The following is a 54217-nucleotide window of genomic DNA, read 5'->3' on the forward strand; positions in this document are numbered from 1 at the left end:
CTGGCTCGGGCGATGCCGCAGGCTCGCGAAGGACTTCGAGAAAACCATCCAAAGCGCACAAGCCTGGGTCCTCGTCGCCAACATCAGGCTCCTCACCAGACGCATCGCAAGATATTGCTATCCCTCATAGAGTTTCGAGTCAGGCTCTAGGCGCGGACCTCGATCGGCTCACACCTGGACAAACAGCCCAGATGGACCTTCAGCGTTGTTTCGAAATGCTATTAAAGCTTGCCATCGTTTCGGCCTTCCCGGCGGGATTCTTGCTGATGTAGCAAAATCGATCTGATACAGGGCCTTTTCAACTGCCGAACACCTGTATAAAGATGCTCAAAAATTACAAATAACCAATTTATCTTTTTAAGATTTTATAATTCATCTTTTTTTCAAGAGATTATTGTCCAATATATAAATTACCTCTGTCCTATTTTTCGCTTTCAACTTTCTCATGACATTTTGTATATGCGCAACTACCGTCGATTCCTCGATATTTAGCTTTTTAGCAATAGTTTTATTTTTGTCGCCACGGCGCAGACAACCAATAATTTCGACCTGACGCCGAGTGAGGCCGGCACTATCCAAAAGGGTTGTCTCGGGCTTTGCTATGTCAGACAGAGACTTTCTCAAACTCTGCGGTGGAATGAAGCTACCTCCTGCAGAAATAAGGCGTATTGCAGCAAGCACGATATCGACACTCGATGTAGTTCCGATGAATCCTCTTGCACCAAGTTCAAGAGACCTGCTGACTTGGAAAGTATCCTCTATATCTGATATTATAATCACTTTGGCGTCACCGGAGACATCGCAGACTCGTGGCAAATCAAACTCGATAGTCCTACGAGCGTTCTCGTTACCCAATCCACACAGGATTACAACAGCGTTATCCTTTGTATTCTCCGAACTTTCCCATTCTCCAACAGAGCGGTATCCAAACACCCCGGACGATACATTTGCATTTTTCAAAGGTATCATCAGGCAATCCAGTAATAATGAACTCCTGCAAACTAGATGCAATTCGCCCAATGAGCTAATAGAGGAAGTTATAAATTGAGTAACAGCTCTACTATTATTCGAAACGTATTGAAGGGGACTTTCAAGGTTGCCCTGACTCTCTGCCTCAGCATCAGGTAGAATACCTAAGCTCTCTGCAATTTTTTCCATTCTCTCTTCTCCAACATCCTCGTGTCATCAAGGCATCTCACTTACGCAATTTTTCCCAGCATTTTCTGCAGTCCGCTCCTGATTTGGATCAGTTGTTTTCGAATCGAAAATAATAAAGCATACGAGTTCCATGGAGTTCGCAAAGAATCACGATTTTTTGTATTGTTTATATTGGTAATACGTGACCTATTTCACCCGGCGATACAAGCATTACGAGGGATTTTATCTATCACAAGTATCCGCGTTACGATATCGAGTGCGAATTATTCTGAATAGATAATCTGGAATGATATCTAAGAGGGTGAGCGAATAGCTTTGCGTTCCAGGTGCAGACAAGTCCCTGAAAGGCTACCGCCATTAGCTGCTACACAGCTTTTCTCCCACCTGCATCGGAGCCCCTCCATGCTTCTGCCGTGCAACCTCGCACTCGCCAGCAATCTTCCCAACGGCGCCGTATCCCGACCTGCGTCCTAAAGTCAGCTATGCCGCGTCAGGTTAAGCTAGGAGTAGCGGCTCATATACTGCCATTTGGCGGTATCATGCCGCAAAGGCAGATATGCCTATCTGTCCGCGAAGATCTTATAAAAAATTAGCTCGTTAACTATCGCCGCCTGAATGCTAATTTATAAAGGCAGGGCTGTCCGGTGGGCGCCCCCCACAGAACTTGACGTCATCAGAGTTCGGTATAATATTGCTTCTGCAACCATTCTCCTGACACGGGAGAAATCGGAAGTTGGGGACTTTATTCGCCAAGTCATTACCGCTCAGGTAGAGATCGGCGCGGATTTCGACCTTGATGACCTAACGATAACCGAGATTTGGGGGAGGTCTTCGGGCCTCCTCTTTTTTGTTGGCGCCGGCCAGACGGAAAACATATCGTGGGTTCGAATCCCGCCCCTTTCCTGCCAGTTGGCGAACGCGTCAGGTGCAGCGACCTAACATCCCCGCCGCTGCGCGCGGTCAGCGGATAGCACGACAGCAGCGAGGAGCCTGTATGTGGACAGGAACAAGATAATGCAACACTATGGTAGGTGACGCCATTTAATTCGGTAGATTCTTACTCTATTTACGTAAACGATGGTATCGTCGCACCGCGCGATGTTTCTAGATATATATTTTCCGTAGAGGGGAACCGCATTATTGCGGCGCCCCAGGGAATCGCTGCCGCAATGCGGATGATAGGTCCTCCACGACGACGCCACCCGGTCCGGTCGCGTTTAGGTCGCGCAGAGCGCTATACAGGATGGTGTGCATTTCAGGCGCACTGGTCACCACTGCTATCTTCTCGGCCACGGCCCCCTAATCGTTTGAAATCGGCCGCGCACCACGGCGAATTACTCGGCGATGTTCGTCGCCACGTCTTCAATGGACACAACACGCTCGGCCTCCCGTTTCCATCCCAGCCTCTTTAGCAGAACGCCGGAATACCTTTCGGGCTTGGCAGGCGAGCCTGCTGCGGCTCGCCCCGCGGCGCCAGTGCGTGCCCGCAAGAGCGGGATCGATTGTACCATCCGGCAATAGCTTCAGCTGCCCTGATTGAACTTTGCGTTGCGCCAAGGATCTCGCGCAGTTCTCGGCGCGCGCGAATTGTCGTTGGAGAAATTCTGTGGAGATGTCTCTCGAATTGGATTGATTGCGAAGCCCGCTGACAGGCTTTCGTTGCTTGCGCACGGGGGATGAGCAGCGGCGTCGATTTCGTGGTCGCGTGTGAATCTGAATAGCCCCTAGATTTGTAGACACCTTCTTTCCTAATTTTGAGGCAAGAAGAGCATCATGAGCAAATCGAATTTCAGCGAAGAGTTTAAGCGTGACGCGGTGCGCCAGATCACGGAGCGAGGCTATCCGGTTGCGGAGGTTTCGCAGCGTCTCGGCGTCAGCCAGCATTCGCTCTACGAATGGAAGAAGAAGCTTGCTGCGTCGAACGCCAAGGGCAACGACGAGGCCGAGGAGATCAGGCGGCTGAAGAAGGAACTGGCTCGCGTCACCGAGGAGCGAGATATCCTAAAAAACGATCACGGGCTTCGGTCCGCCTGTGCGCGGTATAAACAGGCCCGTGCTACGTTGCTGGCCGGAGGGGAGTTGCCGACTGCTTATTGGAGGCTTTCGACCCCGTTAAAAAACGTGGCACACGGGCTGTTGCGTACTTGAGAGTGGTGACGCCGTCTCGGCGGCGATCCCGGTTAGGAAAATGACGAACTTGTACGGCCCAGCCCCTCCCGATCCATCGGAGGAAAGGCCATGCCCAAGACAGGGTCATCCAACGCTCAGAACCTCGCGCGTATGAATCCCGGCGCCGCAGCGATCGACATCGGTTCCACGATGCATATGGCTGGGGACTGTCAGGAATTTTGTGTGTGGCCGGACGGTTGAACATATTTAGGCTGCGGCCTTTGAGAAGCGCTCACCGAACAAGACGGCGAACTGTGCTTTGGCCATGCACCACTCGCGCGGCGGCATAGTCCATTCTTTTTCCGAGCGGTTCAAGACCAGGAAGAGCAATTTCATGGCCGCCTCGTCGGTCGGGAAGTGTCCCCTTGCGCGCACGGCTCGTCGCAGCTTTGAGTTCAGCGCTTCGATGGCGTTTGTAACTGGTATGAGGATGGCGGTGCCGAAGTCCCTGCCGTGACTCATCGTCTTGGCCTATGGTGCGACCATCCGGGACAGAGGCACCGGGAGCACGAAGGTGCGGGCAGGCCGATGTATACGATGAGCTGTGAGCTCGTGTTAGTAGCTGGCCGCCTCTGCGACTGACCCGGTTGCGCTGAGAGCGCGGATCCGTAGTTGTCGTGTCGCCCGCCGCTCCCGCCAACTTGGCTGACAGGAGGCGTTTATGCGGCGCGTGATCGGCATAGATATTCACCGGACATTTGGTGAGATCGTCATCTGGGAAGAAGGTCGGTTGAGGCATGCCGGCCGGGTGGACATGACCCGGACGGCACTGGAAGGCTTTGGCAAGGAGTTGCGATCAACCGACGAAGTGGTGATCGAGGCTACAGGCAATAGCATGGCGGTGTCGCGTGTACTGTCCCCTTTTGTGCAGCGCGTGATCATCGCCAATCCCCTGCAGGTGAAGGCGATTGCCCAGGCTCACGTGAAGACCGACAAGATCGATGCCGGTACGCTCGCCAGCCTTTACGCGGCGGGCTATCTTCCAGAGATATGGACGCCTGATGCTGCAACGGAGCGGCGACGTAGACTGGCAGCTCGTCGCTTCCAGGTTGTTCGTCATCGCACGCGGATCAAGAATGAGGTTCATGCGATCTTGCACGCCTACCTCATTCCACGCTGTCCCCATGCCGATCTGTTCAGTGGCGTTGGCCGGACCTGGTTGCTGCGCCAGCCTGTGCCGCAGGACGAACTCATCGCCATTGAGCGGCATGTGCGCGAGCTCGATCGGTTGGCGGAGGACCTGGCGATCATCGACAAGGAGATTGCCGCTGACGCGCTCGATGATGCCGCCATTGCCCACCTGTTGACGATCACCGGTATCAATCTGACGGTAGCGGCAGGGATCGTTGCGGCTATCGGCGACATCAACCGTTTCTCCAGCCCACAAAAACTGGTGAGCTACTTTGGCCTCAATCCCCGTGTGCGTCAGTCCGGGCTGGGGGCGGCGCATCATGGCCGTATCAGCAAGGTGGGAAGAAGCCATGCGCGGGCCATGTTGGTCGAGGCGGCGTGGGCGGCTGCCAAGACGCCGGGCCCGCTGCATGCCTTCTTCGTCAGGATTCGAGCAAAGCGCGGGCATCAGATTGCAGCGGTTGCCCTTGCACGTAAGCTGACCGTGTTGTGTTGGCATCTCCTGACCAAACAGGCCGACTATCGCTGGGTGCGCCCCGCGCTGGTCGCCAACAAGCGACGTGCCATGGAACTCAAGGCTGGCGGGCGCCAACGCAAAGGCAATCAGCCTGGCCCCGCCCATGCCTACAACATCAAGACGCTGCGCGACCAAGAAATGGAGGTCGCCCGGAACGCCGAAAGGAACTACGAACAGTTTGTCGCCCAGTGGCAGACACGGCCCAAAAGGGTGCGCGGGCGCTCCAAGTCGGCAGGGCTATAAAGAGGCGGCCTGACGGAACTTGCAGCCGGCGTTCCGATCTTCGCCACGGAGTCGCTCGCGCAAGATCACCGTAACACAATTTGGCGGATGGGGTCTTGTCCATCTCATCCGTCGTGTAGATCAGCCTACGGACATCCTTGGGGAAAGCGAAGAACGGCACGACTTCGCTCCAGACCCGGCGCCAAGCCATGCCGATGGCCGGATATTTCTGGCCCCAGTAGCCGGCTTCGAAGGCGTCGAGCGCAGCCTCGGCCGCGGCAGCGTCGATCGCTCGATAGATATCCTTCAGGGCCGCCGCGACCAGCTTTCGATCCTTATAGGAGACAAAATCCAGGCTGTTTCGCAGCAAATGGACGATGCATGTCTGGATCGTAGCTTGCGGGAAGACGGCGGTGATCGCGTCCGGAAAGCCCTTCAGGCCATCGACGACGGCGATGAGCAGATCGTCGACCCCGCGGTTCTTCAGCTCATTCATGACCCGTAGCCAGAACTTAGCGCCTTCGTTCTGCTCGAGCCACATGCCCAAAATCTCTTTGCCGCCATCGTGTCTGACGCCGAGGGCGATATGAACCGCCTTGTTGCGGACCAGGCCTTCGTCGCGGATCTTGATGCGCAAGGCATCGAAGAAAACCAGCGGGTAGACAGGCTCGAGCGGCCGGGCCTGCCAGGCCGCGACCTCTTCCAGAACCGCGTCGGTGACCACGCTGATGAGGTCTGGTGACACGTCCACGCCGTAGAGTTCGCGCAGATGCCCGACGATCTGCCTATTGCTCATGCCACGGGCATACATCGAGATCACCTTGTCGTCGAACCCGGGAAAGCGGCGCTGATACTTGGCAATCAGCGCCGGATCGAAACTGCCCGCCCGATCGCGGGGCACATCCAGCGACAGCTTGCCGGTGTCGGTGATCACCGTCTTCTTGCTGTAGCCGTTGCGGCTGTTGCCAGTCTCGGCCTGCCCGCCGAGATGGTGATCCATCTCGGCATTCAGCACGCGCTCGGCCAGCGCCTTTATCAAGCCGTCCAGTAGACCGCCGGGATCGAACGCCGTTTTCGCATCGGCGCCGGCCAGCAACTGGTCCAGCATTACATCAGGAATCGTAGGCTCTTTGCGTCGGGCCATGGGAGATCTCCTTCGTTCCCATTATGCCCGGCCACACACAAAATTCCTGACAGTCCCTCTCGCCGGGATCAAGGCGCAGATTGGCTACAAACGCCGTCCCGGCATCTATGGCGGCATGCCTGCCGTCGCTATTGACAACACGCTCGACCGGCAATTTGACGTAGCGGCTCCGGACAAGGCCTGGGTCACGGACATCACCTACATCCGGACCTGCGAAGGTTTTGCTTATTTAGCCGTCGTCATCGACCTCTATCCCCGCCGGGTCATCGGCTGGGCGATGCAGAGCCGCCAAACCACGCACGTCATATTGCAGGCTCTGCTCATGGCGGTGTGGCGACGCAAACCGAAGGACAAGGTGCTGATCCACTCGGATCAGGGTTCGCAGTTCACCAGCATGGACTGGGCTTCGTTCCTCAGGCACCACAATCTGGTTCACTCGATGAGCCGACGCGGCAACTGCCACGACAATGCGGTGGCCGAGAGCTTCTTCAATCTTCTGAAGCGAGAGAGGATACGTCGCAGGGTCTACCGTTCACGCGATGAAGCTCGCCAGGACGTGTTCGACTACATCGAAATGTTCTATCAGGAACGGGATGCTGTCGCCCGTCGAGTTCGAGAAGCAGCAGAAAATCTAACCCGAGGGTGTCTACAAAACTCGGGGCTATTCAGTATCGTGTCATCACGACTATCGAAGAGGCTTTGTGCTTCTTGCTGAACCAATGGCCTATGGAGAACGGCGTAGCCTACGATGCAGTTCGCAAAGCCTGCCTGGAAGGGGCCAAAACAAGAATTGCTCCCGCAGGCACGTTAAGGTCGAGCGGAAAGTGAACATTGGGCAGCTGTTAGAAGAACTGGCGAGTGCTTGCGCAAGACATAACAGGCTCGTCTGCGACTGCCTCAGGCTTGCCTTCAAGTTCGGCCTAAACATCATTCATACGGCCCTTGCGAACAACGTCGCGGGCTGACAGCTCCGTCGGAATCCAAAGTCTTTGACTTCAGACAAATCACGGAGTTACCTGCTTCATGATGTCATTTGGATCAAACATTACATATTCCTCAGCAATTTGATTACCTTTCCATCTAGCAATCGTGGTAAAGAAGGTTTCGAAGTGCTTGCCGGTCGGCTTCAGCGTACTCCCATCGGGAGTCTGCATCGGTCCGGTGAACGTTCCACTTAGCTTTCCCATTGCCACGGTCCATTGGCCTTGACCGAATTCAACGTCATATGGATCGTTATGGACGCGCATGTCGGGAAACGCAGTGATGATTTTTTCGATTTCTTGGCGATGCGGCTGCCGGCCAGTGGTGACCCCGACGCCGAGCTGGAAAACCTTGACATTGTCGGTATGCATTTCATCCAGGAAACGGTGATAATTACGCGCATTGAAGGCGCTATCTCCTTCTCTCGCTAGGCCGAGGAGTCGAGCGGTTTCAGCGCTTGGCTTGCCCGTGCCAGTGAGACGATCCCCTTGGCCGGAGCTTTGTGACAAGCTGGCATCCGATGTTAGGAGCACAAATGTTCCTGCAATAGCTACATTGAGGAATAGTCTTGAGGTAGTCATCGGCGTTTCCTTACTGATGAGTTAGTTGTTACATCTAATGCATCCTCACCTAAGGGGAGGACGCGGCTCCTCGCATGTGATCTTGTTCAAGACGCTGAGGAAGCGCATGAAGGCAACAGTGCGTCCGGGCTTGGGGCATGATGAATGGAACCTGCCGAGACCTCGCCATCCCATGGGCCGGACAATCAGGCGCTGACGCCATGGATGAAGGTACTCAAAATATTAACTGCCCGCGCCGCACTAAGCTTGGACGGGTAGTCCGTTACTTTGCTCTTGATTAGCCCGCATCCATGACATGCCAACCGCCATCTACTTTAAAATCCGATCCAGTCACGTATTTCGATTCATCCGAGGCCAGATAGACGATCAGGTTGGCAACGTCCGAAGGCTCACCACGGGCACCAAACGGCACTTTCGATACCAAGAATTTTTCGGCATCCTGGATCGATACACCGGCCGACGCCGCGATATCTCCGATTATCCGATTGGTCATTGACGACCGGATCGAACCGGGGTGTACCGAATTACAGCGAACACGATTGCCATCCTTCGCACCGACCATCGCTATGCTACGTGCCAGGTGTTGGACGCCTGCCTTGCTGACTCCATAAGGTGTAGCGATGGATGTCGCCATGTAGGAGACGATCGAGGATAACAAGATCACCGATCCAGTGCCTTGCTTGAGCATTTCAGGAACGACTGCCTTACATCCCCAGAAACTCCCGGTGAGATTGACAGCGATCACACGATTCCAGTGGTCCGGTGAAGTATCGAGGCATGCCTCCTTCGCATCGCCGACAATGCCCGCGCAATGAGCGAGTATGTCGACCCGACCGTATTTTGTTATGACCCATGATACGAGTTCCTGCCACGCTTCGAGCGATGCAACATCATGGTTGCGATAGTCGCCATTTATCTCGCGCGCCAATATCTCGCCATGCAGATCAATGACATCGGTCAAGACGACCTTGGCACCTTCTTCAGCCAGCCTCCGGGCGGTTTCGGCACCGATACCGCCAACGGCACCGGTCACGATGGCCACTTTATCTCGAACGCGCATTCTTCTAACTCCCTATCCGTAGTTTTACTATGAGTAGGGTCGGCCAATCTGGAATAGCGACTTTCCAGGCCGCCGTGATTGCTGATTGTTCTGACCCAACCCTTGAGTATTCTGGCTCCATCGGCACATAACCATCGGCGCGTTGACGCATCCGGAAAAATGCTTGAGGTGTCACAACGGGAAAACAAGCACCACAAAACACTCAGATTCACTCGGGAAGCGGGCCACCGGTTGCGAACGCATGAGATATTCGCAGCAAGGTGGAGACCGCCCGGAATTCGGTGTCATCGCGTGGCCCATAGATCATCGCGATATTTGGGGGAAAACCGAAACGTCCAGCTACCGGATGCTGCTCCCCCCAATTGGCCGCATAGACTTTGTCGAGCACCTGCACAGGCAGATTCATGTGCAAGCTACCGTCCCAAATAGGGTGAACATGTGCAAATTCGCCGGGCGTCATGAACGCACACGGATCTCCTCTCCCGGCCAGAGTTGGCGCCAACAAAAACGCCGTGCTTTCTGGAACAGATACGCCGCTTTGGCCTAGGGTCACACCGGGAAGCTCGGCCCCAATCGCGAGCAATCTGTCACGCATGGCAGGCGGAGCAATCTGATCCAACTGCATATGGGGCGTACGGGGATTGGTTTTTGGTCGGCGGCCTTCACGTCTCTGAAGGTTCAATGTCTCGCAAATCTGGCACATGAGTATATCCTCGCTATTTCCCGGATTCTCGCCGAAGCAGACATATTGGACGCTGAATATTAGGTAATTTAGCGAGGCGGTGCCTTCTTGATTAGGTCAGGATTGGGATTGGAATTGCATATCATCAGTATGTAATCTATCCTTCGCGACCATGGATCGGTTGACGAGTCTGCAAGCATTTGTGCATACGGTGGACTGCGGCAGCATTGCGCGAGCAGCACGAGAGCTTCGCTTATCGGCGGTGATGGTGGGCAGGCATATCGCTTCGCTCGAGGATCAGTTCGGTACGCGTTTGTTACACCGCACGACGCGACGTCTGACGCTGACCGACCCTGGCAGAACTGTCTACAACACCGCACTACTCATCGTGAGGGAGTATGGTGGGCTCAGCCGCTCGATGGAATCCTTAAAGTCTGATCCGTCTGGGCATCTGCGCGTTACGGCTCCTGTAGCGTTTGCCGAAAAGGTTGGAGCGATTTTAGCGGATTTTTGTTCCACATATCCCAGTATTTTTATCGAAGTATTATGCGACGACCGAGCACTCGACATGGTTGAGCATAAGCTAGACTTGGCAATTCGGGTCGGCCGACTGCCGGACTCGGGACTGATAGCCCGCAAACTCGCTCCCGCACATGTGGTCGTCTGCGCAGCCCCCGCCTATCTGACGGCAAGAGGGATCCCCCTGACAATCGATGATATCTCCGATCATGACTGCGTAGCTTACGAGCATCAATGGGCCGGCGAGGGGTGGGCATTCTCGGATGGGCAGCGCGAGGTCACCGTCAAACTGGCCCATGTGAGCTGTCGATCGAACAATGCACAGGTACAACGCGCGTTTGTCCTGGCAGGCAAGGGACTTGCCCAGATGCCAGCTTTCATCGTCGAGGACGATATCCGCCAGGGGCGCCTCGTACCTGTATTGACGGCCCAGCCCATACTCGAACGCTGGATGCATGCGGTGTACCAACCAGGTGGCCCACCACCGCTAGCCATACGCGTCCTCGTTGATTTTCTGGTGACGCGCTTTAAGCCCGGATGAGCCTCACCTCCAACCATTGCCTCGACCATATGTCACGCGAAGCATTCAATGACTGCTCGAACAAGAACCACGGGCTGCCGGAATCGCCTGACCCAAGCCTCCGGCGTTACAAACTCCAATCCGGGGGCAGACCTGTTGGCCGCTAGCGCTCAGGGTGGCACACGAACGTGCCATAGCGGTGATTGCCCAAACAGACGAAATCGTTGATGCCGGTTATATGTAACGCTTTGTCGGAATCGAAAGCGGACAGCCCTTTGCTCCGCAAAGGGGTGTTGTTACTTCGCGATCTCCTTCCGTTGACTAGCATTACAGTTGCATATTTTGTTGATCTCTGAATCTCTGGATCACCATGATTCGGAGATCATGGATGATGACTGGCGCATCGATTGAGACGACGCTGGAGCTTTGGGTGTCGTCGTTGCGTGATGTAAAGGCTAGGATCGCCCCTCGTCCCTGGCGCCAGCAGGCGCTTCTTGGGCGCGGTCGCTGGGACGCCGATGCGTTGCGGGACATGGTGCGCGATTACGCGCTGGAGATCTTGGCCGACCCGGACGCCGTGATGGTTGTGGACGAAACCGGCTTTCTGAAGCAGGGCAAGGCCTCGTGCGGTGTGGGACGCCAGTACACAGGCTCGGCCGGCAAGATCACCAACTGCCAGATCGGCGTGTTCGCAGCCTACGTGTCGCGCCATGGCCATGCCTTCATCGACAGGGCGCTCTACCTGCCCAAAGCCTGGACGGGCGACACAGATCGGATGGCGGCGGCCCATGTGCCGCCGGAGACAGCCTTCGCGACCAAGCCTGCTCTGGCCTTGGCCATGATCGACCGTGCGCTGACTGCCGGCATCCCGTTTGGCTGGGTCGCCGCCGACAGCGTCTATGGTGTCGGCGACATCGAGATGGCGTTGCGCCGCGCCTGCAAAGGTTATGTGCTTGGGGTCAACGCCAATCATCATTTTGGGTCCTGGATCGGCAAACCGCCGGTCGCCGGCACAGCCGAGGAGATCGCAGGCGCACTCGATCCCGGGTTCTGGGAACGCTTGTCGGCGGGTGAAGGAACAAAGGGCGAGAGACTTTACGACTGGGCCTATTGCGAACTCGCTGACCTCGACGCGGCCGAATACGATGAAAGCCACTCGGGCCTTTGGACGCGGGGGCTTTTGATCCGCAAAAATATCGCCGATGGGGGTCTGGCCTTCTTCTCGACCTGGTGTCCGGCCGGAACCGAAATGGCAACGCTGGTCAAGGTTGAAGGCCACCGCTGGGCGATCGAAGACGCGTTCGAGACCGCCAAGAACGAACTCGGGCTCGACCACAACGAAACCCGCTCCTGGCATGGCTGGCACCGTCATGTCTCGCTCGTCATGCTCGCTTTCGCCATGATGGCGGCCATCCGCCATCGCGCCAACGCCGCATCTCCCCAAAAAAGCATCCGAGCCGTCCGATCGAGACTCATGCGGACCTGATCCGCTGGTCGGTCCAGGAGATCCGGCGCATCGCCGTCAAGCTCGCCCAACGCCGCTTAGAGCCGGCCCAGATCATTGCCTGGTCGCTCTGGCGACGAGCCCATCAAGCCGTCGCGCGACAAGCTCACATCAAATTAAAAACGCAACTGTAATGCTAGGTCGACATACGCGATCTCCATTCCGGCTGGACAAATCGGTGGGCTCTTCAGCACTGCCTTGCCGAAGGCGTCCAGTATCAGCTTAGTATCCTCAACAATGAAATGTATATGATTACCTATATCTCTATCATAGATCGTTTTATTGATGAGGATGTTTATTGTGCGTATAATTCTCCTTTCTGAAAATTCGTGTAGAGTATTATAAATTGTTGCCAGGGAGATGACATGGCGACGGTCGTTCAACTCGTCGTGGATGTCCTCCGCCGAGAAGTGACTTTTCTCCCGAGAAAGGATCATCTCCACGATCAGCATGCGCGGGCGCGTGCATCGCAGACCCTTTTCTTGAAGGAGGCTGCGCAATTTCCTATCGTGGAGCCCGCGCAGTTGGCTGTTGTCTTGATCAGGGTTGCAGGTCATCTAGAGTCCGATCGTAAGAAATTTGGATTTCGCTCGGAAGCAACATGGCGTGAACTGATCGTTCAGAGCGTGCTCTTCATCCGTCATGAAGCTGTCGCGATGATCGGGCTCGCTATCCAGGATCGGCAGCAGACAGGTCCTACAAATGCCCTGTTTGCAGCTCACGGGGACATCGATGCCGGCCTGATGGAGAACTGCAGCGCCGTGCGATCGGCCGGTGCGAGGAGTGTTTGCCCGGTAGTGGCGATTCTAAGTTCGAAACTGGCGTCGGTTGCCGCGGGCCTGATTTCGCCGGCTTTGAAAGATTCTACATGTAGCCAGTCCTCGGCGAAGCCGACCTTTCGCGCCTGCGCCAGACAGAGATCATTGAACGCCGCCGCGCCGCAGACATAGATATGCGTGCCCCTTGGCAGCCGTGCCACAAGCGATCGTATCAGCCTTGTATTGTGTGCCATGCACCTTGGCCCGACGCTCGGTCGTCATGCAGTTGAAGTCGGCGATGAGCGAGGGATCGGCTTTGGCAGCATGCCCCATCCAGATCCACAGGAGGCCATAGCGCTCCTTGATTGGATAGGTGACGACCTGCGCCGCCCGCGGAATCATTCCCTCGCCGTAGTGGTTCTCAACGCATGCACCGGCACAATTGAACTTGAGCCCGTGATAGGCACATTCGACTTCGCCGTCGATTGGGTGGCCCATGCTTAGGGGAACCTGCCGATGGGGGCACAGATCCTCCGGGGCACAGGCGGTGCCGTCCCGCTTGCAATAGATGACGACAGGCTTGTTTAGGATCGTGCGCTCAAACAGCGAGCGCCCCACATCCGCGCTCCAGGCCGCAGCGTACTACGCGTTTTTGGTGAAGTTCATAGTCGTCCTCCCATGCTGAGTTCCCGCGACTTGCTTGCAGTCGCCCAGGGACCCGTCGTGAAGCTGTTGATCCGACGTCGTCGGCGTTCGTTTGCACCCTTCGAAGCTCTCTCAAACTGTGAGTTCGGTTGGCGATGCATCCATCTTGTCAACCGCCGAAGACTTGGGCAGTGCCTCCAGCTCCGCCCACTTTTGGCGCGCGGCCTTGAGGCTGCGCTCGCGGATAGGACCGAAACCGCGGATATTTTCCGGCACCACCGCGATAGCCAATGCTGTTGTAAAGCTCTCGCGGGTCAGGCCGACTAGCGCACGCTCGATCAGGGCTCGATATTCGGTGATCAAGGCACGCTCGGTGCGGCGTTCCCGGCTGTAGCCGAACGGATCGAAGATCGTGCCCCTCACCCTCTTGAACTTGGCAAGCATCCTGAGAATCGGCATGAGCCAGGGCCCGAAGCTCAGCTTGCGTGGCTCTCCGCTCACCTGATCCCTCCCGGCCAACAAGGGCGGGGCCAGATGGAAGCGCAACCGCCCTTCGCCCTCGAAGGTCTCCTCGAGCTGACGGCGGAACGCAGCGTCGGAGTACAGGCGAGCGACTTCATATTCGTCCTTGTAGGCCATCAGCTTGAAAAGATAGCGCGCGACCGCTTCCGCCAACGCACCCGTTTGGCCGAGCACCGAGTTCTCTCTTTCACTCACCCGGTCGACGAAGGCACGGTAGGCTATTGCATAGGTGGCGTTCTGATATTGCGTAAGGAAGCCGACGCGCCGCTCCACGATCTGATCGAGAGATTGCGATGCCAATTCATCCCGCCGGGAAGCCTCGGTTACCGGCGCTTCGAATGCTTCGGGGTCGGCGGCGGCAAGACGGCCAAGTCGAAACGCGGCCCGGTTCATAGCCACAGCCGTGTCGTTGAGCGTGATGGCTCGGTCGATGCTGGCCGCCGTGACAGGGATTAGCCCGCGCTGCCAAGCATAACCGACCATAAACAGGTTCGTGGCTATGGCATCCCCGAAGAGGCTCGTCGCGACCCTGGTCGCGGCAATCGTTTCAACCTGGGCGGCGGCGGAGCGAACCAACTCGACGAGCCGGGCTCCTGGGATACGCAGATCCGGATCGCGGATGAACGCGCCGGTGATGGTTTCCTCGGAATTGAGCAGGACATGGGTCCGGTCCTTCCCCATGACACCGAGCGCCTCCTTGCCGGCGGCCACGACAAGATCGCCACCGATGACCACGTCGGCTGTTTCCATGGAAATGCGCGCGGCGTGCAGCTCGTTCGGCGCCGACGCGAAGCGCAGATGCGTCGTGACCGGCCCACCTTTCTGGGCCATGCCCGCCATGTCGAGCGTCGAGCATCCCTTGCCCTCCAGATGGGCCGCCATGGCGAGAATGGCCCCAATGGTAACGACACCGGTGCCTCCGACGCCCGTGACCAAAACGTTCCACGGCCCCCCCAAATCTGGCCGGGCAGGCTCCGGAATCGGCCGCGACAACATGGCTTCCCGGTCGGCATGTCCCGATCTACGCAGGCTGACGCCTTCGACGGTAACGAAGGAGGGGCAGAACCCTTTCACGCAGGACAGATCCTCATTGCAGGACGATTGATCGATGCGGCGTTTACGCCCGAATTCGGTCTCGACCGGAACGACCGACAGGCAATTGGACTTCGCCGAACAGTCGCCGCACCCTTCGCACACTAGCTCATTGATGATGACGCGTCGTTCGGCGGCGGGTTTGGGATCGCGCTTGCGGCGACGGCGTTTTTCGGCGGCGCAGGTCTGATCGTAGATGATGACCGAGACAGCGGAAATCTCCCGCAATTCGCGTTGGACGGCATCGAGATCGTCGCGGTGATGGATTGAGACGCCGGAAGCGAAGGGCTCGCCGCCGCGATATTTCGCAATATCGTCGGAAAGGACCGCGATACGCTCGACCCCCTCGGCCCGGACCTGATGCGAGATGCGTTGGGGATTGAGCGTGCCGTCATGACGTTGGCCGCCGGTCATCGCCGTCGCGTCATTGAACAGGATCTTGTAGGTGATCGCGACTTTTGCCGCGACGGCAGCACGAATCGCGAGAAGGCCGGAGTGGAAATAGGTTCCGTCCCCGAGATTTTGAAAAACGTGCCGTGCCGGCACAAAGAGCGCTTGGCCAATCCAGGTGGCGCCTTCGCCGCCCATGTGAGTATAGGTGGCCGTGTTACGATCCATGGCCTGTGCCATCCAATGGCAGCCGATGCCGGCGAGAGCCCGGCTGCCTTCCGGAACCCGGGTGGAGGTATTGTGCGGGCAGCCTGAGCAGAAATAAGGTGTTCGCTGCATGGGCGCCGTGCCTCGGAGCGCGCTGCCTTCGAGTGCTGGCAAGCGGCCGATACGCTCCTTGAGATCGGCATCCTCAACGAGCGACAGGAGCCTTGTGGCGATGGCACGGGCTATTCTGGGCGCGCTCAGGTCGTCATGGGCCGGTAGGATGATGCGGTTGTCGGCGTCGCTCTTGCCGTAGACGCGCGGTCGCCGGTCTGCGGGCAGATTATAGAGGATGTCCTTGACCTGCGCCTCGATCAGCGGCCGCTTTTCCTCCACGACGAGCAATTCCTCCACGCTGGTGGCAAAGGCGGCGATCCCCTCCGGTTCCAGCGGCCAGACAAGGCCGACCTTGTAGATGGACACACCGATCTCGCGGGCGCGCCGCTCGGAAATACCGATTTCATCCAGGGCCTGACGAACATCCAGATAGGATTTGCCAGTGGTGACGATACCTAGCCGTCCACGCGAGCCGCCGAACCTGACACCATCGATACCGTTGGCGCGGGCGAACGCCAAGACGGCCGGCAATTTGAGAGCATGCAGCCGCCGCTCCTGTTCTTGGGGGGTATCCGGCCAACGGATGCCCAAGCCGCTTGTGTGCATCTCGAAATCGGTGGGCGTCCTGATCGCAACGCGCCCGGAGCTTACCTCCACCGAGGCGGAAGAATCGACCGTATCGGCGATAAGCTTGAGGGCGGACCAGCAGCCAGAGTAGCGGGAGATCGCCCAGCCATAGAGGCCGAAGTCGAGAATTTCCTGCACGCCGGCAGGGTTTAGCACGGGGATCATTGCATCCACCAGTGCATATTCGCTCTGGTGCGAAGTGGTGGAAGACTTACAGGTATGGTCGTCGCCGGCAAGCAGGAGCACGCCGCCGAACGGCGCCGAACCAGCAAGATTACCATGCCTCAAGGCATCGCCCGAGCGGTCGACCCCGGGGCCCTTGCCGTACCACATCGCGAAAACGCCTTGCTTATGCGCTTTCTCCATAAGGTTGATCTGCTGGGTGCCGAGCACGGCCGTCGCCGCGAGATCTTCGTTGATGCCGGCTTGAAAATGAATGTCGGCGGCTTGCGCAAAGCGCCGCGCCCGGTCAAAGGCCAGATCGATGCCGCCAAGGGGCGAACCACGATAGCCGGTAACATAGCCCGCCGTATCGAGGCCGGCGGAGCGGTCGCGCCAACGTTGCATCATGGGCAAGCGCACCAGCGCCTGCGTACCGGTCACGAAGATGCGGCCGTCTTCCTGAAGATATTTGTCGTCGAGCGAAATGGCGTGCATGTTCGTCTCTTGAGTTGGGCCGTGGCTGTCATAGCCGCGTGCCTTCGATCAGTTCAGCAGCGCGCTGTGCGAAACGGCCAGCCAAAGGTGCTACCTTCGCGGCGTCGGACGCGCTGGCGCTGCCGGCAATTGCCCTGTCCCCAATGCCGACGAAGATCACGGCGAAACGGAACAGTGCAAAAATCAGGTGGAAAGGCAGCAGGGGGCTGCTCGGCCCTGAGTGGGCGAAATAATGGTCGAGAAACTCGCCTTGGCTCGGGATACCCAGTTGGCACAGATCGCAGCCGATGAGCCCGCCATATTCGTCCGGCGAGGTATGCCAGGACATGCAACAGAATCCGACATCAGCCAGCGGATGGCCGAGCGTCGAAAGCTCCCAGTCGAGGATGCCGATCACCTCGGGGCGTTCCGGATGGAATATCAGATTGCCCATGCGGAAATCGCCATGGGCGATGGACATCTGGCCGTCGTCCTGCGGGAGATGGATGGACAGCCACTCACCAACCCTCTCGAGCACGGCAATCTTCTCCCCCGGCGATTCTCGGAGCTGCCTTGTCCAGCGGTGAACCTGACGTTCGAAATAATTGCCCGCTCTCCCGTAATCGACCAGGCCGACATCGGCGGGACGAATGGAATGCAGCCTTGCCAGCGCATCGGCCATGGCGAAATAGATGCTCCGCCGCTCCTCGCGGCGCACGTCTGGCAAGGTGCAGTCGTGGAAGACCCTGCCGTCCAGGCGTTCCATCAGATAGAAGGGCGTTCCGAGCGGCGTGCTGGCGTCGTGGAACAGAACGGGTTTCGGCACGGGCACATCGGTCGTGGCGAGCGCTGCGATCACGCGGTATTCGCGATCGACCGCGTGCGCGCCGCGCAGAACCGCGCCCACTGGCTTCTTGCGTAGGACCATGCGCCGTCCAGCATAGTCGACGAAATAGGTCGGATTCGACTGACCTCCGACAACCCGCTCGAGCGACAGCTGCCCTTCGCCGAAATGCACTTGTAGGAAGCTCTTCAACTGCGCGGGATCGAATTCCGAGCTGCTCATGGGCTTAGCTCCCCTCGCCATGACGCATGCCGCCCACTGCCGAGGCTTCGACGTTCCAGCGCCAGAATCCGGCGCTCTCCTTGTCGAGCATTCGGCTGAGCACCATCTTGTGGACCTCGTCAGCGCCATCGACCAGGCGAGCCTGCCGGGCATAGCGATAGATCCATTCGAGCACTGTATCTTTCGAATAACCGCGTGCACCGTTGATCTGAATTCCGACATCGGCTGCCGCATGCAAGGTGTTCGCAACCTCAATCTTGGCCATGGATACTTCCTTGCGGGCAAAGCCACCGCGATCGAGTTCCCATGCCGCCTTCATCACCAGCAGGCGACCGACTTCGATGCGCAGGGCGATGTCGCCGAGCATGAGTTGGATGCTCTCCCTGTCGGCGAGGCGCTGACCGAAACCGTGGCGTTCGCCGGCATAGGCCCGGGCGATTTCAATGCAGCGCTTGGCAAGGCCGAGCCAGCGCATGCAGTGCGTAAGTCGGGCAGGGCCGAGCCGGACCTGGGTGACCTCGAGGCCACGCCCTTCACCGCCGAGCAGGTCTGCGGCCGGAATTCGCAGGCCATCGAACTCCAGCTCGCAATGGCCGCCATGTTCTTCGGGGCCCATGATTTCGATGCGCCGCAGAATGCGCCAGCCAGGTTGGTCCTTGTGAAACAGGAAGGCCGACAGGCCATGGCGCGGATCGTCGGAGGTGCGGGCGATGAGGATGAAATGGCTGGCCTCCTGAGCACCGGTGATGAACCATTTCCGGCCACTGACGACGTAGTCATCGCCAAGCCGTTCGGCCTTTGTCGTGATCATCGAGGGATCAGAACCGCCACCGGGATGCGGTTCTGTCATCGCGAAAGACGAGCGAACCTTGCCTTCGACGATCGGGGTCAACCAACGCTGCCTTTGCTCTGGTGTGCCCAGTGCCTCCAGCACCATCATGTTGCCGTCGTCCGGTGCCGCCGAATTGAACACCACCGGACCGAAAATCGAACGGTTCATTTCCTCGTAGCACACGGCAAGATCGGTCTTGCCGAGGCCACCACCACCGTTTGCTGCGCGCAACTGCAGGCACCACAAACCGGCTGCCCTCGCTTTCGCCCGCAACCGGTCGAGCAACTGCAACACGATGTTGCCGTGATCGTCATAGGATGACCTGTCGTCTTCGAGTGGCAACAGCTCGCGCTCGACGAAGTCGGCGATACAAAGCCGGAGGCGCTCGGTGCTGGCGGGAATGTCAAAATTCATGGCACGGCCTAGAGGGTCGAGACGAGATGACCGCCATCGACCTCGATGGTGGATCCCGTCATGTAGCTGCCGACATCCGATGCGAGCAGCAGCAGCGGGCCGCTGAGTTCCTGTGGCCGGCCAAGACGGCGTAGAGGAATGCGCCTGACCAACCGCGCCCCGGCTTCCGTTTCGAGAAAGACCCGGTTGATGTCCGTCTCGAGATAGCCGGGACAAAGGGCGTTGACGCGGATGCCATAGCGCGCCCACTCCAGGGCGAGCGATTTCGTCAACTGGATCATACCGGCCTTCGAGGCGGCATAGGCGCCGACATTGCCGGCGACACGGTGGCCGAGGATCGATGCGATGTTGACTATGGCGCCGCCACGGCCCGAACTGCGCATACCGCGCGCGACTGCCTGCGCAACCAGGAAGGCGCCTCTGAGATTGGTGTTGTGCACGAGATCCCAGTCGGCCTCGGCCTGTTCGAGAGCGTCAGCGGCGCCGACGACGCCGGCATTGTTGACGAGAATGTCGAACGGCCTTTCCTGACCGGCAAACACTGCCGCAATCGATCTGGGGTTGGCGACGTCCATAACGAGGATATTCGCCACACCGCCCGCGGCGCGGACCTTCACGGCGGCCGCCTCCAACTCCCGCAGTCGGCGTGCCGCAAGTGTCACCTGGACACCGTGGCGAACCAGAAGTTCGGCGAAGTGGAAGCCAAGCCTCCCAGAGGCACCGGTGATCAACGCTGATTTTCCCTGCAGATCCTCAAAAGACATGGGTGCTCTCCCGTGCGGCATCAGCACTCAGGGCTGACTGTCACCGATTTCATTGCAGTGGCGACGCCGCAGCGATAACCGGTGAAGTCATCCGGCCGATACCGGTGGCCTCCATCTCAACGCGATCGCCGCTCTTCAAAAACAGTTTCGGCACTTGAGCGAAGCCAACACCCGTCGAGCTGCCTCTGGAAATGATATCGCCGGGCTGAAAGGTTATCCATTGAGAATAATATGAAAGTATATCTCCAATACTAAAACTCGAATTTATGACATTATCCTTTTGCATGATCTTGCCATTTAGGCGAAGTTCGAAATCAATATCATGAGGGTCATCGATTTCATCTGAAGTTGCGATGCAGGGGCCGATGGGACAGAAACTTCGATATTGCTTGCCAAGAATATTTGTCTCCGGCTTGCCGGCGGCGAACTCCTCGATCCAGTCGCGTGCCGAGACGTCGTTCATGAGCGTGTGGCCGACGATGTGATCGAGCGCTTCCTTCTTCGACACATTGTGGCAAGTCCGGCCGATGACGAACGATACTTCGCACTCCCAATCGACCATTGCCGGTGCGTTCTGCGGCAGGACGATGGGTTGGCCATCGCCGATGATCGCATTGGTGTTCTTGAAGAATGCTGGCGGGTTTTTCATCGGCGGCGGCATTTGCCTGAGAGCTCCGGCCTCGACCATTTCGATGATATGGGCTTGATATCCTCCTCCAGTTGCCAGAACGACGCGCGGCCGGGGGATCGGCGCGAGCAGGCGCGTCGTGCCGGCTGGCGTCAGAGCTCCTTCCTCTCGCAGTTGCTGCCTCATGCGATCGTCGGCATCCTCGAGGGTCTTGATCAACCGGTCGACCGTCGCTAGGCCGTCCGGCCCGCCCTCGAGAATTCCCATCACCGTGGAGGGAATCCAATTGGCAACCGTCGGGCGCCCGAGATTCCGGACCAGTGAGAAGTTCAGGATCTCGTCGCCGACGATGGCGCCCGACTGGCCGTCGCAGCTTGTGTTGATTGTTACTAGGCGCATGGGATCCTCCCCGTCAGGGTCTGTGTCAAAGATCGAGCACCAGCTTCTGCCCGGGCAATGCCCGCGAAACGCAGATCTGCATGGCTGAATTGCTTGCCTTGGCGTCGTCGTCGAGTATCTCGTCGCGATGATCGATCTTGCCGCTCAGAACTTTCGTTCTGCAGGTGCCGCACCAGCCTTCCTTGCAGATCCAAGGGCAGGCGATGCCATGCGCGACGAGCACATCAAGGATGGATTTGTCGGACGGTACGCTGAAAGTTAGGGCGCTGCGCGAGAGTGCAATCTCGAAGGTCTGATCATTGGCTAGCCGAGCATTTGCCGCCGGTTCGGAGGTGGGAGTAAAAATCTCGAAGTGTACCGCGTCCGCGGGCCAGGCTTTCGCGGCGAGACGGGCAGCATCGATCATCGGCCGCGGCCCACATATGTAGACATGCGCATTCCGCTGGCGATTGTGCAGAAGCTGAAGGAGATTGAGCCCGCGTGCCGGATCGCCGCCGTCGTGGTGAAAGACGATCCGTTCCTTGAGCCGGCCGAACAATTCCCCATAGAACGCTGTATCGCCGGCATTGCGGGTGCAGTAATGCAGGGTGAACGACTGCCCGAGCGTGTCGAGACGGTGGGTCATCGACAGGAGCGGGGTAATGCCGATGCCTCCGGCGATTAGGATATGCTCGCTGGCCGACTCATTAAGCGGGAAGGTGTTTTTCGGCAATTCCGAGAACAGCCGATCCCCCTCGCGTACACTGTCGTGCATCCAGGTCGACCCGCCCGTACCGTCCCGCTCACGCAGGACGGCGATAACATAACGGTGGCGCTCGGCTGGGTCGTTGAGCAGCGAATAGCGCCGCAATTTGGTGCCGGCGGCAAGAACTCCGAGATGTGCCCCGGCCTCGAATGACGGCAATTCGTCACCGTTCGAGGCAACGAGCTCAAACGCCTTCACCCTCGGCGTCAGCATCGTGACTGATCGCACCAGCAGTTCCAGAACGGGCGAGCTGTTGAAATAGGTCATGTCGGTTCTCCCTGGCTCATCGAGCGGCGGGGTGCGACGGTCTCGCAGTATGGTGGAGTGCATCGTCATGCCTCGATCTGCTGGGGTGGAAGGCGAGGATGGCGATCCACACAGACCAGCGCCGCGCAGGCGAGCAAGGCGGTGCCTATCAACACCCACAGTCCGGGGGCATATCCGCCCCAGCGTGCAAGTGCCTGGGCCAATACATAAGTTCCGGCCCCGGCTCCAAAATAGAAGACGGAATAGAGCACGCCATAGATCTTGCCGTATGCAAACCGGCCGAAATACATCATGATGAAATAGGCCATGACATCGGCTTCGGCACCAATTGCGAGCCCGACCAGGAAAGAACACAGGAAGACGATGTTCCCGGTGGGGGCCGTCGTGTAGATCAGCAGCGCGATGATTGGCCCGACCACGAAGCCGATCATCAGATGGGGCGCAAAAATCCGGTCGAGCAGATAACCGCCGAGCAGGCGTCCGAGGATCAGGGCAATGCCGAATGCGGATTGCACATGGGCGGCCCGTTCGGCGGAGTGGCCGAAGCTGATGAGCATCGGCACCTGATTGGCCAGGAGCCCCGTTGTGAAGGCGCCTAGAAGCAGGAATGCGATCGCCGCACATAGGAAGTTTTTCTGCGTCAGCACTTGGCGCAGGGTGAATCCACGCCAGTCTGCAGCGGCAACCGTCTTGGCGGACAGCACATTCGTGCCTAGACCATCCTTGCCTTGTTGCAAGTCCGACGCGTGATTACGGAGCAGGAAGAGGGCCGGCACGAACGTAAGGAGGACGGAAAGGCCCCCCAGCAACGCGAACGCGCTTCGCCAGCCGTGGCCCGCGATCCAGTATTGGGCAAGCGTCGGTAGGATCGTAGCGCCGAGCCCGCTGCCGGCGCTGACGATGCCGATCGCCAGCCCAAGGCGTTTATCGAACCATCCGGCGGCTGCCTTTGCGTAGGACGCGGGATAAGTGCCGACACCAACAAGGACGAGCAGCACGACGACCACACAATAGACCGGCAGGGAGGGGGGCAGGAAATACAGCGAGGCAAATCCGGCGGCAAAAACCGCACTCGAAGGCAGGAGAACCCGCCGGACGCCGAAATGATCGACAAGAAGGCCTTGCAGCGGTGAGGCGACGACGATTGTCCAGGCAATGAGCGTGGTGACGGAGGCGACCTGCGCTACCGGCCATGCGAATTCAGCGGATAGCGGCGTGATGAAGACGCTCAGCGCGAAGAACAACAAAGCTGTCGTGCCGAATCCCTGGCCTAAAACACCAACTGCTACAACCCACCAGCCCCTGAATATCGTCTTCGGGTGGATCTGAGCGGGTAGTTTCACAAACTCGACCATCGTATTGCCTCCCCCAGCCTCGTTATTCTTGCCTGCCAGGATTCCCACCGTGCTAACGTCAGCACAGAAACTTGTCGTTGCTTGCCCCCTTGGCGCCTCATAGCAGCCGAATTGAACGGGTGCGTCGAGCCGCTCGCCGAGTCGCGTTTGCGCGAACGGCTTTGGTCCTCAGGGGCTGAACGAACGTGATGTTTGTGCCCGGCCGCAGGCCGGCTGACAGCCTATTCCGCCGCTGTCGCCGGTTGCTTGGGAGTGAATACCGCCTCGAGATGATCGAGATCGAGACCCTGGCCAAACGGAGGCTCGCCCCGTTCGTAAGCGTGTACGGCGTTGATCAGGGTTCTGCGGCCCTGAACCAAGGCGCGATCGGTCGGGGCCAGCACATCGCGCGACCGATCGGCACGGCCCTGGCTCTCGACGACCATGATGTCCTCAGCCAGGATGGTGACGCCGCCCATGCCCATGATGCCGACATAGCTTTCGCCGCTTTCCATAGACGCGCGGTTCTGTCCCCAACGGTTCGCCGGCGTACGTTCGCCCATTCCCTCCATGATGTCATCGAGATCAGGGCAATCCCCCAGAAATTTCCAACCGTAGCCGTCGGACTTCAGGGGCGTGTAACGATTATAGAAAACCATCCATAGCAAACAATGATCGTCGTCGATCGGAATACTGATCTGTACTGCCTTGTCGTCTGTCTTCGGAGGCGTGATCGTATGGAACAGCATGAACGGAGCGACATAGTGATGATTGGTTTCCTTTGCCGCATCAGCGTTGGTATAGGTGAATCCGTAATCGGTCTGAGTCACGCGCATTTCAGGATAGTCGAACTCCAGCCCGCCGGCCCGGCGCCCCGTCTTCGAGAAATAGACCTTCGCACGGGACGAGGCCCGGTTCGTCTGATTATGCAGGATCTGCGCGTGGAAAACGTCCCACAGTGTTTCGAGCGGGTGCAGCCAGCTGCAATTTACTACCGCTGTCGCAGCCAGAACGTGACTGTCGGGTAGATTGGTGAAAGGCAGAATCGGAAAGGCCGGCTTTTCTCCCTTACCGAACCATGCCCAGATCATGCCTTGGCCTTCCCGCACTGGGTAACCACGCGACGGGAGGTTGTGAAGGTCTGCGTCCGCCGGATGAGTTGGTGCCTCCATAACCTCGCCGGACGGCGCCATCAGCCAGCCATGATAGATACAGCGCAGGCCGCATTCCTCGACGCGGCCGAGGGCCAGTGACGCACCGCGATGTGGGCAAGCCTCGTCCATAACGCCGACTTGGCCGTTTGGGGTGCGGAACGCCACGAGACGATCGCCGAAAATCGTAAGACGGTGTGGCCTATCGCCCACGCGCAACTGAGAGGAGCGCAGGATTGGCACCCAATATTGACGCATAAGACTGCCCATCGGTGTGCCACGCCCGGTTTGCGTGATGAGCCGATTGTCGCTCTCGATCAGCATTTCCGTCTCCCAAACTGTCATTTTTGTCTTGATGACCGGACACTACTACCAGGCAACACCATAGTCAAAAAAATTTTTGAACTTTTATAAATGGGGCATAACGTCTTTGCGCTGGTCTGGACAGCAAACCTTCGACGGCTCGCGGACATGGGTGCCGCGGCATCCTTTCGTGACGCCGATAATGGTCTTTGCTATGAACGGAACAATGTGGATGAGGGTAGTGCGGGACGATGAGATCTCCTCAAAATCCAGAGTTGACGCGTCAGCGTCTCCTGCAGGCGGCCGTCGCCGAATTCTCCGAATGGGGACTTCACGGCGCCCGCATTGCCCGGATCGCCAAAGCCGCCGGCACCAACCTGCAGGCGATCTATTATCATTTCGGCGATAAGGACAAGTTGTATGAGGCAACCCTGGAGCTCATATTCGAGCCCCTAGAGTTTGAGGCGGCCTTCAATGCGCTTGATGCGCTGGCGCCTGACAAAGCGATTGTGCATCTGATTAGTTTTATGCAACGGCAATACGAGAAAAACCCTCGTTCCTATGCCCTTCTGTTCGATGAACATTATCGTCACCAGGCTCACCATTTGAAAAACCTTTCGCGCGCCCAGGCGTTGTTCGCACGCCTCGTTGCAAAGATCGAGAACGCCCTTGCGCGCGGTGTCGCCCTAGGCCTGTTCCGGCCGGATCTAGATGCAACCCGAGTTTATCTGTCCATCACCGCCCTGACGGGCAGCTATATCCAGAAGATCCAGATCAATTCCGCTCTATTGAACCGTGATTTCGACTCCGCTGCCGAGCGCGCGGGCTGGCTGTCCTATATCGAGACCCTGATACTTGCAGCCTTGAGCCCGCAGGCGGTGCCGGCAGGCCGGGCGACCAGCAAGCAACTTCATGCCAGCCTCGAACTTGCAAAGAAATGATGCGCCCGTCTTGAAAATCTTCACCGTCGCATCAAGAGTGGCGCCGGTTCCACCGACGATCAGTCCCGGGTATCGGCTCGCCATCGCGTGAGCTGTCCGTTAGCGCGGCGATCACGGCGTCCGTCGTCCGCTGAATGTGATTTCGCATGGTCTCGACGGCGCCGTCGACATTCCTGTCCAGCGCAAAATCCCTCAGCGCCTTGTGTTCCAGATGAACGTCGCGGGTCCGTGCCGTGGTCATGCGCGACATTCGCCGGTAGCGCTCATGGTGCTTGAAGATCATCTGGCGCATGCGTAACAGCCAGACCGACTGGCAACGTGCAACCAAGGCTTCGTGAAAGGCCTGGTTGCGCCGTTCCCATTCGGCAAGATCGACTTCCGTCGAGGTGGAGCGCTTCTCCACTTGTTCCAAACGGTGATAGGTGGTGATGATGCGCTCCTCCCAGGCGTCGTCGCCTGCCATGATCGACAGGCTGAGCGCCTCCGCCTCCAGCATCTTGCGCATGTTGCCGATCTCGACGGCTTCGGCCACCGACGTCTGCGCTACGACGAAGCCGCGCTGACCGATCATCACCACCAGGTGGTCGCCGACCAGCCGCGAGAGCGCCTCTCGCAAGGGGCCGGCTCCGCAGGCGTAGCGATCGCGAAGCATTTCGATCCGCAATTTCAGTCCCGGAGGCAGTGCTCCCGAAACGATCTCCTCGCGAAGAATGCGATAGGCGCGCTCGGCTAGCGTCTTCTCGGGTAGATTGGCGATGCCGTCGCTCATTTAAATTGCCTCATAGATACCCGACTGCCACAACGATCATAGACCGCGCCCCGATTACCCGTTCTTTTCGTTTATCATTTCCCCATCGCCGAGATCTTACTCACAGCGATTTGGCATGAACAAAGCGACGACGTCATAGAAGGACTCTTAGCTCTTCCAGTGAATCAGGTCTCTGGCACCGGGATAAGACCGTGGCGCAGCATGGTTTCCTTCATTTTCGCAACGTCGCGTGTCTCCGAATTGAGCAGCGCCTCCATCTCCTGGAAATAGGCCGGGCCAAGCACACCCGGCGTCAGGACAGCGAGGACCTTGGATGGCAGCGAGGTTTCGTTTCGGAAGCCGTGAACGATTCCGCGCTTGATGAACAGGGACTGGCCCGCTGCGAGATCGAAATTGCGACCATCCAGCTGGACGGACGTCACCCCGGCGATGCCATAGAGCGTTTCATCCCATGTGTGATGATAGTGGGGCGCCGGCATCTTAGCCTTGGGAGCAACTGTCATTTCGAACACATCGAGACTGCCGACGGTATCGTCCTTGGTTTGAAGAAATTGAATCTCCAGCCCCTCAAAGCGAATGGGCGCCAGCATGGCGTTCCGCCCTCCCTGTAGCACTTCATACAATGCCTCATTCGGCACATTACTCAAGCTAAAATATCGATATTTTTATGTCAACAGAAATTATATCGATATTAATGTTGACGAGCTTGTTATATTGAGATTTGGTTGAAGTGACGATCGGCCTTGTTCGACATTCCGCGTCTGGGCGGACGAGAGGATGGAAATGAGTACGACTTATCGCGACTTGCGCTATCTGCGCGTCGACGTCGACGATTTGTGTGCGGCCACGCAGTTTGCGACAGAGGTGTTTGGGCTTCAGCCAGCGGATCGTGACGAAACTCATGCGAGGTTTCGCTCGGACTCACGCAACTACGCACTCTGCTATACGACGGCCGGCGACGGGCACGCACTGGGATTGACGGTGAACGATCCGGCGGCACTTGCCGACATCGAACGGCGCGCCAACGATGCTGGCCATGGCGTGCGTCGCTTCGGCGAAGCCGATTGTCGATTGCACCAAATAAAGCAGGGCATCGCCATTAGCTCTCCCAATGGCGTCATCATCGAGATCATCTGGCGGCCGCTGACGTTGGGCTGGCGGTATCACGGCCCTCGTGACGCAGGCATCGTCGATTTTCAGGCGGTGACGCACGCTTGCAAGGACATTGCCGCCAACGAGATCTTCTGGACCAATGTCCTCGGTTTGAGGGTAACGGACTGGGTAGGTGACGCGGTGTTTCTCGCGCTTGACGAGGCTCACCACAGGATTGCTCTCTATCCTTCCCGACGCGACGGCTTGCTTGGCGCGACCTGGGCCGTCGAGGACAAGAACAACGTCATGCAGAACTGGTATTTTCTGCAGAAGCAACAGATGCCGATTGCCGCGGGTCCCGGCCGCCAGCCGACTTCGAATGCCATCTTCGTCACGACGGTCGGCCCGGGCGGCTTGCTCATGAGCTACGCTGCCGAAATGGATCGCGGGCCCCATATCGCGGTTCGTGGCCCACGGCAATTTGCGGATACGGCAAGATCGCATTGCGCCTGGGGTTCGCCGACCGAACAAGTGGAATTTCAGGGAAGGGCCGAGCCATGATCGAGTTGAAGGACGTCGCCTATTGCCGCCTCGGCACCCGCGATCTTGCTGGCGCTGAATGGTATGCCGTGAATATTCTCGGCCTCGAAGTCTCTGAGCGCCGCAAGGACGCTGTATTCTTCAAGTCGGACCATCGGGCCCACACGCTGTGCTATTTCGAAGGCGATCCTCATGATCAAGCGACCGCCTTCGAACTGGCCGTCGCGGCGGATCTGCAGAAGGTCGGCTCAGCTCTGGAACGTCTCGGCTATCCCGTTCACTATGGTGACAACGATGCGTGCGCGCTACGCCACGTGCGTGAGTTCATTCGGTTTTCGGATCCGAGCGGTAATATCATTGAACTTGTCGTGAGGCCAGAAACGACGAGCCGGCGCTATCATGGCGGCCGCGACGCTGGCGTCACCGGCTTTTCGCATGTCGGCCTGTACACTACCGATCCCGAACGCGACGAGCTCTTCTGGACTACCATCTGCAATGCCCGCGTCTCCGATCGTATCGGCGACGCGCCGCTGATGCGCCTCGGCACCGTCCACCATTCCATCGCACTCTTCCCGTTCCACAAAGCTGGCATCCAGCATATCAACCACCAGGTCGGTGGCGTCGACGATATTCAGCGTTCCTTCCGCTTCGTGCAGAACAACCGGGTCGAGATCACATTCGGCCCAGGGCGGCACCCGACTTCCTCCGCGCAGTTTCTCTACTTCAGCGGCCCGGACGGCATGACGTTCGAATATTCCACCGGCGTGCGCGAGATCCACGACGAGCCGCTCTGGCGTGATCGCCAGTTTCATTTCGAACCCAAAGGCTTCTGCCAATGGGGTTCCGCACCACATATCGCAGCGTTCCAGAATTAATGGAAACGCTGGCACGACGCGTCAGGATTGCGGCGCGGGCCCTGGCCAAGGCGGGGCTCGTTCACGCCTATGGCCATTGTTCGGCGCGTCTGGACGCCGACCGTTTCCTGGTCAGTCCTGCCGTGCCATTGGGTATGGTCGTGCCGAGCGACGCTTGTGTGGAGGTTCCGGTGACCGGCCCCTTGCCGCAGGGCGTGCTCGGCGAGGTCCGGCTGCATCAGCATATCTATGCACGCCGCCCCGAAGCGGGCGGCGTCGTCCGTTTCATGGGCCCGCAGGTCATGGCGCTTGCCGCAATGTGCCATGTGCCGCGGATCCGCCATGGCTTCGGGTGCTACTTCGCCTCGCATATCGGTTTTTGGGACGACGTTCAACTGGTGCGCGACGATGCGCGCGCCGAACGTGCCGTTATGTCGATGGGCGAGGGACGCGCGCTCATGTTGCGCGGTAATGGCGCGGTCGTGGTGGGCGACAGCCTCGAGGAAGCGGTCGGACTCGCCTGGTACCTGGAGGATACTTGTCGGATCGAGCAAATGGCCTTGTCCGCCGGCTTTCGCGACGCACCGGCGATTGTGTCGGAGGAAGCCGCGCGGCGCGCCACTAGGGCAGGGCGACTCTTCGAGCGGATGTGGGATTTCCTGACGCAGGGCGACATTGAATTGCCATTAAAAGACCAATGAGGACATCATTATGGGTGAGTTTCTCAATTTCATCGACGGCCGGTTTGTAAAGGGCTGCGGCGAGCGATTCGCCAATCATTTCCCTGCCACGGGAGAAGTCATTGGTACCATCTATGGCGCAGGACAGTCCGAAGTTGATGCTGCCGTTGGCGCCGCCCGCGCTGCCCTGAAAGGCCGTTGGGGACGCTTGTCGGTCCCCGAACGCGTCGATCTTCTGCGCAAGTTAGCCGACGCCGTCAATGCCCGTTTCGATGAATTTCTTGCGGCCGAAGTTAGGGATACGGGCAAGCCCGCCTCGCTTGCTCGCCATATCGACATTCCGAGAGGTGCTGCGAATTTTAACGTCTTTGCCGATCAGATTCAGACGACGGGCGCCGATGCCTTCGAAATGTCGACGCCGGACGGGGCCGGCGCCCTCAACTATGCGGTCCGGGTGCCACGCGGCGTAATCGCAGTTATCTGCCCTTGGAATTTGCCATTGCTGCTCATGACCTGGAAGGTCGCGCCGGCACTGGCTTGCGGCAATACCGTCGTTGTGAAACCCTCGGAAGAAACTCCGGCCACGGCCACATTGCTCGGCGAGGTGATGAACCAAGTCGGCATCCCGCCCGGGGTCTACAACGTCGTCCACGGTGGCGGCATTGCGGCGGCAGGCGAATTCCTAACCCGGCACCCGGATGTGGACGGCATCACCTTCACCGGCGAGACCACTACCGGCGAAGCGATCATGGCCGCCGCAGCCCGGGGGGTGCGTCCGGTATCGCTGGAGCTTGGCGGCAAGAATGCCGGCATTATCTTCGCCGATGCCGACTTCGACAAGACGATGGAAGGTATTGGCCGTTCCTGCTTTGCCAACACGGGCCAGGTCTGCCTGGGCACCGAACGACTTTATGTCCAGCGAGCCATCTTCGAGCGGATCACCGACGCCCTGGCCGTCAAGGCCCGCAGCTACCGGTTCGGCGATCCGTTCGATACGGCTACGACCATGGGTCCCGTCATCAGCGCTGAGCATCGCGCCAAAGTCCTGAAATATTATGAGAAAGCCAGAGCCGCCGGAGCCGGCGTCCTGGCGGGCGGCGGCGTGCCGGAATCAGCGGGCTGTGAGCGGGGCTATTGGGTCGAGCCGACGGTATGGACGGGCTTGGCGCAGGACAACGCGATAATCGCCGAGGAGATCTTCGGGCCTTGCGTGCATTTGAGCCCCTTCGATACCGAGGAAGAGGCGATCGCACTTGCCAACGACAGTCGCTACGGGCTTGCGACGTCGATCTGGACGGAGAATCTCAGCCGCGCCCATCGGGTGGCGCGTCAGATCGAGGTCGGCATCGCCTGGGTGAACTGCTGGTTTTTGCGCGATTTGCGCACTGCGTTCGGCGGTTCCAAACGCTCCGGCATTGGCCGCGAGGGGGGCATTCATTCCATGGAGTTCTACACGCAGCTACGCAACGTCTGCGTTAAACTATAATCGAGGGAAACCAGAGATGTTGTCAGCGGACCAGCGTGCCGAAGCCGTTGCTTCACTTCGCGAAAGTCACCGGACTAAGAAACAAGGCCGGCGTCCTTCCGAGATGTTTCCGGCGATCGAGATTGAAGACAGTTATGCTATTTCTTCGGCCGTGGCCGCGGCCAGGGTGGAGGCGGGCGCCAGGATCATCGGACACAAGATCGGCCTAACGTCGAGGGCCATGCAGCTATCTTCCAAGATCGACGAGCCGGATTACGGCTATATCTTCGACGATCTGCTGTTGGATGACGGCGCCACCGTGCCGTTCGAAAATTTTTGCATGCCGCGGGTCGAGCCCGAGCTGACCTTCTGTCTCAAAGCTCCGCTCAAAGGCCCCAATGTCGGGCTCGTCGACGTATTGCGGGCAACAGAATATGTCATCCCCTCGATCGAGATCATCGATGCTCGTGTTACGGAGCCACGTCAGATATTCGATACCGTTGCAGACAACGGCGCGGCGGCGGGTCTGGTGCTTGGCGGCTTACCGGTCCGTCCGGATGATCTCGATCTTCGCCGAGTCGGAGCGATATTCTACCGCAATTCACAGATTGAGGAGACGGGCCTGGCTGCGGGCGTGCTCGGCCATCCCGCCAGGGCGGTGGCGTGGCTCGCCAACAAGCTCGCGCCTTTCGGTACGGTGCTCGAGCCGGGCCATTTGCTTCTGTCCGGTAGTTTTACGCGGCCCGTCTGGGCGGCGAAGGGCGACACGTTGCACGCAGATTTCGGTTCGCTCGGTATGGTATCCGTGCAATTCACCTGATTTCCGAGAAGTCAGGCTCGATCCGATTGGCATCACACGGCGGGCCCGGACATATCGGTAGTGAGGTAGAGCGGCGTGATTGGTTTGCAATCGAATGCATGGGATTGCCCCTTGGATGGCAGATCGCTGATAACCGGATGGTCAAAAGCAATCTCTTCGGGGTGACTATCCTCCAAGTATGACTGCCGTAAATGTCAAGGTCAACGAAGCGATCCCGAACTCACTGTTCCCATCGGTTGTCCTGTCCTGACAACCACTAGAGCGGAATCCGATCCCGTTGGATCATATCCTGCGGCTATGAAGTAGTTCCGGCATTCAGCGGACGTAAACAGGTCGATCAGGTGCCCGATGGTGTTCCAAAGCCCGTCGACAGTACGCTCGGCGGCCTTGCGCAGATGGGCTTTAAGCCTGGAGAAGGCATTCTCGATCGAGTTGAAGTCGGGGCTGTAGGGCGGCAGGAAGAGCAGGCTTGCACCGGCCGCCTCAATCATCTCGCGCACCTTCAGCCCCTTGTGGCTGGACAGCTTGTCCATGATCACGATGTCGTCGGGCTTGAGCTCGGGCACGAGCACTTTGTTGACATAGGTTTCGAAGGTGACGCGGTTGATCGGCCCGTAGAGCACGAAGGGAGCGGCGATGCCGCCGCTGCGCAGTCCGGCGACGAAGGTGGTTGTCTTCCAATGCCCGTGCGGCATGCCGACCCTGAGCGCGCTCGCCGCGCGCGCACCGACCATGCTTCAGCTGGGACATTTCCGTGACAATGTCCCGGCGATCCATGGCAGCGTGCGCTGGTGGATCATCGATCTGTGCCAATGGCTCCACGAAGAGTTCCGCATTTTGATCTCCAAGCAGACGCTGAGTCGGGAGCTGCTCATGAGTTCTGATCACAGAATCTTGGTATGAGACCTCAATCCACAGGATACTAAGCCAGATTGCCCTGCATAGGTCATTGCTCGCTGCAGCACGACAACCCGAACTTTATGCTTCTATAGGGTATTCGGAAGAGCCTAATTACAGATAGACGTACAGTTGAATCAAAACGATAGGGAAGGGGCATCGGCAGATTCTATGCTAGCATACGAGGACGCTACGCTGCGGTATGAAATAATCCACTAGTGTTATCAAAAAGTAGAATTTCTAGTACGCCGCGGCATACCTACAATGATCGCAAGTAATGATTAAATCCTGCCCCCGCAACCAATTCTGTCATAAGTCACTAACCGTCCTGATCTAAACATCAGGGCGGTTTTTGCGTTTGAAGCCGTACGCTCGGGTGAAGTCCATCGCGCGCAGAATTGGATGAGAGGCCGACATCCGATGAGATGCCAGCCTGCATTTGCAGTCGAGGGTATCTCGAGCATATCGCAGCGAATGACCGTCTAGCGCCCCGTTTCGGTCGTTCTCGACTTAAGGCGCAGGTCCCGAAAGTTGACGTTTGGCGAAGGGGACACAATCGTCCACTCGATGGCGCAGAGTAAATGCACAAAATCACCGCAGATGACTTAGCCGCCCCCTGCGGCGACCGTCGCGGCCTCAAACCTTTCCAGGAGGATGCGCCCCACACCGGGGGAGCGTATACAGATACCGATTTGCTGGCGTGGGTTATCGTCTGTCGTGTCAGCCGAAAGCCAATTCTGGCTAATTATGACAGCCACGTCATCGTCCCAGGTGAGGAATTTCGCATGTAGTCGCGGGCGATGAACGGGCCGGATCCGAACGCCGGACTTAGCCGCTTCGCTCGTCAACCGCGCGATATCGGTCGCCGTGATCGCGCCGCTGTCCTCGCCGTAAAAAAGGCGCACGTCCAGATCGCGAGCACGTTTCGAGGCCGCGAACATGGGTGCCACGATCAGGTTGTTCGCCGCGCCCGCAAACCGGTGGCTGGCGATGACAAGGCTCTTATTGGCAGAGTCCCTCGCCTCTCGAACGAGCTCCGCATGGTCAGATCCCAGGAGAACGCAAACGCTTGCCCTGCCTTCGTGCTGCGCGCGCTGGCTTCGCAGGTTGACGGCCTGGGCGCCGGACACAGTGGCAGCGGCCGCCCGTGACAAAGGGTGCCAAGGTGATGCTGCTGATTGCCAGCGATTGATCGATCTCACCGGCGGCCTTCCGCTTTTCGTGCTGAACGCGATCTCGGTTGCGGGATCCGACTACGATGGTTCGTTGAAGCGGTTTTGCACCGATCTCGCGCAATCAGCGCATACGAAGGAAGTTGCCCAGGACCTTATTCTCGGACGGGTTTTTGACCGATTGCCTAAGGCAGTGGCTGACATTGCCGAACTGCTCAGCCTCTGCGATGCGCCACTGACGCGCGCGGAAATACAGTCGTATGTTGCGGCAGCGGAGGGGACCGATCGGTCCGTCTTCGATCGGGCTCTCAGCCAATTGGTGAGCCAAGGGCTGCTGCAGGTTTTTGCCCGCGACCGGATCAAGCTCCACGATGCAGCCCGCGCGGTGGGCAAAGGACGACTGCTCCTTCTCGGCACCGAGACGGTTAAGGCGCGACGGGAGGCGCTGCGAGCTGTCGTGCAGAAGAGCCTTGTGGAGAACTGGCAACCAGCGAAGCTATCGCTTTTCCTCCGACTAAGCGGGGATGTTGGGCGTCTGGATATTCTTGTCGAAATGGCTACGGACGAGCTCTTCCACGAAATGGGTGCATGGCCCGAGATCGAAGCTTATCTGGAGCACGGTGCACAGGATGTTGCTGTTCCCCCTGATGAGCGGATAAAGGCGCTCGATGGATTGGCATTCGCCGATCTAAAATCTGGTTCTGACCGCGCCGTTTTGTGGCTCGACCAAATGGATGCTCTGATAGCAGCTAACAATCTGGGGCCCGAGGAACGGCTTCGCGTAAGAATGAAGCGAATGAGTTTCCTCGCCGGCAAAGGTGACCGGCGCGGCGCTTTGAATCTAGTGGCCGACCTGACACCTGTTGTCAAAGATCTCCCTGCCGGCCATCGGCGTGTATTTTGGCATAATGTGGCTTGTGCAGAGCTCGCATTGGGAGATGCGCATGCAGCGGAGAAGAGGGTTCGGCCTCTCATCAAAGATTACTACGAACTGATAGGCCTGACGCCCGAGCGAGTGATGGGGAATAATGCGCCCGAGTTGGCGCGGATGCTCAAGAAAGGCGCGGATGTTGATGACATCAAGCATCTCGCAGATTCCTTAGACGTGCTTGCTAAGGCGCTTGATGCACAGGGCCAGTTTTCTCCGTTTGCTCGCATCCACGCCCTGAAATTCTACGATCTGGCGCGCGCCCCAGACTCCTTGTTTCGCGTGGGTCAGGATCTTGTCGATCAATTCATCAGCAAGGGCGACTTCGACGGTGCGCTCAACATGATGGAGACCATTGTTCTTCCACAGCTTCGGCAGTGGAAGCTCGCCGATTATGTGATTACTGTCCGCTCCCAATATGCCGTTGTCCTCGCCTATTGCGAGCGATACTCCGCAGCTGAAGCCGAGATGGAGCGTCTTGAGCCCTATAAGGCCGGCCTTCCTCCCTTGGCGCAGGCTGAGCTTGAGAACCAGCAAAAGCTAATCGCACGACTGCGGACGTTCGGGCCGCCACCAAAATGGGTGCCGCCTCCAGGCTTTCTCGAAAGCCTTGCAAGTCACGTCGCGAGATCCGACAAGCCGCGAGTGGCGGCGGCACGGACGGATAAGCGCAAGATCGGGCGAAACGAGCCCTGCCCCTGTGAGTCAGGCAAGAAGTTCAAACATTGCCATGGGCGCTGACACTAACGCCTGCACTCAATGGATCAGAGCGTTGGCGCGCATCAGACGCTCGTAGTCCTCGATGCTGATCACGACGACCACTACGCGGCCGTGCTTTTCGATCCTCACCGGTTCGTGACGCGCAATGTCAATCATCTGCCCGAAACCGTTTTTGGCTTCGGCGGCTGACATGGTTTTCATCTGGCTGCGAAGCCCCCATTTCGGCCATAATGTCCAAATTGGACGATCTGAGCAACCACAAACGCGGGGGTTCGGCTTGCTCGGATGATATATTTCCAGATCCCGGCTTGCTCGAAGGATCGTCACCTACATGGACTAAGAGCCTGCAAAACTGCAGGCGAAGGGGGCGAGAGCCATGCCGCCCAAGGCTCAATGAAAAGGCTCATCATTTGTTGAACCGCCCTTCGACCGGGTGTCCGGCTAACTGCGGGGACATACGCTTTCGCGTATATTTCTCTATTATACGCATTCCCGTATATTTATGTTTTAAACGCATTCGCGTATATTGACATTTTATACGCTATCGCGTATATTGGTCATTGGAGGCTTCCATGACTGACCAGATCGCTCGCACAGAAAAACAACTCGGCGCCATCGTCCGCCGCGCCCGCAAGCAGGCCGGTCTTAGCCAAGGCACGCTTGGCGAACAAATTCACCTACGGCAAGGCACAGTATCGCGGCTCGAAGCCGGGGAACCGGCCGTACAGCTGCGCACCTTGATGGAGGCGCTCTCTGCACTCAAACTCGAATTGGTTGTGCGCCCGCGCAGTCAAGGCAGTGCCGCCGACATCGAGGACATGTTCTGATGGGACGCAAGCGCGCGCACGTCCCTCTTAATGTCTTCCTGAACAGCCGCCTTGTCGGCGTACTGCGGCGCGAGTCTACCGGTGCTACCGACTTCCAGTACGCGCGCGACTGGCTCGACCGGCGCGGCACCTTCCCAGTATCGCTCTCATTGCCGCTGCGCGAAAACCGCTATATCGGCGCCCCGGTCATCAACGTCTTCGACAATCTGCTGCCCGACAGCGACCCAATCCGCAAGCGCGTAGCGGAGCGGGTCGGTGCAGAAGGCACTGACGCCTTCAGCATGCTGACAGCACTCGGCCATGACTGCGTCGGCGCGCTGCAATTCCTACCCGACGGGATCGATCCCGGAACCGCCGGCGACACCGACGGCAAACCCGTCAGCGACGATGAGGTCGCGGACATCATCAAGAACCTCGCCGCTGCACCGCTTGGTATGGGTGAGGACGAGGATTTCCGCATTTCCATTGCCGGTGCCCAGGAAAAAACCGCCCTGCTGCGCAAGGACGGTCGGTGGTTCAAACCCAGCGGTACCACCGCGACGACCCACATCCTCAAACCGCAAATCGGCCAGCTCCCGAACGGCATCGACCTCTCGAACAGCGTCGAAAATGAGTACCTCTGCCTGAAATTGCTGGAAGGGTTTGGCCTCCCCACCGCGAACGTTGAGATCGCTGATTTCGGGGAACGGCGCACATTGATCGTCGAGCGCTTCGACCGTCTGTGGACAAGAGATGGTCGCCTGCTGCGACTGCCGCAGGAAGATACTTGCCAGGCGCTATCGATCCCTCCCACCAAGAAGTACCAGTCCGACGGCGGCCCCGGCGTGCGCGAGATCATCAACCTGCTCAAAGGCAGCGATACGCCTGAAGCCGACATAGCGGCCTTTCTCCGCGCCAACATCATCTTCTGGATGCTCGGCGCCACCGACGGCCACGCAAAAAACTTCAGCATCTTCCTGAGTCCTGGCGGACGCTTCCGCATGACACCGCTCTATGACGTACTGACTGCTCAACCCAGCCTCGATGCAAACCAGGTCCCGCGTAAAAAATTCAAGTTGGCGATGTCGGTCGGGAAGAGCCGCCACTACGCCATCCACGACATCATGCCGCGACATTTCATGCAGACGGCGGACCTCGCCGGCGTCGGCACCCCGGCGATGCGGGCGATCTTTGAAGGCATTGAAGCGAACGCAGAACGACAAGCAGAAGCTGTTATCTCGTCGCTGCCCGGTAGCTTCCCCGATCAGCTCGTGACATCCACAATGGAGGCCATCAAAGACCGCACACGGCTGGTCGCAGATTCACTGTCGGCGGCCTCTCATGTCTGAGGCAGGGCAAAACCCTCGCATTGCCATTCTTGGCTGGGGCTCACTCCTCTGGGACAAACGCCCCGATTTCGACGAGCAACACGAAAGATGGCAGATCGACGGCCCTGCGTTACCACTGGAATTCAGCCGCTACTCGACGTCCCGCAATGGCGTACTCACACTTGCAATCGACACGGTGCACGGCACGTCTTGCCCGACCGGATACGCGATCAGCAAGCGCCGTAATCCCGACGATGCCATTGCCGACCTGCGCTGCCGCGAAGGCACCATCATGCGATATGTGGGCCTTTACTTTCGCGACGGATCAAGATGGGGCAATCCACAGGTCCCTGAGACCATATCAGGATGGGCAGCGACTCACGGCATGGATATCGTGATCTGGACCGGGCTATCCAGCAACTTTCAAGAGAAGGTGGGCGAGCCGTTTTCGGTGGAGGCCGCGATCCGGCACATCCAAGGTCTCCCCCCGGAGGTAAAGGCACAGGCCGCGGAGTATGTGTGGCGCGCACCTGATTTCGTGCAGACACCCCTGCGCGCAGCGCTGGAGGCATCCCCCTGGTTTGCGCCTCGTCAAAACGCAGATCGCAAAACCTCATGACTTATCGCGCAAGATATCGCTTTAAAATCCTCTCAGCCCTGCAAGTTCCCGACGGCGAATCTTTGACTTTCGCGATCCCCGGTTTGCCGCCTGCAACGCTAGAGATGGGCGAGGATGCTTTCCCGTTTGGCAAGTGGGCGATCCTCAAGATGTCGGGCTTCACGACCGAAGATGAGGCGCGCCGCGCGGGGCAGCAGCTAGGTGACACCCTACTGATCGTCGGCGCCGTAACCAAGCTGGGCATCGACATCGGTTTCAGCCTGTCTACCCTTCGGTTCAGCGCCGAGATCCACGGGGCCGCAAAGTCCAAAACGGGGAAAGACCTGCGCGCTGAAACGCACGGGTTGATGATTTACGAGGAAGATACAGTAAGTATCGTTGGCATGACCGCACAAGGTAGTGTCCTGCTCACGGCGGATGCGTTGGAGGAGCGCCTCACTGCGTGGGTCGGGACGACGGGTACGCTGACCGAACGCCAGAGAAACTGCGCTGCGCTCCTCAACGACTCATTCTTCGTGCCACAGACCGAAGGACAGTTCGTTCTTCGTGTATCGGCCGTCGAGGCCCTATGCGACCAGTCCGATGTCGGAACGGACTACCAAGCCGCCATTTCCAAGATTGAAGCCTTTGTCGCTGGCGAGGAGCTCGCAGCTGACCGGCGCGCTCATTGGGCCGTGGGGGTAATGACAAGACAAAACGAAAGCTAACGCAGGCGCCGGCTCCGCACAGAATATTTGCCACAAACGCGCCACAGACTGAAAAAGACCGGTTCGGAGAATGGCGGATTTCTGCGGGTTACAGAGGGAAGGGCTCTTGTGGCAAAACACGGTGTTTTTCGAAGGCTGTAGTCGCCAAGCGCCTGCTAACTCATTGATTTAAAAACTGGAGCGGGTGAAGGGAATCGAACCCTCATAGCCAGCTTGGGTCTTGTACACCGACCAAGACCGGGCTTTTTGAGGAAAGCCCGGTTTATCAAGCCCTTGGCCCGGCTGGGGGTATGGGATTATGTTCCATAATTAAGCTTATGCGAATTAATTCTGTAGAACCCTGTTAGAAAGGTCACCACTCTCCCCATTAGAGATGTCACTTTTTCCTTGGCGTTGTGTGGAGTTGCGCGTGATGACGGTGTTGTCGATGAGCCGAATGGAGATCGACCGGGTTCATGTGTTGCGGGATTTGCTGGCGGAGCGGATACGAACGCGCGAAGCGGCGCAGTTGATGGGCGTGATGACGCGGCAGGTGTTTCGGTTGCTGCGGGCCTATCATGCTGGCGGTCCGGCGGCGCTGATCTCCAAGAAGCGTGGTAAGCTGAGCAACAGGTCCTATCCGCATGGCAAGCCGATTGCGTTTTACTCGGACAAGCACGCGACGTTCCGGGTCAACAAGGTTGGCGCGACGGGTGGCGATGGCATGACGCAGTTCGGCCGGGCGCTGCACGAACTCAACATCGACATCATCTGTGCCAACATTCCGCAGGCCAAGGGCCGTGTCGAACGAGCGAACGGAACCTTGCAAGACCGGCTCGTCAAGGAGATGCGCCTGGCTGGCGTATCCACGATCGAGGCCGGCAATGCGTTTTTGTCTGCCTTCATGGAGGATTACAATAGGCATTTTGCTAAATTGCCTTTCAACGACAAGGACTTGCATCGTCCGCTTGCTGCCCATGACGATATCGAGGACGCCTTTGCCTGGAAGGAAGCGCGCACGGTTTCGTTCAATCTGACGCTGCAATACGACAAGGTTCTGTTCATGCTCGAGCCGAACGAGACCACCAGGCCCCTCGCCCGTCAGCGGGTCACGATCTACGACTATCCGGACGGTCATTTCGCCATCAAGCACCAGGGCCGCTCCCTGCCCTACAAGGTGTTCGACAAACTCCAGCAGGTCGATCAGGCCGCAATCGTCGAGAACAAGCGTCTGGGCCAGATATTGGCTATGATTGCCGAGCAGCAGAAGCAGATGGACATGAAGCGCAGCAACAAGGCTCCGCGGCGCCGTGGTCAGGGCCAGAGCATGTTTAAGGTCGGTTGAGCTGCGCTACCCCGACCAGCTGCTGAGCTGCGCTACCCCGACCAGCTGCGCCGCGCTGCTTGCGGCAGAAAGGGCCACGTTGCGGCTGCCTTGATGGATATCCATGATACCATTGCCAACAAGTTCAAACACCGGCCATCACGCACCGATATCATGGACCCGAACGGATGCACAAACACATCGCTATTATTACAGCGTTGGAATACTTGCGTGAGCGCCTAGGCCATCAATCATTCCAACTGCTCGATCATTGGAATGGGGATCGTATGGCTATCGGTATTGCTTCTCCCAATGATGCCAATTGGCTCGTTTATATCGCCTGCACCGACACGCTTCCGTCGGCTTACACTGCCATCTTAGAGCGAGGGTCATCGCCTGATGACGAGATTCCCTATGAGGAGTGCGGAAGCTTCGAAGGACTCGACATTAATGGCTTAGCTGATGTTGTCTCCGCTCATCTGCAACACTGAAAGTGCACAGACGAACCTATATACGCCTGCTCACCGTGACATTTTTAACGAGCACAAACAACGACTTGTCTATCGAGCGAAGACAAATTCTGTAGAACGCTGCGTTCTATTTCGAAGTGCGACTTGCTAGCGATGTCAAAGGCTTATCGTTAGTTCAGGTCCCCTCATGAAACGCACCTACTCCCAGATCAGTTTGGATGAACAACGTAAGATCGAGCGCTGGCGCCATGCCGGCGTGAGTGTCGACGTCATCGCGGAAAAGCTCGGGCGGCACCGCCACCACCTCAACTCGACGCCCCGCAAATGCCTGGGTTTTCGAACCCCGGCCGAGGTCTTCCGCCGAAAGCTGATGGCAGCCCGGCGATGAAATCGCTATCCTCCGCCTGCCCGCAGTCGCACTTCGACGAGAACTCACAAGTTGATATTGGAACGGTCGCTCATAGCGCCAAGAAACCACCGTCGACCGGCAGCGTGTGGCCGGTCACCATTCCGGACGCACGGCTCGCCAGATAGAGAAAGGCTCCGGCAACCTCCTCCGCCTCGGCCAGCCGGCCCATCGGCGTCAGCAACCTGATCGTGTCCATCGTCTCAACGCGGTCGAGCAGCGATGCCGTCAACGGCGTCCGAACGTAGGTCGGAGCGACGGCGTTGACCCTTATGCCGGTCTTCGCCCATTCGACTGCAAGAGCCCGCGTAAGATTGACGACCGCTCCTTTCGTGGTCTGGTACGAGACGTTGGGGTAGATGCCGCCTGATAGCCCCATCACGGAGGCGGTGTTGACGATGCGTCCGCGACCCTCGGGTATCATCCAGCGGGCCGCAGCACGGGCGCAGATGAACATGCCTGTCATGTTGACTGAGACCACGCGGTCCCAGTCCTCGACTGCCAGCTCCATTGTCGGCCTTCGGATGGCAATCCCGGCGTTGTTGACCAGAATGTCGATCCGGCCGTAGCGAGCGTGAACGTTTGCAAAGAAACTCTCGACCGCCGCCTCGTCGGTCACGTCGAGGGAATTCTCTCCATTTCGATCCGCGATCTCGACCGTAGCGCCGGCCTCGGTGAAGACCGAGGCTATCGAAGCGCCTATTCCACTTGCCCCACCTGTGACGATGGCGACTTCGCCGTCCATGCGGAACAGATCCAGCATGATCAGGCCGCCTTCAAGCGACGGGGCAGACCCAGTATCGCCCTGGCCTCTTCCGGAGAGGCCGGCTCCATGCCCAATTCGCGGATGATGCGGACGATGCGTTCCACCAGTTGGACGTTTGTCGCAGGCTGTCCTGGCCGGTAGTTGAGATTGTCCTCCAGTCCGACGCGAACATGGCCGCCGAGCAGAAGCATCTGCACCGTCGCCGGAAGTTGCGATTCACCGGCGGCGCTCACCGTATAGATCGAATTGGCGGGAAGCAGTTCGACCATCAGCTGCAGCATCTTTGGGGAATAGGGAACCGCGCCCTGGAAAACATTGTGGAGACCCAAACAGAGGTTGACGAAATAGGGCGGCTCATCGAGCCCTTCAGCGATCAGCGTCTGCATGTCCTGCAGAATATGCGCCGGACTGAAGGCTTCCCATTCCGGCTTGATCCTCTTTTCACGCAACCGCGTGGCAAACTGGCGGGAAAGCCTCGGCGACGTACTCAGCAAGGTCTCGCGTCCGCCGACGGTGGCGAGCACTGTCATCGCGTTCAGGGTCACCATGTCGGCGCCGCCATCCGCCGCTTTCATGCGCTCTTCGAGCGCGACTTCCCACAAATCGCCGCCAATCCTTCTCGCCATGTCCCCGGTGAGGCCGCCGCCGCCCGAATTATTGATGACGATGTCACAGCGGCCGCGAATAAGCTGGTTGATCCTGCGATAGACGCCGGAATCGCATGTCGGGCCATCATCCGCAGTGCGGGCGTGCAAGGCGGCGATGCTAGCGCCCGCGTTGAAACAGCGCACGACGTCGTCGGCAATCTCATCCGGCTGGGTGGGCAGATTCGGGTTTTGCGCCTTCATGGCAAAACCGCCCGTCGGCGCCACCGTCACGATTACTTTGCGCGACATCATGCATTCTCCGATTTCATGAAAGCTTTTCGCCAAGAGTTGCCCGCTGGTCCAATGCCTGCCTCAATCCTTCGAGCCAGATCACAACAGCCTCGGCCCCAGGGTCGGAATGTCCTACCGCCCGTGTTCCGAGGTAGCTGGAACGACCGCGGCGCGGCAGAAGCGTAGCTGTCGTCGCCGCGCCGGCTCTTGCTGCGGCGAGTGCGTCGTCTAGTGCGACGCGCAGTACATTCCCGTGAGTGACGGCCTCCCGGAAGGCCACCGCAGCGGGAACAAGAGCATCAAGCATCGTGCGATCGCCGACCTTGGCCCCTCCTAAATCTGCGATTCCGGAGCACGCGGCATCGAACGCTTCGGACCAGGCAGCAGCGTCGGTCGATTGCGCCGCCCTAAGCTTTTCCGAAGCGCGCAATGTAGCGATCGCGTAAAGCGGTCCAGAAGTTCCGCCGACGACCTTCCGCAGAATTCCGGAAATCGCGCGCAAGGCCTTCGACGGATCCGCGAGATCGCGATCCGAAAGTTCGCGCTCCAACGCGTCGACGCCGCGCGTCAGGCTGATTCCAAGGTCGCCGTCGCCGACAGTCCGGTCAAGCGCGATGAGTTCGCCTTCCGCGTCGCGAACGGCGGCGATGACATGGCGAAGCACTCGGCGGGCCGAGGCGGCGGCTTTGACATCCACCTTTTCGGCGGCTCCAGCCCCGTCGACCGACCGCTTGTCGGGTTCGATGCGCGTGACGGCTTGCGTGGGCGACGAAAGAGGCAAGGCCGGCCAGGCGGGCGCGGTCGCCGAAGCGTCGAGACGCGCGAGTCTTGCCGCATCGAGCTTAATCAGCGATAGGGAGCAACCGGCCATATCGAGCGCCGTGAGGAAGGTACCGCAAAGCACCCGCTTCACTTTGATTCCCTTGTCGGACAGCCGGCTGAAGGCCCGCCGCGCGACGATGTTGAGCTCCATCGTCGGGGTTGCACCCAGATTGTTCACAAGCAGCGCGACCTCATCGCCGGCGGCGAGGCCCTTGTCCTCGACGATGGCGTCAATTAACCGGTCGGTGAAGGCGTCGGCCGACACAAGCCTGGTGCGTTCCACGCCCGGTTCGCCGTGAATTCCGAGCCCGAGTTCTACCTCCCTGTATCCGAGGTCGAAGCTGGCTTCATCCACCCCAGGTACGGTGCAACCGCTCAGCGCAACGCCCATCGTGCCAACGGCGCGGGCGGCCGCCTCTGCCTCGGCCTTTACCTCAGACAGGGAAAGGCCGGCTGCCGCAGCCGCTCCCGCTACCTTGTGCACGAGGACCGTCCCCGCAACTCCGCGCCGGCCCGCATGTCCACCCGTTCCAAGCGCCACGTCATCCCCGACAAGCACCATGTCGACGGGGATGCCGTCCAGCCTGCCTAGTTCCGCTGCAAGGCCGAAATTCAACCGATCGCCGGTGTAATTCTTGACGATCAGCAGGACGCCCGCCGGCCCGCCGACGGCACGGATGGCCGACAGCACCGCATCTGTGCTGGGCGATGAAAACACATCGCCAGAAACCGCGGCGGTCAGCAGCCCGGCGCCGACATAGCCGGCATGGGCGGGTTCGTGACCCGCGCCGCCGCCGGAAATCAGCGCGACCTCGTCGCGATCGCGAAGCGCGGCGGCGTCGCTGCGAAGGACGACGTTCTCGCCGTCGAGCAATGCCAGCGTCGGATTGGCGCGGACCAGGCCTTCCAGCATTTCAGGCACGGCATATTTCGGGTCGTTGATCAGCTTCTTCATAATACGACTTTCAGGCTGCTTCGGAATGGCGCCAGGCGCCCTGTCAGCCGTTCCTCAGGCCGCCGCCGCTTTCAGCAGTTGCGGCATGCCCAGCATTGCCCGCGCTTCCTCGGGCGTTGCAATTTCGCGCCCCATGTCGCGGGCGAGTTTGACGATGTGCCGGACGATGTCGGCATTACGCGGCTTGCCGCCGAGTTCGAGATAAGGATGATCGCCGAGCCCGAACGACAGATGGCCGCCCTCGGCAATGACCATGCTTGCAACCGGCTGGATACTGCCGGGATACACGAGCGCGATCCACTCGATCGGGCCGTTGGTCGGCAGGAAGTCGAGATGCGCGGCAAGGCCCTTGTAGTTTCCCGGATGACCGGCAAGCAGCCCGCTTTCCGACATCAGCAGGGCGATGTAGGCTGGTCCCTTGATGAGCCCCATCTCGATAAATGCCTGGACGGTGCGGGTGCAGGGAACATTCCAGCAAGTGTGGATTGTCTTGACACCGGCGGCCTGTATCTGCTGCGTGAAATACTGCAGCAGCCGGGTCGGATTGTAGAAAACCTGGTCATCGGTGATGAAGGCCTTCTTCTCCGACGAATAGATGTCAACATTCATCGTCGCCATATCGACCGGCGCGACATCGGGCCTAGTCATCGGGTCACGGACCAGGCTCAGGATGTGATCGATCTTCCGCTCCGCCGCCTCGTGAGTGACATAGCCAAGCGTGGAGTGGACGAGAACGTCCGGCGCCTTCGAGCGTATCCCCCTGATGATCTGCGCATAAGTTTCAAAGTCATTGGCCGCAGCTCCGGTCTTGCCGTCGCGGCCATGGAAATGAACGCTGGTTGCGCCAGCCTCGTAGCATTCGATCGCATCGGTGGCGATCTCGGCCGGTGACCACGGCACGTTGGGATTCTCGTCCCGCATCGCGTATTCGTTCAGCCGGACATCGATGATCAGTTTTTTCATAGCCATATACCTTTGGAGGTGATCTGCTTTTAAAGGCTCGCGCGAGGCGGGCGATTGTTCACGCGTTAGAGTCGATCCAACTCTGGGAGGTCACACCGCCGTCGACCACGAGCGATTGCCCGCTGATGAAGTCGGCGTCGTCCGACGCCAGGAAGAGCGCGGCATTGGCGACATCCCAAGGGGTACCCATCTGGCCCCGGGGGATGTGACGATTGCGCTTGCGCATCATCTCTTCATAGTCATCCGCGCCGTAGGCATCGCGGAGCATCGTGATCATGGGGGTTTCCAGGAAGCCGGCTGTAATCGCGTTGCAGCGGATACGCTGCTTGGCGTATTGCAGCGCGATCTGCTTGGTGAAGGGATCGACGGCGCCCTTGGAAGCGGCGTAGGCAAGTAGCGGCACGCCGGTCCAGCGGATGCCGGCAATCGCGCCGACATTGACGATGGCGCCGCCGCGCCCGTCGCGCTGGAACTGGTCGAGCATCACCGGGATGACGGCGCGGCATGTCAGGAACATGCTTTTGATGTTGACCGCCATGAGACGGTCCCAGTCCTCTTCGCTCGTTTCAAGCGGTCCGCCGACCACGGCAATTCCGACATTGTTATGAAGAACGTCGACGCGGCCGAAATTTTCGAGACAGACGGCAACCAGCCTGTCGACCTCGGCGGCTATACTCACATCGGCCACATGGGCAACGCAGACGCCGCCTTCGGCGACAATGGCCGCGCGCGCTTCCTCAGCGGCTTCAGGATTGCGGTCAACCGCGAGAACCTTGGCGCCCTCGCGGGCGAACAACGCCGCCGTCGCCTTGCCATTGCCCCAGCCGGGCCCGATCGATCCCGCTCCGGTCACAATCGAGACCTTGTCTTCTAGCCGTAGCCTACCCTGTCTCATGCTTGGCTCTGAATGTGATCTGGAATTGCTGTTATCGATGATGCTCTGACGACATTCAGTTCGGCCGATCCTGCAACCGACCCAACCCTGCCGCTTGTCTTCTGAGGCTCCGTCTCGCCACGTATTTGGCGCAATATGTGCGCGCGCAGTTGCGCGAATCTCGGTTCGGTCTTGGTCGAGATCTGGTCGCGCGGAACCGGCAGCGGAATATCAATCGTCTCGACCACTTCGGCCGGAGACCCGCGCAACACGACAACGCGATCCGACATATAGACCGACTCGTCGATGTCATGTGTGACGACAAGAACCGACATCCCGAACTGATCGCGCAGCCGCAGGGTTAGATCTTCCAAATCCGCGCGGGTCTGGGCATCCACCGACGCGAAGGGCTCGTCCATCAGCAGCAGCCGCGGTTTGCAGGCAATGGCGCGTGCGATCGCGACGCGCTGCTGCATGCCGCCGGACAGTTGCCAGGGATATTTGTCCTCATTGCCGCGCAGCCCAACCGCCTCGATTGCCGCGTGGGCGGCCGCCAATCGCTCCTGTTTGGAAGCAATGCGATTGAGCAGCGGAAGAGTGACGTTGCCGATCACCTTGAGCCAGGGCATCAGCGACCGGCTGTAGTCCTGGAAGACCAGACAAACGTCCCGCAGCGGCCTATCCACGAGGGTGCCGTCAAGCTCGACCTTGCCGGCGACTGGCTTGGACAGGCCCGCGATGCAGCGCATCAGCGTCGATTTGCCAACGCCCGACGGGCCAACCAGACAAATCACTTCGCCCTTTTCGACGGAACAATCGAGATCGCGAAAGATAACCTTCAGTTGCGAGCCGGAGCCGTAGCTCATCGAAAGTCTTGAGATCTTGAGCATCGTCTCCCTCCCTAACGAGTTGCTGCGCGGTTGATCGTGGCGCGGCCCCAATGCCAACGAAGCGCGCGTTTTTCAAAAAGCGTCATCAGGCCGTTCAGGGCGTAGCCCACGATGCCAAGCATCAGCAGCGCGGCCCACATCTGGGGCATGTCCCATCCTTGTGTCGCGGACAGGATGACGTAACCGATGCCTCTGGTTGAAGCGAAGAGTTCACTGCCGACCATGGCGACGAGCGCGATCGATACGGACAGCCTGAGCCCGGCGACGATCTGGGGACTGGCGGCCGGCAGGATCACCCGAAATAGGACGCTTCCCCGGTCCAAGGTCAGGCTGCGGCCGACATCCCGCAGCGTCGGATCGATGTTACGCACCCCTTCCGTCGTGTTGAGAAGGACCGGCCAAATCGAGCCGAAGGCGATGATCGCGATCTTCTCGATATCGCTCGTGCCGAGCATCATGATGATCAGCGGTATGAGCGCGATCACCGGAATGGCGCGCATGACTTCCAGCAGCGGCAGGACGTGCCTGGCGAAGCGGGATAGACCAAGCGCCGTGCCCGCGGCCACTCCGATCGTCGCGCCGATCAGCAGGCCGAATCCGAAATTGCGCAGGCTGGGCAGGAGATCGGTCCAGAACCTGGCGAACAGCCAATCCTGGCCGAACCGCTCCAGAATCACCGATAGCGGTGGAAAATGCAGCGACTGACTGCCGCGCGACGTAAACCACCAAAGCAGGACCACGAGGCAGGGCAGCCAGAGTTCCGCAACGATCTCGCGAAGCCACCTGTTCATCGCGAGGTCCTCCGGTTGGAGGCCTTCCAAGGCACGACCGCGCGCTCGAGCGCATAGGCGAGGACCGTCATGGCCACGCCCAGGCCTATAGCGACCAGCGTATAGGCATAGACATCCATTACTGCACCGACGCTCTGGGCTATCGCGATCGCGGAACCTACGCCTGGGACAAGCGTCAAGACTTCCACGCCGATGCAAAGCAGCAGGCCCATGGTGGAGGCCAGGCGCAGGCCGGTCGTGAGATAGGGAAGGATGGCCGGAAAGATGACCCGTGTGTATAAGACCCTGCGCGAAAGGCGCATCGACCGGCTCGTCTCCAGGATCATCGGATCGATGTCCCGTATGCCGTATGCGACCTGGAGCATGATCGGCCAGAGCATGGTCGGCACGGTAACCATCAGCTCGGTATAGCGCCGCGCGCCGAACAAGAGCAGCGCAAGCGGAATAAGGCCGAGCGGAGGGACACTGCGCAATGCGTCGACGATAAGCCTTGTACTGCGGTAGGCGAAATCGCTCGACCCCACTAGAACACCGAACGGAATGGCCACGGCCGCCGCGATCGCAAGCGAAATCGCCCAGCCGCCGAGTGTTTCGCTGGCGCGTGCGAGTATGTCGCCCAGCGCGATCAGTTCTCCGATTTTCCCCAAGGTTGGCCCGAGCGGAGGAAGCACTTCTGCTCCAACCAGCCCACTGCGCGTCGTTACTTCCCAAATGATGAAAGGCAGCGACAGCACCAGGAACTTGGGAACAAGATCGTAAACAGCTTCGCTTGCCGAGAAGGCTCGCGACAGAAGCGAGCCCCCATTTTCCGTCGCGCTCATTGGAACACCAATGCAGCCGGGTCGACATCTCCCTTGATGAACTTGTAATCCTGCGACAGCTTTTCGACTGCGGCAACCTGCTCCACGGTGACCGTCGCCCGAAGCTTTGGCAGCGTTGATGCCTTGGCGTCGGCTTCAGGCGTCTTGAACCATTTTACCAAGGTTGCCGACACTGCATCCGGATCGGACAGGGCAAGATCGATGCTTTCCTGCATGGCAGCCTGAAAAGCCCGGAGTTCGGGCTGATGTGCCCCGACGAAATCCTTCGAACTGATTACCACCAGACGGGGCAGGTCCGCGAAGGCCTGGAAATTGGGATTACCCAGCGGAGCCGCGAACTCGCCGGTGGCCATGAAAGATCGATAGAAGGGATCGTGGATCACGGCGCCCTGCACATCGCCGTTCTGCAGGGCGCCTCTCATCGCAGCCGCTGGAAGGACTGTGAATTTAAGCGAGTTCGCATCGCCGCCATGACGGTCGATGGTGACCCGGGCGGCCAGTTCGTCCGCGCTATTCAGGGCGACCACCGCGATTGTCTTGCCGTTAAAGTCGGCGCCGGTCTTTGGTCCGTCCTTCAGGACGATCAGCCCATCAGGGTCCGCGCCAGCTACGCCCTTCGCCCAGACGCTGAGACCGGCGACGACAGAAAGAGGCAATCCAGCGGAAGCCGCAGAAACGGAATGCTGCAGCGAATTCAGTGCCAGATCAACCTGGCCGCTTGTCGTCGACTGCACGATTGAAGCCGTGGACAGCGTGGTGGGCAGCAGGTTGATCCCATGCTTCTCGAAGATCCCCCGATCCAGCCCGAGGAGCGGAACGGCCGCGTCGGTGATCGGAAAGACGCCGAGTCGAATGTCCTTCAGCGCCGCCTTGGACCCGGACTGCGCCTGTCCGCGAAGCGGCAAGGCGGCCAATGCAGTTATGACGGCTAGCCCAATGGCTACCGCGCGGCGCGAAAATGCGCGCTTGCTCAAAACCATCGCATTCCTCCCTAGGGAATAGGCGTCTTCTCGCCATATATTTACAATACGTAGCGTATATTATAAGCATCAGCTGTCAAGGGGAAAAGCGATGTCGCTGCCTATCCCGCCCTTCGACAGCAAACTGCTTTATTTACGGTACGATATGTATATTGAGGCGGAACGAAGCGGCAGAGGAGATGCGACGGTGAAGAAGCTAGCTGAAAAGTTCCCGCCCACGGAGGACGCCGAGGAAGCGCCGCGGCGACCGCGTGGGAGACCCCGGCATACGGCCACGGACGTCGCCATTAGCGGAGCAATTATCGAGTTGCTCGCCGAAGTGGGCTATCAGCGGCTATCGTACGATCTCGTCGCACAGCGCACGGGCGCGACTAGGCCAACAGTCTACCTGCGGGGCAGTAACAAGGTGCTGCTTGTGCTCGGCGCGCTCATCGAACACTACGGCATCGATCCCACCCCCGATACCGGCTCTCTCGCGACGGATCTGTTGCATCTGCAAAAATCGCAAATCCGGTTCTGGAATGATCCGGTTATCGCCGGACTGTTCCCGGGCCTGCTCGCTGACATAAGCAGTGATCAGGAACTCGCGGATATTTGGTGGCGGACCTTCATCGCGCCGCGGCGCGCTTCCACAGTGCGCGCTCTCGAAAGGGCAAAACAGCGGGGCGAGTATGATGGTGCGCTGGACAACGACTGGGTCTGCGATCTACTGACCGGACCGTTGATCTGCCGCGCCTTCCTTGGCGGGTATCGCAAGCTGCCTGAATCGATCGGCACGGAAATGGTCGACATATTTATGAACGCCTACATAAAGCCCCGCCAAGCAGAGTGATGCCATATCCGGACCGGCATTGCCGGCCTATCCGTTTTTCTGAAATTCAATGGGATAGCCCACGAGGCTGCCCACTCGGTCGACGACCCGTCGTAGAGCTTCACGCCACTAGCGCCGAACACCTCGCTCAGCACGAAATAGAGAAGCGAGGCATGGTGAGCCACCGGCAATAGGTGACGACCATCCCCGGATTTTCAAGCGGTTCCCGTATCAGCTCTCGCAACGCAACTCGGACTAGAAACCTCGGTCAGCGGGGCGACGGGGCCTAGCAGCCCACCCCCGTCGTACCAGGCGCCCACTGCTCCGCGCCCGACAGGGTTCCGCGGTTGCAAAGCTGGACGACGGTGATGCTCACCAGAATGCCGGCCTTCGGCGCATCATCGCTCAGGATTTTGCAGAGCAGCTGTCCGTCGAGGGGCTGGACAAGGAAGGCGTTGAAACGCCCGCTCTGAATAGCGTTCTGGATCTGGTTGAATTCCTTGGTCGCGGACCAGCCGCTGTCAAAAAATTGGATTTCGGCGCCAACCTTCGCTGCGGTTTCACGCAAGGATTCAAGGTTTGCCCGCAGAAAGCTGTTCTCGGAGGGCGCGAAATACGCCAGCCTCAGCGGCTGCGCCGTATCGACCGAGACCGAGATGCCATTTCCGACGCGATGTCTTTTGGCTCGGACCGAGCTGCCGTTGACGCGGCCAACAGAGCCAGGCTCATCCCAAAAGCCGATATGGCGCGCACAAAACATTTCATCTTCAATCCTCCCTTGAAGAAATTGCCCCAACCGGCGGATGCCGGCGGCTCGGAACCTAGTCTGACCCGGCAAAGCGCAGTTCGTCGCCAACGCTGATGAAGCGCCCGACCGTCGGGTCAGGAAAATGGGCGGGAAAAATCAACGTGTCGGTGTCGACGTGGGTTTCCACCAGACGACGTCTATCTTCCGTCGCCAGGACCGGATCCGCGTCACCGCCCACGCAGAGCGACAGATCGAAAAGCTGTATCGGATGATGGATCACATCCGCGGAGAAAACCGCCCGCTGTCCGGCCGATTTCGCGTGAATGATGACCTGCCCCGGCGAATGGCCTGGAGCGCCCTCGAACCACACGCCGCCGGCAATTTCTTCATGCACGCGATGATCGAGCGCGACCAGATCCGCCTGCCCTGCTTCCGCGATCGGCAGAACACTGTCTTCGAAGGAGCGCGCTACATCCGCAGCAATCGGGTCGGTCGGCTTGCTCGCATGAAAGCGCTCATAATGCGCGAAGTCGACGGCGCTCATGATGTAGCGGGCATTCGGGAAGGTCGGCACCCATCGACCATCGGCAAGCCGCGTATTCCAGCCGGTGTGATCTGGATGGAGATGGGTGCAAAGAACGACGTCGATATCCTCCGGCCGCAGGCCGATGGCCGCAAGTTTTTCGAGATAAGGGGTGTTGAGATCGTGATGCATCGGAAGCGCCGGGCGCTGCTTATGGTTGCCGCTGCACGCATCGACTAGGATCACGCGCCCACCGGTACGGACGACGTAGCTATGAAAGCTGAGGAAGACGTCTCCCGCATCGCGATCGACGAAGTTCGGCCCAATCCATTCCGCCGCCCTGCTGACGCGCGCCCGCGACAAATCGCGAAACAGGAATTCTGGCGCGAAGCGGCAATGTCCGCATTCGACGATGCGGTCGACCGTAATCGATCCTACGCGAAACGTTTTGTGCAACCATTCCTCCCGCATTTTATTTACAATATGTACTGTATATTATTATTGATATCTGTCAATAGGCGTCATGACACGCTCGTGTGACCAGGTCTCGCGCTTGGGCGTTGTAATTGTCGATGAAGCGGGCAAGCCACATATTGGCCTCTTCCTCGGTTCGCGGCTGATGGAAGTGATAGAGCGTCTCATTCGCTTCCTTCACGGTTGGGAATGGCCGCTCGACCTTGCCCTTGGATCGGGCAGTGACGCGTCGGCCATCAGATTCCGCCGGCATGTGGGTCAACACTCGGACGCCCAGCCGTTCCATCACGGTCTGGAAAACGCCGCTCTTGGCGATCGGCCCGTTATCGAGATAGAGCTTGTCGGGAATTCCCTGCAGCGCGGCCTTGTTGCCGTCCTTCAGAGTCATGGCGTTGAACAGGAACCGTAAGCCGTTTTCGGCATCCTCGCCGTAGACACAATGATATTCCTGATAGCCGCCGCCACTGCGGTCATCGACGACACTGAACAGCATCGGTACCGGCGAGCCCTTGCGGTTCGGATCGATCCAGACCGGTTGGTCGATCTCCTTGAGATCGGAAGGGCTGATTTCGAACTGCCAGAGCGCATTGCTGGTGCGCGCCTCGAAGCGCACCGCTGCCGGCGCTCGGGTCTTCTTGGCATGATCAAACCCCTCAGACGCAAGTACCGGTTGACCGTCGGCTTGTGGAGCAGGCCAGCCCGTGCTTGCACCAAGCCGTCCGGTGTCTCGACGCCATACGCCTCGATCAACTCAATGGCACGGGCTGTCGAGAGCCGCCGTCCCCTGCGGTTGGAAGTCCTGATCTTCAGGGCGGCGACCAGTCCGCAATAGCGTTCAAGCTCGGTACGCGGAATCTTGCGAGGTGCTCCAAAATCGGCCCGCCGCAGTCCATTGGGAAGGAGTTGCCCTTTTGAGAGCCCGGTAAATGGCGGTCCGCGACATGCCAAAGAGTTGAGCAGCGTTGTTCACCAGGTTTCGCCGTTCGACATGTCGGGGCGGCAACTGTTCCAGGCGGCGGCGTAAATCCAACAGCGCCTCGGCTCATGCGGCATTCGCCTCGAGCAGCCTCTGCCCCGCATATCATACTATTGCATGAGTATATGCGCGAATATTTCGGATGTATGTTGTTATTGGAATCTCTATGATTCCAAAATTGCATTTTTCTGCATAATCTAGCATTACAGTTGCATATTTTGTTGATCTCTGAATCTCTGGATCACCATGATTCGGAGATCATGGATGATGACTGGCGCATCGATTGAGACGACGCTGGAGCTTTGGGTGTCGTCGTTGCGTGATGTAAAGGCTAGGATCGCCCCTC

General features: G+C 58.9%; 47 protein-coding genes and 9 pseudogenes. 23 read left to right on the forward strand and 33 right to left on the reverse strand.

Features of this window, described 5'->3' with window-relative positions; genetic code table 11:
• Positions 1-130: pseudogene (locus AB4037_RS32690) on the forward strand (IS5/IS1182 family transposase); the annotation flags it as partial.
• 242 nt (positions 131-372) lie between these two features.
• Here AB4037_RS32690 and AB4037_RS32695 read toward each other — a convergent pair.
• On the reverse strand, positions 373-1158 hold the full coding sequence (locus tag AB4037_RS32695; protein ID WP_441774375.1) for a LuxR C-terminal-related transcriptional regulator: 786 nt from the start codon (positions 1156-1158) through the stop codon (positions 373-375).
• 1773 nt (positions 1159-2931) lie between these two features.
• Between AB4037_RS32695 and AB4037_RS32700 the strand changes: the two are divergent.
• Positions 2932-3192: pseudogene (locus AB4037_RS32700) on the forward strand (transposase); the annotation flags it as partial.
• Positions 3193-3534: 342 nt separating this feature from the next.
• Here AB4037_RS32700 and AB4037_RS32705 read toward each other — a convergent pair.
• Positions 3535-3753 (reverse strand): annotated as a pseudogene (locus AB4037_RS32705) (transposase); the annotation flags it as partial.
• Positions 3754-4006: 253 nt separating this feature from the next.
• Between AB4037_RS32705 and AB4037_RS32710 the strand changes: the two are divergent.
• Positions 4007-5185: pseudogene (locus tag AB4037_RS32710) on the forward strand (IS110 family transposase); the annotation flags it as partial.
• Here the strand turns inward: AB4037_RS32710 and AB4037_RS32715 are convergent.
• Entirely contained in the window at positions 5091-6341 is a 1251-nt protein-coding gene (locus AB4037_RS32715) for an IS256 family transposase (RefSeq protein WP_441774376.1), read from the reverse strand. The pseudogene AB4037_RS32710 and the gene AB4037_RS32715 sit on opposite strands and share 95 nt — an antisense overlap.
• 58 nt (positions 6342-6399) lie before the next feature.
• Here AB4037_RS32715 and AB4037_RS32720 point away from each other — a divergent pair.
• Positions 6400-6976, forward strand: a pseudogene (locus tag AB4037_RS32720) (IS3 family transposase); the annotation flags it as partial.
• Positions 6977-6983: 7 nt separating this feature from the next.
• The gene (locus AB4037_RS32725; RefSeq protein WP_441774377.1) at positions 6984-7169 is read left to right on the forward strand and encodes a DUF982 domain-containing protein; all 186 of its coding nucleotides are present in this window, start codon (positions 6984-6986) and stop codon (positions 7167-7169) included.
• 176 nt (positions 7170-7345) lie between these two features.
• On the opposite strand, the gene AB4037_RS32730 is transcribed toward AB4037_RS32725, so the two are convergent.
• The 3 genes from AB4037_RS32730 to AB4037_RS32740 form a co-directional block, all read right to left on the reverse strand.
• Positions 7346-7903: an ester cyclase gene (locus AB4037_RS32730; protein ID WP_441774378.1), complete on the reverse strand. Its 558-nt coding sequence runs from the start codon at positions 7901-7903 to the stop codon at positions 7346-7348.
• A 277-nt stretch (positions 7904-8180) separates the two neighbouring features.
• Positions 8181-8963: an SDR family NAD(P)-dependent oxidoreductase gene (locus AB4037_RS32735; protein ID WP_441774379.1), complete on the reverse strand. Its 783-nt coding sequence runs from the start codon at positions 8961-8963 to the stop codon at positions 8181-8183.
• 208 nt (positions 8964-9171) lie between these two features.
• Positions 9172-9666, reverse strand: coding sequence for a luciferase domain-containing protein (locus tag AB4037_RS32740; RefSeq protein ID WP_441774380.1), 495 nt, complete (start codon positions 9664-9666; stop codon positions 9172-9174).
• Positions 9667-9817: 151 nt separating this feature from the next.
• Between AB4037_RS32740 and AB4037_RS32745 the strand changes: the two genes are divergently transcribed.
• Entirely contained in the window at positions 9818-10705 is an 888-nt protein-coding gene (locus AB4037_RS32745) for a LysR family transcriptional regulator (RefSeq protein WP_441774381.1), read from the forward strand.
• A 349-nt stretch (positions 10706-11054) separates the two neighbouring features.
• Positions 11055-12170, forward strand: a complete 1116-nt coding sequence (locus tag AB4037_RS32750) for an IS701 family transposase (RefSeq protein WP_441774382.1) — start codon at positions 11055-11057, stop codon at positions 12168-12170.
• Positions 12171-12304: 134 nt separating this feature from the next.
• Here AB4037_RS32750 and AB4037_RS32755 read toward each other — a convergent pair whose 3' ends face one another.
• Complete coding sequence (locus AB4037_RS32755) at positions 12305-12640, reverse strand: Fur family transcriptional regulator (RefSeq protein WP_441774419.1); 336 nt, start codon at positions 12638-12640, stop codon at positions 12305-12307.
• Here AB4037_RS32755 and AB4037_RS32760 point away from each other — a divergent pair.
• Positions 12554-13138, forward strand: a complete 585-nt coding sequence (locus tag AB4037_RS32760; RefSeq protein WP_441774421.1) for a hypothetical protein — start codon at positions 12554-12556, stop codon at positions 13136-13138. The two genes, AB4037_RS32755 and AB4037_RS32760, sit on opposite strands and share 87 nt — an antisense overlap.
• Here the strand turns inward: AB4037_RS32760 and AB4037_RS32765 are convergent.
• From AB4037_RS32765 to AB4037_RS32805, 9 genes and pseudogenes are all read right to left on the reverse strand, one after another.
• Positions 13109-13564: a Rieske 2Fe-2S domain-containing protein gene (locus tag AB4037_RS32765; protein WP_441774383.1), complete on the reverse strand. Its 456-nt coding sequence runs from the start codon at positions 13562-13564 to the stop codon at positions 13109-13111. The genes AB4037_RS32760 and AB4037_RS32765 overlap by 30 nt on opposite strands.
• Positions 13565-13723: 159 nt before the next feature.
• A pseudogene (locus tag AB4037_RS32770) lies at positions 13724-17203 on the reverse strand (indolepyruvate ferredoxin oxidoreductase family protein); the annotation flags it as partial.
• Between the two features lie 25 nt (positions 17204-17228).
• Complete coding sequence (locus AB4037_RS32775; protein ID WP_441774384.1) at positions 17229-18245, reverse strand: phosphotransferase family protein; 1017 nt, start codon at positions 18243-18245, stop codon at positions 17229-17231.
• Positions 18246-18249: 4 nt separating this feature from the next.
• Positions 18250-19491 (reverse strand): acyl-CoA dehydrogenase family protein, encoded by a 1242-nt coding sequence (locus AB4037_RS32780; protein ID WP_441774385.1) that lies wholly within the window; start codon positions 19489-19491, stop codon positions 18250-18252.
• Between the two features lie 8 nt (positions 19492-19499).
• On the reverse strand, positions 19500-20255 hold the full coding sequence (locus AB4037_RS32785) for an SDR family NAD(P)-dependent oxidoreductase (RefSeq protein ID WP_441774386.1): 756 nt from the start codon (positions 20253-20255) through the stop codon (positions 19500-19502).
• Positions 20256-20304: 49 nt separating this feature from the next.
• Positions 20305-21282: a fumarylacetoacetate hydrolase family protein gene (locus AB4037_RS32790; RefSeq protein ID WP_441774387.1), complete on the reverse strand. Its 978-nt coding sequence runs from the start codon at positions 21280-21282 to the stop codon at positions 20305-20307.
• Between the two features lie 25 nt (positions 21283-21307).
• The gene (locus AB4037_RS32795; protein WP_441774388.1) at positions 21308-22294 is read right to left on the reverse strand and encodes a PDR/VanB family oxidoreductase; all 987 of its coding nucleotides are present in this window, start codon (positions 22292-22294) and stop codon (positions 21308-21310) included.
• 65 nt (positions 22295-22359) lie between these two features.
• Positions 22360-23649, reverse strand: a complete 1290-nt coding sequence (locus AB4037_RS32800) for an MFS transporter (protein ID WP_441774389.1) — start codon at positions 23647-23649, stop codon at positions 22360-22362.
• Positions 23650-23870: 221 nt separating this feature from the next.
• A complete protein-coding gene (locus AB4037_RS32805; protein WP_441774390.1) occupies positions 23871-25103 on the reverse strand; it encodes a Rieske 2Fe-2S domain-containing protein in 1233 nt (410 codons plus the stop codon).
• A gap of 254 nt (positions 25104-25357) precedes the next feature.
• On the opposite strand from AB4037_RS32805, the gene AB4037_RS32810 reads away from it, so the two are divergent.
• Positions 25358-26023 carry a TetR family transcriptional regulator gene (locus AB4037_RS32810; RefSeq protein WP_441774391.1) on the forward strand — a complete coding sequence of 222 codons (666 nt, stop codon included), beginning with the start codon at positions 25358-25360 and terminating at the stop codon, positions 26021-26023.
• Positions 26024-26054: 31 nt separating this feature from the next.
• On the opposite strand, the gene AB4037_RS32815 is transcribed toward AB4037_RS32810, so the two are convergent.
• The gene (locus tag AB4037_RS32815) at positions 26055-26792 is read right to left on the reverse strand and encodes an FCD domain-containing protein (RefSeq protein WP_441774392.1); all 738 of its coding nucleotides are present in this window, start codon (positions 26790-26792) and stop codon (positions 26055-26057) included.
• 164 nt (positions 26793-26956) lie between these two features.
• The gene (locus tag AB4037_RS32820) at positions 26957-27382 is read right to left on the reverse strand and encodes a cupin domain-containing protein (RefSeq protein ID WP_441774393.1); all 426 of its coding nucleotides are present in this window, start codon (positions 27380-27382) and stop codon (positions 26957-26959) included.
• 193 nt (positions 27383-27575) lie between these two features.
• On the opposite strand from AB4037_RS32820, the gene AB4037_RS32825 reads away from it, so the two are divergent.
• From AB4037_RS32825 to AB4037_RS32845, 5 genes are read left to right on the forward strand one after another with little or no spacing between them, the layout of a single operon-like run.
• Positions 27576-28445 carry a VOC family protein gene (locus AB4037_RS32825; protein ID WP_441774394.1) on the forward strand — a complete coding sequence of 290 codons (870 nt, stop codon included), beginning with the start codon at positions 27576-27578 and terminating at the stop codon, positions 28443-28445.
• Positions 28442-29299: a VOC family protein gene (locus tag AB4037_RS32830; protein WP_441774420.1), complete on the forward strand. Its 858-nt coding sequence runs from the start codon at positions 28442-28444 to the stop codon at positions 29297-29299. Before AB4037_RS32825 ends, AB4037_RS32830 begins: the two co-directional genes overlap by 4 nt.
• A complete protein-coding gene (locus tag AB4037_RS32835; protein ID WP_441774395.1) occupies positions 29260-29979 on the forward strand; it encodes a class II aldolase/adducin family protein in 720 nt (239 codons plus the stop codon). Before AB4037_RS32830 ends, AB4037_RS32835 begins: the two co-directional genes overlap by 40 nt.
• 10 nt (positions 29980-29989) lie before the next feature.
• A complete protein-coding gene (locus AB4037_RS32840; RefSeq protein ID WP_441774396.1) occupies positions 29990-31444 on the forward strand; it encodes a 2-hydroxymuconic semialdehyde dehydrogenase in 1455 nt (484 codons plus the stop codon).
• Between the two features lie 16 nt (positions 31445-31460).
• The gene (locus tag AB4037_RS32845; RefSeq protein ID WP_441774397.1) at positions 31461-32243 is read left to right on the forward strand and encodes a 2-oxo-hepta-3-ene-1,7-dioate hydratase; all 783 of its coding nucleotides are present in this window, start codon (positions 31461-31463) and stop codon (positions 32241-32243) included.
• Between the two features lie 281 nt (positions 32244-32524).
• On the opposite strand, the pseudogene AB4037_RS32850 reads toward AB4037_RS32845, so the two are convergent.
• Together AB4037_RS32850 and AB4037_RS32855 are read right to left on the reverse strand one after the other, a co-directional pair.
• Positions 32525-32981: pseudogene (locus tag AB4037_RS32850) on the reverse strand (IS630 family transposase); the annotation flags it as partial.
• 764 nt (positions 32982-33745) lie between these two features.
• Entirely contained in the window at positions 33746-34342 is a 597-nt protein-coding gene (locus AB4037_RS32855; RefSeq protein WP_441774398.1) for a phospholipase D-like domain-containing protein, read from the reverse strand.
• Here AB4037_RS32855 and AB4037_RS32860 point away from each other — a divergent pair.
• Positions 34329-35981, forward strand: coding sequence for an SEC-C metal-binding domain-containing protein (locus tag AB4037_RS32860; protein WP_441774399.1), 1653 nt, complete (start codon positions 34329-34331; stop codon positions 35979-35981). The two genes, AB4037_RS32855 and AB4037_RS32860, sit on opposite strands and share 14 nt — an antisense overlap.
• Positions 35982-35996: 15 nt before the next feature.
• Here AB4037_RS32860 and AB4037_RS32865 read toward each other — a convergent pair whose 3' ends face one another.
• Positions 35997-36152: a type II toxin-antitoxin system Phd/YefM family antitoxin gene (locus tag AB4037_RS32865; RefSeq protein WP_441774400.1), complete on the reverse strand. Its 156-nt coding sequence runs from the start codon at positions 36150-36152 to the stop codon at positions 35997-35999.
• 380 nt (positions 36153-36532) lie between these two features.
• On the opposite strand from AB4037_RS32865, the gene AB4037_RS32870 reads away from it, so the two are divergent.
• From AB4037_RS32870 to AB4037_RS32900, 7 genes and pseudogenes are all read left to right on the forward strand, one after another.
• On the forward strand, positions 36533-36787 hold the full coding sequence (locus tag AB4037_RS32870; RefSeq protein ID WP_441774401.1) for a helix-turn-helix domain-containing protein: 255 nt from the start codon (positions 36533-36535) through the stop codon (positions 36785-36787).
• Positions 36787-38115 (forward strand): type II toxin-antitoxin system HipA family toxin, encoded by a 1329-nt coding sequence (locus AB4037_RS32875; RefSeq protein WP_441774402.1) that lies wholly within the window; start codon positions 36787-36789, stop codon positions 38113-38115. The genes AB4037_RS32870 and AB4037_RS32875 overlap by 1 nt, the downstream gene beginning before the upstream one ends.
• On the forward strand, positions 38108-38713 hold the full coding sequence (locus tag AB4037_RS32880; RefSeq protein WP_441774403.1) for a hypothetical protein: 606 nt from the start codon (positions 38108-38110) through the stop codon (positions 38711-38713). The genes AB4037_RS32875 and AB4037_RS32880 overlap by 8 nt, the downstream gene beginning before the upstream one ends.
• A complete protein-coding gene (locus AB4037_RS32885) occupies positions 38710-39420 on the forward strand; it encodes a hypothetical protein (RefSeq protein WP_441774404.1) in 711 nt (236 codons plus the stop codon). The genes AB4037_RS32880 and AB4037_RS32885 overlap by 4 nt, the downstream gene beginning before the upstream one ends.
• A 412-nt stretch (positions 39421-39832) precedes the next feature.
• Complete coding sequence (locus AB4037_RS32890) at positions 39833-40744, forward strand: helix-turn-helix domain-containing protein (protein WP_441774405.1); 912 nt, start codon at positions 39833-39835, stop codon at positions 40742-40744.
• 167 nt (positions 40745-40911) lie between these two features.
• On the forward strand, positions 40912-41214 hold the full coding sequence (locus AB4037_RS32895) for a hypothetical protein (protein WP_441774406.1): 303 nt from the start codon (positions 40912-40914) through the stop codon (positions 41212-41214).
• Positions 41215-41380: 166 nt separating this feature from the next.
• Positions 41381-41491, forward strand: a pseudogene (locus tag AB4037_RS32900) (helix-turn-helix domain-containing protein); the annotation flags it as partial.
• A gap of 160 nt (positions 41492-41651) precedes the next feature.
• Here AB4037_RS32900 and AB4037_RS32905 read toward each other — a convergent pair.
• Genes AB4037_RS32905 through AB4037_RS32945 form a run of 9 tightly spaced genes read right to left on the reverse strand, consistent with a single transcriptional unit; the run spans position 41652 to position 50339 of the window.
• Complete coding sequence (locus AB4037_RS32905) at positions 41652-42362, reverse strand: SDR family NAD(P)-dependent oxidoreductase (protein ID WP_441774407.1); 711 nt, start codon at positions 42360-42362, stop codon at positions 41652-41654.
• Positions 42363-42364: 2 nt separating this feature from the next.
• On the reverse strand, positions 42365-43243 hold the full coding sequence (locus AB4037_RS32910; protein WP_441774408.1) for a 3-keto-5-aminohexanoate cleavage protein: 879 nt from the start codon (positions 43241-43243) through the stop codon (positions 42365-42367).
• Positions 43244-43277: 34 nt separating this feature from the next.
• Positions 43278-45020 (reverse strand): dihydroxyacetone kinase subunit DhaL, encoded by a 1743-nt coding sequence (gene dhaL, locus AB4037_RS32915; protein ID WP_441774409.1) that lies wholly within the window; start codon positions 45018-45020, stop codon positions 43278-43280.
• 54 nt (positions 45021-45074) lie between these two features.
• Positions 45075-45983: a 3-keto-5-aminohexanoate cleavage protein gene (locus AB4037_RS32920; RefSeq protein ID WP_441774410.1), complete on the reverse strand. Its 909-nt coding sequence runs from the start codon at positions 45981-45983 to the stop codon at positions 45075-45077.
• A 58-nt stretch (positions 45984-46041) separates the two neighbouring features.
• Complete coding sequence (locus AB4037_RS32925) at positions 46042-46878, reverse strand: SDR family NAD(P)-dependent oxidoreductase (RefSeq protein WP_441774411.1); 837 nt, start codon at positions 46876-46878, stop codon at positions 46042-46044.
• On the reverse strand, positions 46875-47747 hold the full coding sequence (locus AB4037_RS32930) for an ABC transporter ATP-binding protein (RefSeq protein ID WP_441774412.1): 873 nt from the start codon (positions 47745-47747) through the stop codon (positions 46875-46877). The genes AB4037_RS32925 and AB4037_RS32930 overlap by 4 nt, the downstream gene beginning before the upstream one ends.
• A gap of 11 nt (positions 47748-47758) precedes the next feature.
• On the reverse strand, positions 47759-48568 hold the full coding sequence (locus AB4037_RS32935; RefSeq protein ID WP_441774413.1) for an ABC transporter permease: 810 nt from the start codon (positions 48566-48568) through the stop codon (positions 47759-47761).
• The gene (locus tag AB4037_RS32940) at positions 48535-49359 is read right to left on the reverse strand and encodes an ABC transporter permease (RefSeq protein WP_441774414.1); all 825 of its coding nucleotides are present in this window, start codon (positions 49357-49359) and stop codon (positions 48535-48537) included. Before AB4037_RS32940 ends, AB4037_RS32935 begins: the two co-directional genes overlap by 34 nt.
• The gene (locus AB4037_RS32945) at positions 49356-50339 is read right to left on the reverse strand and encodes an ABC transporter substrate-binding protein (protein ID WP_441774415.1); all 984 of its coding nucleotides are present in this window, start codon (positions 50337-50339) and stop codon (positions 49356-49358) included. The genes AB4037_RS32940 and AB4037_RS32945 overlap by 4 nt, the downstream gene beginning before the upstream one ends.
• A 91-nt stretch (positions 50340-50430) precedes the next feature.
• Here AB4037_RS32945 and AB4037_RS32950 point away from each other — a divergent pair, with 91 nt between their 5' ends.
• Positions 50431-51171: a TetR/AcrR family transcriptional regulator C-terminal ligand-binding domain-containing protein gene (locus AB4037_RS32950; RefSeq protein ID WP_441774416.1), complete on the forward strand. Its 741-nt coding sequence runs from the start codon at positions 50431-50433 to the stop codon at positions 51169-51171.
• A gap of 265 nt (positions 51172-51436) precedes the next feature.
• Here the strand turns inward: AB4037_RS32950 and AB4037_RS32955 are convergent, their stop codons facing one another.
• The 3 genes and pseudogenes from AB4037_RS32955 to AB4037_RS32965 all read right to left on the reverse strand — a co-directional run.
• Complete coding sequence (locus AB4037_RS32955; protein WP_441774417.1) at positions 51437-51946, reverse strand: hypothetical protein; 510 nt, start codon at positions 51944-51946, stop codon at positions 51437-51439.
• Between the two features lie 25 nt (positions 51947-51971).
• Positions 51972-52892, reverse strand: coding sequence for an MBL fold metallo-hydrolase (locus AB4037_RS32960; protein ID WP_441774418.1), 921 nt, complete (start codon positions 52890-52892; stop codon positions 51972-51974).
• 82 nt (positions 52893-52974) lie between these two features.
• Positions 52975-53928, reverse strand: a pseudogene (locus AB4037_RS32965) (IS481 family transposase); the annotation flags it as partial.
• Between the last annotated feature and the right edge of the window lie 289 nt (positions 53929-54217).

Origin of the sequence: Labrys sp. KB_33_2 (assembly GCF_052114505.1) — a bacterium.
Classification (GTDB): Bacteria; Pseudomonadota; Alphaproteobacteria; order Rhizobiales; family Labraceae; genus Labrys.

What these genes read in the sequence shown, in the direction of transcription:
- AB4037_RS32805 (WP_441774390.1), bottom strand. Translation starts at nt 25,103, where the DNA reads ATGCTGATCGAGAGCGACAATCGGCTCATCACGCAAACCGGGCGTGGC.
- AB4037_RS32755 (WP_441774419.1), bottom strand. Translation starts at nt 12,640, where the DNA reads ATGCTGATCGTGGAGATGATCCTTTCTCGGGAGAAAAGTCACTTCTCG.
- AB4037_RS32840 (WP_441774396.1), top strand. Translation starts at nt 29,990, where the DNA reads ATGGGTGAGTTTCTCAATTTCATCGACGGCCGGTTTGTAAAGGGCTGC.
- dhaL (WP_441774409.1), bottom strand. Translation starts at nt 45,020, where the DNA reads ATGAAGAAGCTGATCAACGACCCGAAATATGCCGTGCCTGAAATGCTG.
- AB4037_RS32785 (WP_441774386.1), bottom strand. Translation starts at nt 20,255, where the DNA reads ATGTCTTTTGAGGATCTGCAGGGAAAATCAGCGTTGATCACCGGTGCC.
- AB4037_RS32775 (WP_441774384.1), bottom strand. Translation starts at nt 18,245, where the DNA reads ATGAGCAGCTCGGAATTCGATCCCGCGCAGTTGAAGAGCTTCCTACAA.
- AB4037_RS32950 (WP_441774416.1), top strand. Translation starts at nt 50,431, where the DNA reads ATGTCGCTGCCTATCCCGCCCTTCGACAGCAAACTGCTTTATTTACGG.
- AB4037_RS32800 (WP_441774389.1), bottom strand. Translation starts at nt 23,649, where the DNA reads ATGGTCGAGTTTGTGAAACTACCCGCTCAGATCCACCCGAAGACGATA.
- AB4037_RS32795 (WP_441774388.1), bottom strand. Translation starts at nt 22,294, where the DNA reads ATGACCTATTTCAACAGCTCGCCCGTTCTGGAACTGCTGGTGCGATCA.
- AB4037_RS32885 (WP_441774404.1), top strand. Translation starts at nt 38,710, where the DNA reads ATGACTTATCGCGCAAGATATCGCTTTAAAATCCTCTCAGCCCTGCAA.
- AB4037_RS32960 (WP_441774418.1), bottom strand. Translation starts at nt 52,892, where the DNA reads ATGCGGGAGGAATGGTTGCACAAAACGTTTCGCGTAGGATCGATTACG.
- AB4037_RS32870 (WP_441774401.1), top strand. Translation starts at nt 36,533, where the DNA reads ATGACTGACCAGATCGCTCGCACAGAAAAACAACTCGGCGCCATCGTC.
- AB4037_RS32790 (WP_441774387.1), bottom strand. Translation starts at nt 21,282, where the DNA reads ATGCGCCTAGTAACAATCAACACAAGCTGCGACGGCCAGTCGGGCGCC.
- AB4037_RS32930 (WP_441774412.1), bottom strand. Translation starts at nt 47,747, where the DNA reads ATGCTCAAGATCTCAAGACTTTCGATGAGCTACGGCTCCGGCTCGCAA.
- AB4037_RS32845 (WP_441774397.1), top strand. Translation starts at nt 31,461, where the DNA reads ATGTTGTCAGCGGACCAGCGTGCCGAAGCCGTTGCTTCACTTCGCGAA.
- AB4037_RS32760 (WP_441774421.1), top strand. Translation starts at nt 12,554, where the DNA reads ATGGCGACGGTCGTTCAACTCGTCGTGGATGTCCTCCGCCGAGAAGTG.
- AB4037_RS32875 (WP_441774402.1), top strand. Translation starts at nt 36,787, where the DNA reads ATGGGACGCAAGCGCGCGCACGTCCCTCTTAATGTCTTCCTGAACAGC.
- AB4037_RS32890 (WP_441774405.1), top strand. Translation starts at nt 39,833, where the DNA reads ATGACGGTGTTGTCGATGAGCCGAATGGAGATCGACCGGGTTCATGTG.
- AB4037_RS32905 (WP_441774407.1), bottom strand. Translation starts at nt 42,362, where the DNA reads ATGCTGGATCTGTTCCGCATGGACGGCGAAGTCGCCATCGTCACAGGT.
- AB4037_RS32695 (WP_441774375.1), bottom strand. Translation starts at nt 1,158, where the DNA reads ATGGAAAAAATTGCAGAGAGCTTAGGTATTCTACCTGATGCTGAGGCA.
- AB4037_RS32730 (WP_441774378.1), bottom strand. Translation starts at nt 7,903, where the DNA reads ATGACTACCTCAAGACTATTCCTCAATGTAGCTATTGCAGGAACATTT.
- AB4037_RS32920 (WP_441774410.1), bottom strand. Translation starts at nt 45,983, where the DNA reads ATGAAAAAACTGATCATCGATGTCCGGCTGAACGAATACGCGATGCGG.
- AB4037_RS32865 (WP_441774400.1), bottom strand. Translation starts at nt 36,152, where the DNA reads ATGTCAGCCGCCGAAGCCAAAAACGGTTTCGGGCAGATGATTGACATT.
- AB4037_RS32835 (WP_441774395.1), top strand. Translation starts at nt 29,260, where the DNA reads ATGGGGTTCCGCACCACATATCGCAGCGTTCCAGAATTAATGGAAACG.
- AB4037_RS32880 (WP_441774403.1), top strand. Translation starts at nt 38,108, where the DNA reads ATGTCTGAGGCAGGGCAAAACCCTCGCATTGCCATTCTTGGCTGGGGC.
- AB4037_RS32825 (WP_441774394.1), top strand. Translation starts at nt 27,576, where the DNA reads ATGAGTACGACTTATCGCGACTTGCGCTATCTGCGCGTCGACGTCGAC.
- AB4037_RS32945 (WP_441774415.1), bottom strand. Translation starts at nt 50,339, where the DNA reads ATGGTTTTGAGCAAGCGCGCATTTTCGCGCCGCGCGGTAGCCATTGGG.
- AB4037_RS32820 (WP_441774393.1), bottom strand. Translation starts at nt 27,382, where the DNA reads ATGCTGGCGCCCATTCGCTTTGAGGGGCTGGAGATTCAATTTCTTCAA.
- AB4037_RS32735 (WP_441774379.1), bottom strand. Translation starts at nt 8,963, where the DNA reads ATGCGCGTTCGAGATAAAGTGGCCATCGTGACCGGTGCCGTTGGCGGT.
- AB4037_RS32715 (WP_441774376.1), bottom strand. Translation starts at nt 6,341, where the DNA reads ATGGCCCGACGCAAAGAGCCTACGATTCCTGATGTAATGCTGGACCAG.
- AB4037_RS32750 (WP_441774382.1), top strand. Translation starts at nt 11,055, where the DNA reads ATGATTCGGAGATCATGGATGATGACTGGCGCATCGATTGAGACGACG.
- AB4037_RS32745 (WP_441774381.1), top strand. Translation starts at nt 9,818, where the DNA reads ATGGATCGGTTGACGAGTCTGCAAGCATTTGTGCATACGGTGGACTGC.
- AB4037_RS32815 (WP_441774392.1), bottom strand. Translation starts at nt 26,792, where the DNA reads ATGAGCGACGGCATCGCCAATCTACCCGAGAAGACGCTAGCCGAGCGC.
- AB4037_RS32940 (WP_441774414.1), bottom strand. Translation starts at nt 49,359, where the DNA reads ATGAGCGCGACGGAAAATGGGGGCTCGCTTCTGTCGCGAGCCTTCTCG.
- AB4037_RS32780 (WP_441774385.1), bottom strand. Translation starts at nt 19,491, where the DNA reads ATGAATTTTGACATTCCCGCCAGCACCGAGCGCCTCCGGCTTTGTATC.
- AB4037_RS32740 (WP_441774380.1), bottom strand. Translation starts at nt 9,666, where the DNA reads ATGTGCCAGATTTGCGAGACATTGAACCTTCAGAGACGTGAAGGCCGC.
- AB4037_RS32895 (WP_441774406.1), top strand. Translation starts at nt 40,912, where the DNA reads ATGCACAAACACATCGCTATTATTACAGCGTTGGAATACTTGCGTGAG.
- AB4037_RS32925 (WP_441774411.1), bottom strand. Translation starts at nt 46,878, where the DNA reads ATGAGACAGGGTAGGCTACGGCTAGAAGACAAGGTCTCGATTGTGACC.
- AB4037_RS32830 (WP_441774420.1), top strand. Translation starts at nt 28,442, where the DNA reads ATGATCGAGTTGAAGGACGTCGCCTATTGCCGCCTCGGCACCCGCGAT.